The sequence below is a fragment of the Streptomyces aurantiaciflavus genome (genome assembly GCF_049808595.1).
Classification (GTDB): Bacteria; Actinomycetota; Actinomycetes; order Streptomycetales; family Streptomycetaceae; genus Streptomyces.
Window position 1 is genome coordinate 173350 of record NZ_JBNCAQ010000007.1, and the last position, 57671, is coordinate 231020.

The 57671-nt window shown below is 72.8% G+C and carries 42 protein-coding genes (2 of these 42 only partly in view); 21 read left to right on the forward strand and 21 right to left on the reverse strand.

The features are described 5' to 3' along the window. The 11 genes from ACPT94_RS10100 to ACPT94_RS10150 all read left to right on the forward strand — a co-directional run. On the forward strand, positions 1–968 hold the 3' portion of the coding sequence (locus ACPT94_RS10100; protein ID WP_425245678.1) for a sugar ABC transporter ATP-binding protein. It extends 595 nt beyond the left edge of the window; 968 of the gene's 1563 nt are visible here — the last part of the coding sequence; its start codon lies beyond the left edge, outside the window; the stop codon is at positions 966–968. Next, positions 961–2004 carry an ABC transporter permease gene (locus tag ACPT94_RS10105; protein WP_360331667.1) on the forward strand — a complete coding sequence of 348 codons (1044 nt, stop codon included), beginning with the start codon at positions 961–963 and terminating at the stop codon, positions 2002–2004. The genes ACPT94_RS10100 and ACPT94_RS10105 overlap by 8 nt, the downstream gene beginning before the upstream one ends. A gap of 112 nt (positions 2005–2116) precedes the next feature. Next, positions 2117–3451, forward strand: a complete 1335-nt coding sequence (locus ACPT94_RS10110; RefSeq protein ID WP_360331670.1) for an L-fuconate dehydratase — start codon at positions 2117–2119, stop codon at positions 3449–3451. Then, entirely contained in the window at positions 3444–4337 is an 894-nt protein-coding gene (locus ACPT94_RS10115) for an amidohydrolase family protein (RefSeq protein ID WP_360331673.1), read from the forward strand. Before ACPT94_RS10110 ends, ACPT94_RS10115 begins: the two co-directional genes overlap by 8 nt. Next, positions 4328–4765 carry an RbsD/FucU domain-containing protein gene (locus ACPT94_RS10120; RefSeq protein ID WP_360331676.1) on the forward strand — a complete coding sequence of 146 codons (438 nt, stop codon included), beginning with the start codon at positions 4328–4330 and terminating at the stop codon, positions 4763–4765. Before ACPT94_RS10115 ends, ACPT94_RS10120 begins: the two co-directional genes overlap by 10 nt. Beyond that, positions 4762–5811, forward strand: a complete 1050-nt coding sequence (locus tag ACPT94_RS10125; RefSeq protein WP_360331679.1) for a zinc-dependent alcohol dehydrogenase — start codon at positions 4762–4764, stop codon at positions 5809–5811. Before ACPT94_RS10120 ends, ACPT94_RS10125 begins: the two co-directional genes overlap by 4 nt. After that, a complete protein-coding gene (kduD, locus tag ACPT94_RS10130) occupies positions 5808–6569 on the forward strand; it encodes a 2-dehydro-3-deoxy-D-gluconate 5-dehydrogenase KduD (protein ID WP_360331682.1) in 762 nt (253 codons plus the stop codon). Before ACPT94_RS10125 ends, kduD begins: the two co-directional genes overlap by 4 nt. After that, on the forward strand, positions 6566–7195 hold the full coding sequence (locus tag ACPT94_RS10135) for a bifunctional 4-hydroxy-2-oxoglutarate aldolase/2-dehydro-3-deoxy-phosphogluconate aldolase (RefSeq protein ID WP_360331685.1): 630 nt from the start codon (positions 6566–6568) through the stop codon (positions 7193–7195). Before kduD ends, ACPT94_RS10135 begins: the two co-directional genes overlap by 4 nt. Next, positions 7192–8259 carry a sugar kinase gene (locus ACPT94_RS10140; protein WP_425245679.1) on the forward strand — a complete coding sequence of 356 codons (1068 nt, stop codon included), beginning with the start codon at positions 7192–7194 and terminating at the stop codon, positions 8257–8259. Before ACPT94_RS10135 ends, ACPT94_RS10140 begins: the two co-directional genes overlap by 4 nt. A gap of 46 nt (positions 8260–8305) precedes the next feature. After that, on the forward strand, positions 8306–9334 hold the full coding sequence (locus ACPT94_RS10145) for an aldo/keto reductase (protein WP_360331691.1): 1029 nt from the start codon (positions 8306–8308) through the stop codon (positions 9332–9334). Beyond that, positions 9325–10047, forward strand: a complete 723-nt coding sequence (locus tag ACPT94_RS10150; protein WP_360331694.1) for a FadR/GntR family transcriptional regulator — start codon at positions 9325–9327, stop codon at positions 10045–10047. The genes ACPT94_RS10145 and ACPT94_RS10150 overlap by 10 nt, the downstream gene beginning before the upstream one ends. Positions 10048–10163: 116 nt before the next feature. Here ACPT94_RS10150 and ACPT94_RS10155 read toward each other — a convergent pair whose 3' ends face one another. Continuing rightward, positions 10164–10646 (reverse strand): MarR family winged helix-turn-helix transcriptional regulator, encoded by a 483-nt coding sequence (locus tag ACPT94_RS10155; protein WP_360331696.1) that lies wholly within the window; start codon positions 10644–10646, stop codon positions 10164–10166. A gap of 165 nt (positions 10647–10811) precedes the next feature. Between ACPT94_RS10155 and ACPT94_RS10160 the strand changes: the two genes are divergently transcribed. Further along, the gene (locus tag ACPT94_RS10160) at positions 10812–12176 is read left to right on the forward strand and encodes a pyridoxal phosphate-dependent decarboxylase family protein (RefSeq protein WP_425245680.1); all 1365 of its coding nucleotides are present in this window, start codon (positions 10812–10814) and stop codon (positions 12174–12176) included. Between the two features lie 72 nt (positions 12177–12248). Here ACPT94_RS10160 and ACPT94_RS10165 read toward each other — a convergent pair whose 3' ends face one another. Continuing rightward, positions 12249–13295 carry a LacI family DNA-binding transcriptional regulator gene (locus ACPT94_RS10165; protein WP_360331702.1) on the reverse strand — a complete coding sequence of 349 codons (1047 nt, stop codon included), beginning with the start codon at positions 13293–13295 and terminating at the stop codon, positions 12249–12251. Beyond that, a complete protein-coding gene (locus ACPT94_RS10170; protein WP_360331705.1) occupies positions 13292–15751 on the reverse strand; it encodes a glycoside hydrolase family 2 protein in 2460 nt (819 codons plus the stop codon). The genes ACPT94_RS10165 and ACPT94_RS10170 overlap by 4 nt, the downstream gene beginning before the upstream one ends. 415 nt (positions 15752–16166) lie before the next feature. Between ACPT94_RS10170 and ACPT94_RS10175 the strand changes: the two genes are divergently transcribed. The 3 genes from ACPT94_RS10175 to ACPT94_RS10185 all read left to right on the forward strand — a co-directional run bounded on the left by ACPT94_RS10175 (position 16167) and on the right by ACPT94_RS10185 (position 19998). Further along, positions 16167–16784: a TetR/AcrR family transcriptional regulator gene (locus ACPT94_RS10175; protein ID WP_360331707.1), complete on the forward strand. Its 618-nt coding sequence runs from the start codon at positions 16167–16169 to the stop codon at positions 16782–16784. A 125-nt stretch (positions 16785–16909) separates the two neighbouring features. Continuing rightward, a complete protein-coding gene (locus ACPT94_RS10180) occupies positions 16910–17635 on the forward strand; it encodes an ABC transporter ATP-binding protein (RefSeq protein ID WP_360331710.1) in 726 nt (241 codons plus the stop codon). Next, positions 17632–19998, forward strand: coding sequence for an ABC transporter permease (locus ACPT94_RS10185; protein WP_360331713.1), 2367 nt, complete (start codon positions 17632–17634; stop codon positions 19996–19998). Before ACPT94_RS10180 ends, ACPT94_RS10185 begins: the two co-directional genes overlap by 4 nt. Positions 19999–20123: 125 nt before the next feature. Here ACPT94_RS10185 and redH read toward each other — a convergent pair whose 3' ends face one another. The 9 genes from redH to ACPT94_RS10230 form a co-directional block, all read right to left on the reverse strand. Then, the gene (gene redH, locus ACPT94_RS10190) at positions 20124–22826 is read right to left on the reverse strand and encodes an undecylprodigiosin ligase RedH (protein WP_360331716.1); all 2703 of its coding nucleotides are present in this window, start codon (positions 22824–22826) and stop codon (positions 20124–20126) included. Positions 22827–22846: 20 nt separating this feature from the next. Beyond that, the gene (locus ACPT94_RS10195; protein ID WP_360331719.1) at positions 22847–23932 is read right to left on the reverse strand and encodes an SAM-dependent methyltransferase; all 1086 of its coding nucleotides are present in this window, start codon (positions 23930–23932) and stop codon (positions 22847–22849) included. Beyond that, the gene (locus ACPT94_RS10200) at positions 23920–24774 is read right to left on the reverse strand and encodes a thioesterase II family protein (RefSeq protein WP_425245681.1); all 855 of its coding nucleotides are present in this window, start codon (positions 24772–24774) and stop codon (positions 23920–23922) included. The genes ACPT94_RS10195 and ACPT94_RS10200 overlap by 13 nt, the downstream gene beginning before the upstream one ends. Next, positions 24761–25831, reverse strand: a complete 1071-nt coding sequence (locus tag ACPT94_RS10205) for an NAD-dependent epimerase/dehydratase family protein (protein ID WP_360331725.1) — start codon at positions 25829–25831, stop codon at positions 24761–24763. Before ACPT94_RS10205 ends, ACPT94_RS10200 begins: the two co-directional genes overlap by 14 nt. Positions 25832–25834: 3 nt before the next feature. Continuing rightward, entirely contained in the window at positions 25835–32761 is a 6927-nt protein-coding gene (locus ACPT94_RS10210) for an aminotransferase class I/II-fold pyridoxal phosphate-dependent enzyme (RefSeq protein ID WP_425245682.1), read from the reverse strand. Positions 32762–32774: 13 nt separating this feature from the next. Next, positions 32775–34352 carry a D-alanine--poly(phosphoribitol) ligase gene (locus ACPT94_RS10215; RefSeq protein WP_425245714.1) on the reverse strand — a complete coding sequence of 526 codons (1578 nt, stop codon included), beginning with the start codon at positions 34350–34352 and terminating at the stop codon, positions 32775–32777. A 125-nt stretch (positions 34353–34477) separates the two neighbouring features. Further along, positions 34478–36400 carry an aminotransferase class I/II-fold pyridoxal phosphate-dependent enzyme gene (locus ACPT94_RS10220; RefSeq protein WP_425245683.1) on the reverse strand — a complete coding sequence of 641 codons (1923 nt, stop codon included), beginning with the start codon at positions 36398–36400 and terminating at the stop codon, positions 34478–34480. Beyond that, entirely contained in the window at positions 36397–36765 is a 369-nt protein-coding gene (locus ACPT94_RS10225) for an acyl carrier protein (RefSeq protein WP_425245684.1), read from the reverse strand. The genes ACPT94_RS10220 and ACPT94_RS10225 overlap by 4 nt, the downstream gene beginning before the upstream one ends. A gap of 122 nt (positions 36766–36887) precedes the next feature. Then, positions 36888–37889 (reverse strand): beta-ketoacyl-ACP synthase III, encoded by a 1002-nt coding sequence (locus tag ACPT94_RS10230; RefSeq protein ID WP_360331740.1) that lies wholly within the window; start codon positions 37887–37889, stop codon positions 36888–36890. 281 nt (positions 37890–38170) lie between these two features. On the opposite strand from ACPT94_RS10230, the gene ACPT94_RS10235 reads away from it, so the two are divergent. From ACPT94_RS10235 to ACPT94_RS10260, 6 genes are all read left to right on the forward strand, one after another. Beyond that, complete coding sequence (locus ACPT94_RS10235) at positions 38171–38416, forward strand: acyl carrier protein (protein WP_360331743.1); 246 nt, start codon at positions 38171–38173, stop codon at positions 38414–38416. After that, entirely contained in the window at positions 38413–39639 is a 1227-nt protein-coding gene (locus ACPT94_RS10240; RefSeq protein ID WP_360331746.1) for a beta-ketoacyl-[acyl-carrier-protein] synthase family protein, read from the forward strand. The genes ACPT94_RS10235 and ACPT94_RS10240 overlap by 4 nt, the downstream gene beginning before the upstream one ends. A gap of 182 nt (positions 39640–39821) precedes the next feature. Continuing rightward, positions 39822–40712 carry a DUF6206 family protein gene (locus tag ACPT94_RS10245; protein ID WP_360331749.1) on the forward strand — a complete coding sequence of 297 codons (891 nt, stop codon included), beginning with the start codon at positions 39822–39824 and terminating at the stop codon, positions 40710–40712. Further along, complete coding sequence (locus ACPT94_RS10250) at positions 40699–41535, forward strand: 4'-phosphopantetheinyl transferase family protein (protein ID WP_360331752.1); 837 nt, start codon at positions 40699–40701, stop codon at positions 41533–41535. Before ACPT94_RS10245 ends, ACPT94_RS10250 begins: the two co-directional genes overlap by 14 nt. A gap of 153 nt (positions 41536–41688) precedes the next feature. Further along, positions 41689–42882 carry a nitroreductase family protein gene (locus tag ACPT94_RS10255; RefSeq protein ID WP_360331755.1) on the forward strand — a complete coding sequence of 398 codons (1194 nt, stop codon included), beginning with the start codon at positions 41689–41691 and terminating at the stop codon, positions 42880–42882. 363 nt (positions 42883–43245) lie between these two features. Next, positions 43246–43917: a LuxR C-terminal-related transcriptional regulator gene (locus ACPT94_RS10260; RefSeq protein WP_360331952.1), complete on the forward strand. Its 672-nt coding sequence runs from the start codon at positions 43246–43248 to the stop codon at positions 43915–43917. A gap of 26 nt (positions 43918–43943) precedes the next feature. Here ACPT94_RS10260 and ACPT94_RS10265 read toward each other — a convergent pair whose 3' ends face one another. From ACPT94_RS10265 to ACPT94_RS10305, 9 genes are all read right to left on the reverse strand, one after another. Continuing rightward, complete coding sequence (locus tag ACPT94_RS10265; protein WP_360331758.1) at positions 43944–44264, reverse strand: RedY protein; 321 nt, start codon at positions 44262–44264, stop codon at positions 43944–43946. A 26-nt stretch (positions 44265–44290) separates the two neighbouring features. Further along, positions 44291–45451: an L-prolyl-[peptidyl-carrier protein] dehydrogenase gene (gene redW, locus ACPT94_RS10270; protein WP_360331761.1), complete on the reverse strand. Its 1161-nt coding sequence runs from the start codon at positions 45449–45451 to the stop codon at positions 44291–44293. After that, on the reverse strand, positions 45448–48684 hold the full coding sequence (locus tag ACPT94_RS10275) for a beta-ketoacyl [acyl carrier protein] synthase domain-containing protein (protein WP_425245715.1): 3237 nt from the start codon (positions 48682–48684) through the stop codon (positions 45448–45450). The genes redW and ACPT94_RS10275 overlap by 4 nt, the downstream gene beginning before the upstream one ends. A 121-nt stretch (positions 48685–48805) precedes the next feature. After that, on the reverse strand, positions 48806–49606 hold the full coding sequence (locus ACPT94_RS10280) for an AfsR/SARP family transcriptional regulator (protein ID WP_360331767.1): 801 nt from the start codon (positions 49604–49606) through the stop codon (positions 48806–48808). Positions 49607–50177: 571 nt separating this feature from the next. Next, complete coding sequence (locus ACPT94_RS10285) at positions 50178–52616, reverse strand: GcvT family protein (RefSeq protein ID WP_425245685.1); 2439 nt, start codon at positions 52614–52616, stop codon at positions 50178–50180. 208 nt (positions 52617–52824) lie between these two features. Beyond that, positions 52825–53793, reverse strand: coding sequence for an ABC transporter substrate-binding protein (locus tag ACPT94_RS10290; RefSeq protein ID WP_360331773.1), 969 nt, complete (start codon positions 53791–53793; stop codon positions 52825–52827). Positions 53794–53806: 13 nt separating this feature from the next. Further along, a complete protein-coding gene (locus tag ACPT94_RS10295; protein ID WP_425245686.1) occupies positions 53807–55810 on the reverse strand; it encodes an ABC transporter permease in 2004 nt (667 codons plus the stop codon). Next, positions 55810–56898, reverse strand: coding sequence for a quaternary amine ABC transporter ATP-binding protein (locus tag ACPT94_RS10300; RefSeq protein WP_360331779.1), 1089 nt, complete (start codon positions 56896–56898; stop codon positions 55810–55812). The genes ACPT94_RS10295 and ACPT94_RS10300 overlap by 1 nt, the downstream gene beginning before the upstream one ends. Before the next feature lie 19 nt (positions 56899–56917). Continuing rightward, positions 56918–57671, reverse strand: partial view of an aldehyde dehydrogenase family protein gene (locus tag ACPT94_RS10305; protein ID WP_360331782.1) — the 3' portion only. It continues 716 nt past the right edge of the window; only the last 754 of its 1470 coding nucleotides appear in the window; its start codon lies beyond the right edge, outside the window — the gene reads right to left on this strand; its stop codon occupies positions 56918–56920.

Here is a 57671-nt window from a genome sequence, read left to right on the forward strand (position 1 = left end):
TCAACCGGCTCTTCGACCGGATCCGCGACCTGCAGCGCCAGGGCGTGACCTTCCTGTTCATCAGTCACCATCTGCAGGAGATCTACGAGATCTGCGACATGGTGACGGTCTTCCGGGACGCCCGGCACATCCTGACGGCGCCGGTCGCGGACCTGCCCCGCGTCGAGCTCGTCGCCGCCATGACCGGCGAGGCGGCGGCGGACCGGCCGGAGGAACGGGCGAGCACCCTCGACGCCGGCGCCACCGCGGCGCTGAGCGTCCGGGGCCTGACCGGCGAGGACTACGGCGACGTCACCTTCCAGGTGGGCGCCGGGGAGATCGTCGGCCTCGCGGGGGCCGCCGGCAGTGGTCGTACGGAGGTCGCCGAGACCGTCGTGGGCCTGCGCGCGGCCGCGTCCGGAGACGTCGAGATCGCCGGGCGGCGGCCACGGCCCGGCAGTGTGCCGGCCGCGCTCGCGGCCGGTGCCGGGTTCGTCCCGCAGGACCGGCACCACCAGGGCTTCGTCCCGGAGATGTCGATCGCGGACAACGCCACCCTCTCCGTGCCGAAGCGGCTGGGACAGGGCGGGTTCCTGAGCCGCAGTCGCCGGGACCGGCTCGCCGCGGGCATGATCGAGAATTTGGCGATCAAGACGCCGGGCCCCGACCTGCCCGTCTCCGCCCTCTCCGGCGGCAACCAGCAGAAGGTCGTCATGGCCCGCGCCCTCGCCGACGACCCCAGGCTGCTGGTCCTGATCAACCCGACCGCGGGCGTGGACGTGCGCTCCAAGGAGTTCCTCCTCGGCAAGGTCGAGGAGACCGCGGGCACCGGCACCGGGGTGCTCATCGCCTCCGACGAACTCGACGACCTGCGCATGTGCGACCGGGTCCTGGTGATGTTCCAGGGCCGTGTGACCTCAGAGATCGCCCGCGGCTGGCACGACCACGACCTCGTGGCCGCGATGGAAGGAGTGGACCTCCATGTCTGAAACCGTCCTCGCGGACCCGCCCGCTCCGAAGGCCTCGGAGCCTCGGGCCAAGCGGACCGCGTTGCTCGGTGGCCGGATACCGCTGGCCCGGCTACGTGACCTCGCGCTCGTCCCCGCGATCATCGCGATCGCGATCGTCGGCCAGATCGTCAACCCGGTCTTCCTACAGGCCGACAACCTCATCAACGTCCTGCAGACCATGTCCGAGATGGCCCTGCTGGTCCTCGCCCAGACGATGATCCTGATCGTCAAGAAGATGGACCTCTCCCTGGAGTCCACCATGGGCCTCGCGCCCGGCGTCGCGGCCTGGCTCGTGGTGCCGACCGGCGCGGGGCACGGCCTCGGGCTCCTCCCCGGAGGGTGGGCCATCCCCGTCACCCTCGCCGTCGGCGCGCTCGTCGGCGTGATCAACGCGGTGCTGATCATCCGGTTCGGTCTCAACGGCTTCATCGTCACCCTGGGCATGCTGATCGTGCTGCGCGGCGTCCTGACCGGCATCTCCGGCGGCCAGACCTTCTTCCAGCTGCCGCAGTCGATGCTCTACCCGGGCACGGCCGAATGGCTGGGGCTGCCCGCCTCCATCTGGATCTGCCTCACCCTGTTCGCCGTCGCCATCGTCGTCCTCGGCTGGACCAGCTTCGGCCGTTCGCTGTACGCCATCGGCGGCAACGTCGACGCGGCGAAGGCGGCCGGCATCCGCACCGACCGGGTGCTGTGGATCGTCATCGTCACCGGCAGCGTGCTCGCCGCGCTCGCGGGGCTGCTGCTCTCCGGGCGCCTGGCCTCGGTCGCGTCCGCGCAGGGCAACGGCTACATCTTCACCGTGTTCGCCGCCGCCGTCATCGGCGGGATCAGCCTCAACGGCGGCAAGGGCACCATGTTCGGGGCCTTCAGCGGCATCCTGCTGCTGTTCATGATCCAGAACGTGCTCACCCTGGCCGGTGTCCCCGCCCAGTGGATCGGCGCCCTCAACGGCCTGATCATCCTGGTCGCGCTGACCATCTCACGCATCACGGGCGGCAAGGTCCAGGAGTGAACCGGGCGGCCGTCGCCGGATCACGAGTGACCGCACGGCCGTCCCCGGACTCCCTCCGCCGTCCCCCTCTCGTCGCAGGGGCCGTGTTCCCCCTGCTCCCACAGGAGTCGCCATGTCCTCCGCTGTGTCCCCTCCCCCGGCATCCGCCCGCATCACCGCCCTGGACGTCCTCGACGTCCGCTTCCCGACCTCCGAGCACCTGGACGGGTCGGACGCGATGAACCCCGAACCCGACTACTCCGCCGCCTACGTCGTCCTGCGCACCGACGCCACCGACGGACTGGAGGGCCACGCGCTGGCCTTCACCACCGGACGCGGCAACGACGCTCAGGCCGCCGCCATCGCGACGCTCGCCCCGCATGTGGTCGGCCGGTCCGTCGAGGAGGTCTGCGGCGACCTCGGCGCGTTCTCGCGCAGCCTCGTCCACGATCCCCAACTGCGCTGGCTGGGCCCGGAGAAGGGCGCCATCCACATGGCCACCGGCGCGGTCGTCAACGCCGCCTGGGACCTGGCCGCCAAGCGCGCCGGGCAGCCCGTCTGGCGCTTCCTGGGCGAGATGTCCCCGGAAGAACTCGTCGCCCAGGTCGACTTCCGCTGGCTCAGCGACGCGCTCACCCCCGAGGAGGCGCTGGAGATCCTGCGCCGGGCCGAACCGGGCCGCCAGGAGCGCACCGCCCGCCTCCTGGAGCGCGGCTACCCCGCCTACACCACCACCCCCGGCTGGCTCGGTTACTCCGACGAGAAGCTGGCCCGCCTGGCCCGCGAGGCCGTCGCCGACGGCTTCACCCAGATCAAGCTGAAGGTCGGCGCGTCCCTGGAGGACGACGTACGGCGCATGCGCGTCGCCCGCGAGGCCGTGGGCGACGGCATCCGCGTCGCCGTGGACGCCAACCAGAGATGGGACGTCCAGCCCGCCATCGACTGGATGCGGGCGCTGGCGCCGTACGACCCGTACTGGATCGAAGAGCCCACCTCCCCGGACGACATCCTCGGCCACGCCGCCGTCCGCAGGGCGCTGAGCCCCATCAAGGTCGCCACCGGCGAACACATCGCCAACCGGGTCGTCTTCAAGCAGCTCCTCCAGGCCGGCGCGGTCGACATCGTGCAGATCGACTCCGCCCGCGTCGGCGGGGTCAACGAGAACATCGCGATCCTGCTGCTCGCCGCGAAGTTCAAAGTGCCGGTCTGCCCGCACGCCGGCGGCGTCGGTCTGTGCGAGATGGTGCAGCACCTGTCGATGTTCGACTACGTGGCCGTCTCCGGCACGGTCGAGGACCGCGTCATCGAGTACGTCGACCACCTCCACGAGCACTTCGTCGACCCGGTGCGCATCGCCGAAGGCCACTACCTGGCCCCGGCCCTGCCCGGGCTCAGCGCCCAGATGCACCCGGAGTCGCTGAAGGAGTACCTGTACCCCGACGGTCCCGTCTGGTCCGCCCGTGTCTGACGTACGTCGCCTGGTGGACGCCCACCACCATGTGTGGAACCTCGACCACCGCCCGCAACCCTGGCTGGACGAACCCGGCCATGAACCCATCCGCCGCACCTTCGGCCCCGACGACCTGCGCACGTCCGCGACCCGGACCATCGCGGGACGCCGTCTGGGCAGCACGGTGGTCGTCCAGTGCGTGACGTCCGTACCCGAGACGCGTGAACTCCTCGCCCTGGCCGACGAGGACCCGCTCATCGGGGCGGTCGTCGGCTGGGCGGACCTGACCTCCCCGGCGGTCGGTGACGTACTCGACGCGCTGCAGACGGGTCCCGGGGGCCGGTACCTGCGGGCCGTGCGGCACCTCGTGCAGGGCGAGTCCGATCCGCAGTGGCTCCAACGACCGGTCGTGGAGCGGGGGTTGGCGGCGGTGGCCGAGCGCGGACTCGCGTACGACGTACTGATCCGCCACCACCAGCTCCCCCAGGCGATCGCTCTCGCCGAGCGCTTCCCCGGCCTGCCGCTGGTCCTGGACCACGCGGGCAAGCCGCCCATCGCCGAGCACGCACTGAACGGCTGGGAACGGGACGTGCGGCGGCTGGCGGCGCACTCCCAGGTGAGGTGCAAGGTGTCGGGTCTGGTCACGGAGGCCGACCACGAGCGGTGGACCATCGCCGACATCCGGCCGGTGTGGGACGTCCTGCTCTCCGCCTTCGGCCCGGACCGGCTGATGTTCGGCTCCGACTGGCCCGTCTGTGTCCTCGCGGGCGGCTGGAACCGCTGGGCCGCCACCGTCGAGGAACTCCTGGCCCACTGCTCGGCCGAGGAGACCGGGGCGATCCTCGCCGGCACCGCGAACGATTTCTACCGCCTGTCCGAGAAGGAGGGGACACCGTGCTCCTGACCGAACTGCTGCACCCCGGCATGCTCGAAGCCCTGGCGGGCGCGGGACACGGCGCGCGTGTCCTGCTCGCCGACGGCCACTACCCCGCGAGCACCGCCACCGGTGAGCGGGCGAGAACCGTCCACCTCAACCTGGCCCCGGGCCTGCTGGACGTCACCACCGTGCTCGACGTCCTGCTGCGGGCCCTGCCCGTCGAGTCGGCGCACGTGATGGTGCCGCCCGAGGGTGAACCGGAGCCGCCCGCCATCGCCGAGTACCGCTCGATGCTGGCGCCCGTCCCGGTGGGGACGCTCGACCGCTTCGCGTTCTACGACGCCGCCCGCTCCCCCGACCTGGCGCTGGCCGTCGTCACCGCCGACATCCGTACCTACGCCAACCTGCTGCTGACCATCGGCGTCCGCGCTGAAGGGACCCTGACCCCACGATGACACTCGCAGTCCGCTACACCGCCGCGCGAACTCTGGACACGGCACCCGTCGAGACCTCCCCGCCCGGCCCCGGCGAGGTGGAGCTGGCTCCCGCCTACGTCGGCATCTGCGGCACCGATCTGCACATCTTCCACGGCGACATGGACGCCCGGGTGTCCGCGCCCGCTGTCCTGGGACACGAGATGTCCGGTCGCGTCGTACACGTCGGCCCGGGCGTCGAGGGCTGGCTGCCCGGGGACGCGGTGACCGTGATGCCCCTGCGCTGGGACGACACCTGCCCGGCGTGCCTGAAGGGTCATCAGCACATCTGCCAGCACCTCGACTTCATCGGCATCGACTCCCCCGGCGCGATGCAGCAGCGCTGGACCGTGCCCGCCTCCACGCTCATCCGGCTGCCCGACTCCCTCGCCCTGGACCGGGCCGCGCTCGTCGAGCCGACGGCGGTCGCCGTGCACGACGTGGGCCGGGCCGGGGTGCGCGAGGGTGAGAAGGTCGTCGTCGTCGGTGGCGGCCCGGTCGGCATCCTCATCGCGCTGGTCGCGCGGGCCGCGGGCGCGGAGGTCCGGGTGGTGGAGCTCAGCGCCCACCGCCGGCTGCTGGCCGAGGAGTTGGGGCTGACGGCCTGGAACCCGGCCGGCGAAGACGTGCCGGCGCTGGTGCGGGAGTGGACCGCCGACGCGGGCGCGGACGTCGCCTTCGAGGTGTCCGGCGCCGCGGGCGGCGTGGACACCGCGGTCGAAGTGCTGGGCGTACGCGGCCGGTTGTGCCTGGTGGCCATCCACCCCCGGCCCCGGGAAGTGAATCTGCACCGCTTCTTCTGGCGCGAGCTCACCCTCGTCGGCGCCCGGTTGTACGACCGCTCCGACTTCGAACGGGCCGTGGCGCTGGTCGCCGACGGCACCGTTCCCGCCGACCGGCTGATCAGCAAGGTCGTCCCGCTCAGCGAGGCGCCCGCCGCCTTCGAGGCGCTGGAGGGCGGCGGCGACGTGATGAAGATCCTGGTGGACTGCGCCACCGACGACGATGCTGAGGGAGCCTCCGCATGAACACCTTCGACCTCACCGGGAAGCTCGCCGTCGTCACCGGAGCCCGGCGCGGCATCGGGCGGGCCATGGCCCGTGCCCTTGCGGAGGCCGGTGCCGACGTCATCGGCGTCAGCGCCTCACTGGAGGAGTCCGGCAGCGACGTGGAGAAGGACGTCACCGCCGCGGGCCGTGCCTTCGAGGCGATCCGCACCGACTTCGCCGACGCCGAGGCCGTACGGGCCCTTGGCGCGGACCTGGCCGGGCGCGAGCGGCCAGTGGACATCCTGGTCAACAACGCGGGCACGATCCGCCGTACGCCGGCCGCCGAACACAGCGACGCGGACTGGGAGTCGGTCCTTCAGGTCAACCTCAACGCCCAGTTCGCGCTGACCCGTGCGGTCGGCGGGGCGATGGTGGCCCGCGGCCAGGGCAAGGTGATCTTCACCGCATCGCTGCTCAGCTTCCAGGGCGGTATCACCGTCCCCGGCTACACCGCCGCCAAGCACGGCATCGCGGGCCTGACCAAGGCGCTGGCCAACGAGTGGGCGTCGCACGGCGTCAATGTCAACGCCATCGCGCCCGGCTACATCGCCACCGACAACACCCAGGCCCTGCGCGACGACCCACAGCGCAGCACAGCGATCCTGGACCGTATCCCGGCCGGACGCTGGGGAGAGGCCGACGACCTCGCCGGCGCCACCGTCTTCCTCGCCTCGGACGCGGCCGCCTATGTCCACGGCATCGTCCTCCCCGTCGACGGCGGGTGGCTGGGCAGATGACCGCCGATCTGGGGGCCGTGCTGGCCGGGGCCCGTGTGATGCCGGTGCTGACGGTGCCCGACCCGGCCACGGCCGGGCCGCTCGCCGAAGCCCTCGCGGCGGGCGGCGCCCGGTGCGCCGAGGTCACCTTCCGCACCCCGGGCGCCGAGCAGGTACTCAAGTCGATGGCCGCGCACGGCGGCCTGGCTGTCGGTGCGGGCACGGTGCTCACCGCGGAGCAGGCGGAGCGGGCCGTGGCGGCCGGGGCCCGCTTCGTCGTCTCGCCCGGCTTCGACGAGGAGGTCGTCGCCGGATGCCGCGAGCTGGGAGTTCCCGTGGTGCCCGGCGTCGCCACCGCAACGGAGCTGATGCACGCCCTGCGGGCCGGTCTCGACACCGTCAAGCTCTTTCCCGCCGAGCCGCTCGGTGGTCTGCGGACGCTCCGAGCGCTCGCGGCACCCTTCCCCGGGATGCGGTTCGTGCCGACCGGCGGGATCGACGCCTCGCGCCTGCCCTCCTACCTGGCCGACCCCGCGGTCCTCGCCGTCGGCGGCAGCTGGCTGGCCACCCCTGCCCACCTGGAGCGCGGCGAGTACGCGGAGATCCGTCGCCTCACCGCCGAGGCCATGGAGGGGAGCACGCCGTGATCGACGTGGTGGCCCTCGGCGAGGTGATGCTCCGTTTCGACCCGGGCGAGGGCCGGATCCGCACCGCCCGCACCTTCCAGGTCTGGGAGGGCGGCGGCGAGTACAACGTCGTACGGGGCCTGCGCCGGTGCTTCGGACTGCGCACGGCCATCGTGACGGCCCTGGCCGACAACGCGGTGGGCCGGCTCGTCGAGGACCTGATCCTGCAGGGCGGCGTCGACACGTCGCTGATCCGCTGGGTGGCCGGTGACGGCATCGGCCGTACCGCCCGCAACGGGCTCAACTTCGTCGAACGCGGCTTCGGGGTGCGCGGTGCGCTGGGTGTCAGCGACCGGGCGAACACGGCCGTCTCGCAGCTGCGGAAGGGAGACGTCGACTGGGACGCGGTCTTCGCGGCGGGCCCGCGCTGGTTCCACACGGGCGGTGTCTTCGCCGGGCTCTCGGAGACCACGGTGGACGTGGCCGACGAGGCCATGGCGGCCGCTCGACGGCACGGCGTCACCGTCTCCTACGACCCCAACTACCGCCCCAGCCTCTGGGACGGCCGGGGCGGCGCCCAGCGGGCCCGCGAGATCGACCTGCGGCTCGCCCGGCACGCGGACGTCGTGGTGGGCGCCCTGGGTCTGGCCGGGCGCCACCCGGGCGAAGCGCGGGTTCGCGGCGAAGACGTGCCGGACGCGCTCGCGGAGGTGGCGGGCAGGGTACCCACGGCCCGGGTGCTCGCCACCACGCTGCGGGAGGTCCCCTCCGCGGGGGTGAACGACTGGGCCTCGGCGGCCTGGTCCGCCGAGGCGGGGTTCGTCTCCGGTCCGACGATGTCCGGTCTGCACGTCCTGGACCGCGTCGGCTCCGGTGACGGCTTCGCCGCCGGTCTGATCCACGGCCTGCTGACCGGGGACGACACCCGGCTCGGCCCGGTCACGGCCGCCCGCCTGGAGCGGGCCCTGGCCTACGGGACGGCCCACGGCGCTCTCACCATGACCACCCCCGGCGACGTCTCCATGGCCTCGCTCGCCGAGGTCGAGGCGCTCATGACGGGCTGCTCGGCCACCGTCAGACGCTGACCGGCCGCGCGGCGGCCCGCACCACCCGCACTTTTGAGGAGCACCCTTGAGACATCGGCCCATCGGACGCCGGAAGATCACGAACACCCCGGTCGAGCTCACCGCACTCGGCTTCGGGGCCTCCGTCATCGGCAACCTCTACAAAGTCACCCCTCCCCGCGACGCGGAGGCCGCCGTCGAGACGGCCTGGGAGGCCGGCATCCGGTACTTCGACACGGCGCCGCACTACGGACTCGGCCTCTCCGAGCAGCGCCTGGGCACGGCGTTGCGGGGCCGGCCGCGTGAGGCGTACGTCGTCTCCTCGAAGGTCGGCCGCCTGCTCGTCCCCAACGAGCGGCCTCGCGGTGTCGACGACGAGGGCTTCGTGGTGCGGGACGACCTGCGCAGGCGGTGGGACTTCAGCCGGGACGGGGTGCTCCGCTCCATCGAGGGGACCTTGGAGCGCACGGGCCTGGACCGCCTCGACGTCGTCTACCTGCACGATCCCGACGACCACTGGAGGCAGGCCGCGGAGGAGGCCATGCCCGCTCTGGCGGAACTGCGCGACCAGGGGGTGATCGGCGCGATCGGCGCCGGCATGAACCAGACGGCGATGCTCGCCCGTTTCCTGCGCGAGACCGCCGCCGACGTCGTGATGCTCGCCGGGCGCTACACGCTCCTCGACCAGTCGGCGCTGGACGACGTGCTGCCGGCGGCCGAGGAGTCGGGCAGGAGCGTGGTGGCGGTCGGCGTGTTCAACTCGGGCCTGCTCTCCCGCGAGCGGCCCGCCGAGGGCATGAAGTACGACTACCAGGACGCCCCGCCCGCCCTGGTCGCCCGGGCCCGGACGATCGCCGAGATCTGCGAGGCGCACGGCACGACCCTGCCCGCCGCCGCGATCGCGTTCCCGCACACGCATCCCACTATCATCAATGTCACCCTCGGTATGCGGAACCCGGAGCAGGTCAGGCGAAACGTGGAACTTCACCGTCAGCACATCCCCGAAGCCCTCTGGGCTGATCTCCGCACCCAAGGGCTGATCAGGGCGGACGTGCCGACGGCGGACGCTCGGGAGAGGGGTTCGCGGTGTCTCTGACGGACAAGGCCATCGAGCAGATCCGGGAGCTGATCCGCACCGGCGCGCTGCCCCCGGGCTCGAAGCTCCCGCCGGAGCCCGACCTGGCCGCCCAGCTGGGCCTGTCGCGCAACCTCGCCCGCGAAGCGGTCAAGGCGCTGGCCGTCGCGCGGGTCCTGGAGGTCCGGCGGGGCGACGGCACGTACGTGACCAGTCTGCAGCCGAGCCTGCTCCTGGAGGGGCTCGGCGGGGCGGTGGAGCTGCTGCAGGGCGACTCCGCTGCCCTGCGGGACCTCATGGAGGTACGGCGCCTCCTCGAACCGGTGGCCACCGCACTGGCCGCCACCCGGATCTCCGACGACCAACTGGCCGAGATCAAAAGTCACTTGGACGCCATGCGCGAGGCCCGGGACGACGTCGAGCGGCTCAACGCCCATGACGCCGCCTTCCACCGCGCCGTCGTCTCGGCCACCGGGAACGAGACCCTCCTGACCCTTCTGGAGGGAATCTCCGGCCGCACCCTGCGCGCCCGCATCTGGCGCGGTCTCGTCGACGACCAGGCCGCGGGCCGGACCCTGGCCGAACACGAAGCGATCTTCAGGGCCCTGTCCACCCGCGACGCCGCCCTCAGCCAGGCCGCCGCGCTGCTGCACGTGAGCAACACCGAGCAGTGGTTGCGGGAACACCTGCGCGCCAACGCGTCCCTGTCCTTCGGATCGCCGACGAAGAACTGACGCCGCGGCTCGTCACGCGCCGTCTCCTTCCCGTCACGCCCTCCGGACGCCTGGCAACCGGCTGATCGCCCGTCGGGACGGCGCCCACGGCTCGCGGCCACGGACGGGCATGTCGGTCAGCTGTCGCGCAGGGCCTTGTGGATCTCGGTCAGCGAGTCGGTCAGCCTTCCGTAGTCGTCGTGGGCCACCGGCGCGACGAAGTACCGCTCGACGACCCGGCCGTGGACGGCGGCTGCCCGAAGGAACACCGCACGACCGTGATCGGTCGATTCCACCAGGACGCTTCTGCGGTCCCCGGGGGAGGGCACGCGCCGGACCAGACCGGCTCCCTCCATGCGGTCGACGAGACGGGTGATGCCGCTGCTGGTGAGCGTGAGATCGTCGGCGAGCTCGCGCTGCGAGACCTCCTCGTCCGGCTGCCGGCAGAGCCTGATGAGGACCTCGAACATCGTGTGGCTGATCTCGCACTCCTGCCGCAGGGCCGTGTCGATCCGCTGTTCGAGGCGGGTGGCCACCTTGATCAACAGCCCGAAGTCGTGAACGAGTCGGCTGTTGGCGGCGCGGGCGGTCCTGTCGCCCCGTCGAGTCGCGGCATCCACCTGTCTGCGTCCTCTCGTACCGGCGGCCCCGACCGGGACCGTCCGCAGAGTTTACTGCTTCCTCACCTATCGACATCTCAATTACTGAGCAATCAATTGCTGAGTAGTCAACGAAATTCTATGGTGTCGAGTACCCACCAGAGAGAGTCGGAGAAGGGGAGATCAGTGGATCTGCAGCACTGGCTCGGCCGGGCCAACGACGCCGTACAGGAGTGGGCCGACAGCTTCGGCCCCTACGAGCAGCACCCGTCGCTCCTCGTCGAGGACGACCGCTTCGCCGCCGCCTTCGGGGAGTTCACCGGACGGCTGAAGGACAACTATCCCTTCTTCCACCCGCACTACGCCGGGCAGATGCTCAAGCCCCCGCACCCGGCGGCCGTGGTCGGCTACCTCACCGCCATGCTGATCAACCCCAACAACCACGCCCTGGACGGCGGCCCCGCCACCGCCCGCATGGAACGCGAGGCCGTCGGGCGGCTCGCCGCGATGTTCGGCTACGACACCCACCTCGGCCACCTCACGACCAGCGGCACGATCGCCAACCTCGAAGCCCTGTTCGTCGCGCGCGAGCTGCATCCCGGCCGGGGTGTCGCCTACAGCGCCGACGCCCACTACACCCACGGCCGCATGTGCCACGTCCTGGGCGTGAAGGGCCACCCGATCCCCACGGACGACCGCGGCCGCATCTGCCTCGACGCCCTGGAGGACGTCCTTCGCACCGAAGACGTCGGCACGGTCGTCCTCACCGCCGGAACGACCGGCCTCGGCGTGGTCGACCCCGTCCACCAGGCCCTGGCACTCCGGGAGCGCTACGGCGTCCGGCTCCACGTGGACGCCGCCTACGGAGGCTTCTTCACCCTGCTGGCCGGTGCCGACGGTCCCGAGGGACTCCCCCCGGAGCCCTGGCGGGCGATCGCTCGGTGCGACTCGATCGTCGTCGACCCGCACAAGCACGGACTCCAGCCGTACGGCTGCGGGGCCGTCCTCTTCCGCGACCCGGAGGTGGGGCGCTTCTACCTCCACGACTCGCCGTACACCTACTTCACCTCCAGCGAGCTCCACCTCGGCGAGATCAGTCTGGAATGCTCCCGTGCCGGAGCCTCGGCCGCCGCCCTGTGGCTCACCTTCCAGCTCGTCCCGCCCACGCCCGACGGTCTCGGCCGCGTCCTGGCGGCCGGCCGCCGGGCCGCCCTGCGCTGGTCCGAGCTGATCACCGCGTCCGACGCCCTGGAGCTCTACCAGCAGCCCGAGTTGGACATCGTCAGCTACTTCCCCGTGGTGGAACCCGCCGCCCTGACCGCCGTCGACGCGGCGTCGGCACGCGTGCTGGCGGACGGCATGGCCAGTGCCGACCCGGTGTTCCTGAGCACCCTCAAGGCCGACCGCGAGGCGTTCACCGCACGCCACCCGAAGATCACCGCGGACGCCGACGGCGCACGCATCCTGCGCAGCGTCCTGATGAAGCCGGAATCCGAGCATCACCTGGAGCTCCTCCACGGCCGGGTCGAACGGCTCGCGCGGTCTCGCTGAGTCCACCGCCCTGGGCGCCGCCACCCCGGCGGCGTCGGTCCCTCGGGCGGGGCAAGGGCTGTCGGACAGGGCCTACTTCGGCGGTGGTGCCGTCGAACCACGTGGTGCGAGGGAGGGCGTGGGCACCTGGTGGGACTCCGGCTGGTCCCCGTCCATGACCCCGAACAGGGTCCGGGCCGCATCGGCGCCGAAGCCGTGCACGTCGTGGCTCATCGCGGACAGCGGGGGATGGGTGAGCCGGCACAGCTGCGAGTCGTCCCACGCGAGGAGGGAGAGGTCCTGGGGCACGGACAGTCCCAGCTCGGCCGCGACGGCGGCGCCGGCGACCGCCATGATGTCGTTGTCGTACAGGATCGCCGTGGGCCGGTCCGCCCTGAGGAGCAGGGAGCGGGTGGCGCGGGCGCCTTCCTCTCCCTCGTACCCCGTGGTGACCTGGAGGTCGCCGGTCAGTCCGAGGTCGCGTGCAGCGGAGGCGAACGCCTCGGTGCGGATGGCGCTGTGGCCGAGCCCGGCGGGCCCGCCGACCCGGGCGATGCGCCGGTGGCCGAGTGCGGCCAGGTAGCGCACGGCCTCGGCGGCGGCGACGGCGTCGTCGGTCCACACCGACGTGAAACCGCCGGTCAGGGACGGGTGGCCGACGGCCACGACCGGCAGCCCCACGGCTTTCAGCGCCGGGACGCGGGGGTCGTTCTGGCGGAAGTCGACCAGGATCGAGCCGCCGACCTGCCGCGCCCGCCACCAGTTCTGCTGCAGCGCGATCTCCTCGTCGAGGTCCCGCACCAGGTGCAGCAGCAGCGAGCAGGACCGCTCGGCCAGCACGCTCTCGACCCCGGAGATGAACTCCATGTAGAAGGGTTCCAGGCCGAGCAGCCGGGCCGGCCGGCAGATCGCCAGCCCGACGGTGTCGACCCGGCTCCCGGACGACAGGCTGCGGGCACGCGCGTTGGGCGCCCATCCCAGTTCCTGGGCCGCCTGGAAGATGCGGACGCGGGTGGCGTCGGAGACACCGGGCTTGTTGTTGAAGGCCAGGGACACCGCGCCCTTGGACACGCCGGCGCGTGCCGCGACGTCCTTGATCGTGACGCGGTGGGCAGGTACGCGTGGAGCGGGTGCGCTCACGCCGGTTCCACGCAGAAGATCGCCGAGCGGGCGCCCTCGACGGTGGGCTCGGACCAGCCGCCGACCCGGATCCGGACCTGTTCGCCGGGAAGCAGGGTGACCAGGCCCGTGTCGGCCACCGCGTCCGGGGCGAGACGGTCGGGCTGCAGAAGGAGATCGCGTACCACGGTGCGTGCTGTGACCACGACGTCGACTGTAGCGTCCTGTCCGGAACCGGCACCCGCCTCCACCTGGACGTCGAACCGGGGCCGGGCGTAGGCGAACTCGCGGTCCGGCACGGCGAAGTGCAGCGCGCGCAGTCCTCCCCCGCTCTCGGCTTCTCCCCCACTCTCGACTCCGCTCGGGCGGAAGGACCCCCACGCGTCCGCCACCAGGAACTCCTTGGCGCCCTCCGCGCCAAGTGCGAGGTCGGCGGGGAGGGGCACGCGGACCGCGCCGCGCGGATCCACGTCGGCCCCGAGCGTCGCCTCGGCGGTGACCGTGCCGTCGGCGGTCATCCGGCGCACCGTGACCCGGGCGTGCCAGCTCTCGGCCGACTGGTTGGCCAGGGCCAGCACGACACCGTCCGGGGCGGGCTGGAGGGTGAGCAGCCGGTCCGCGTACACGCGCCGCAGCTCGTGGTAGAGCGGCTTGAGCCGGCCGTCCCCGTCGACGGCCGCCCAGGAGCTGACCGGCCAGCAGTCGTTCAACTGCCATACGACGGTGCCCGCGCAGAGCGGCCAGTGGGAGCGCCAGTGCTCGATGCCGGCGGCGACGGCCCGGGCCTGGACCACCTGGGTCAGGTAGTGCCAGCGGTCGAAGTCGCCCTCGGGGAGGGCGAAGTGGCGGGCGACCCCGCGATCGAGCTTGCCGTTTCCGTCCTCGGCCTTCTGGTGGTGGAGCATGCCGGGTGAGTCGGGGGCGAGGTCCTCGCCGGGCAGCGCGCGACGCAGGGTGGCCAGCGCGGGCGGGGCCTGCCAGCCGAACTCGGCGACGAACCGGGGCACGCTGTCGCGGTAGTGGGCGTAGTCCCGCCGGTTCCACACCTCCCAGGAGTGGTGGGTGCCGTGCGCCGGGTCGTTGGGGTGGTGGTCCCAGGAGCCGGACCACGGGCTGCCCGCCGTGTAGGGCCGGGTCGGGTCCAGCTCGGCGACCACGCGCGGCAGCAGGCCGAGGTAGTACCCCTCGCCCCACGAGTCGCCGGCGAGCTCGGGCTCCCAGCCCCAGTCCCGGAAGCCCCACAGGTTCTCGTTGTTGCCGTTCCACAGCACCAGCGACGGGTGTGGCATCAGCCGTACGACGTTCTCGCGCGCCTCGGCCTCCACCTCACCGCGCAGCGGCTGCTCCTCGGGGTAGGCGGAGCACGCGAACAGGAAGTCCTGCCAGACCATCAGCCCGAGTTCGTCGCACACGTCGTAGAAGGCGTCGTCCTCGTAGATGCCGCCGCCCCAGACGCGGACGAGGTCGATGTTCGCCTCGGCGGCCTGGGTGAGGCGGTGGCGGTAGCGCTCCGGGGTGACGCGGGAGGGCAGGACGTCGTCGGGGATCCAGTTCACGCCCCGCGCGAAGAGGGGTACGCCGTTGACGACCAGGGTGAAGCCGGTGCCGTGTTCGTCGGCGGTGCGGTCCAGTTCGATCGTGCGGAAGCCGATCCTGCGCCGCCAGGCGTCCAGGGCGGTGCCGCCGTCGACGAGGGTGACCGTGAGGTCGTACAGCGGCTGTTCGCCGTGGCCGCGCGGCCACCACAGCCGCGGGTCGGGCACGTCCAGCGTGAGCTGCGCGTGTCCGTCCTCGACGGTGACCTCGGTGTCCACCCCGGCCACCGACACCCGCGCGGTCAGGGGGCGCCCGGTGCCGGTGGCGGTGCGTTCCACCGTGAGGTGCACCTCCACGCGGCCGTGCGTGCCGGTCACCGTGACCAGGGGCCGGACCTGGGAGATCCGGGCGGTCGACCAGTGCTCCAGGCGGACGGGCCGCCACATTCCGGCGGTGACGACGGTGGGACCCCAGTCCCAGCCGAAGCTGCACGCCATCTTGCGGATGTACTGCGAGGGCGCCGGATAGACGTTGGGGCGGTCGCCCGTCATCTGCCGTACTGCCTCGGCCTCCTCGTGGGCCGGGAGGAAGCGCACGCGCAGTTCGCCGGCGCGGCCGGTGACGTCGAAGCGGTGGGCGCGATGCATGTTGCGGGTCCGGCCGAGCGACTCGCCGTCCAGGGTGATCTCGGCGGCGGTGTCGAGGCCGTCGAAGACCAGGTCGGTGCGCTCGTGCGCGGTGTCGCTCGTCAGCCGGGAGGTGTACGTCCACTCCCGCTCGCCGACCCAGGCGACCTCGTGCTCGTTGGTGCCGATGAAGGGGTCGGGGACGAGCCCCGCGGCCAGCAGGTCGGTGTGGACACAGCCCGGCACCCGGGCGGGCAGCACCCCGTCCTCGTGGCACAGCCCCCACCCTTCGCCGAGCAGGGTGACGTCCTTCATCTGCGGCTCCCCTCGCGTAACGCATCGCCGGTCCGGAGTGGTCGGAGGTCAACCTAATGGCCCGATGGAGCGATGTCCATAAACCGGTATAGTGCAATCCTATTCGCCTGTTTTGTTGGCTTAATTGCCTCTTCATCCTGGTGAGTTGAGGTCATATCAAGCCACCCATGCAGCGGTGGCGCATTGCGATGAAAGGCTGAGCTTTACCGGTTCAAACAGCCGGAGCCATGGGACCGACAGCCCACCCCCTTGCCCGCCGACGGAAACACCCGGTGATCACTCGCCGCGATCGAGCGATAGCGCACGGTAGTGGCGATGACCCACGCGTGGTACCTTTTGGACGATCGACCAGGGCGATCGACCAAAAGGCCGTCCTGGCGATGCCCGAGAGCGGGACGCAGGCCCAGGAGCAGCCATGACCACCACAGATTCCGCGACCCGGGGCGAGCAGACGCGGGCGCGCCTGTTCGACGCCGCGGTGCACCTCATCGCCGAGGAGGGGTGGGGCGCGGTGACCACACGGAAGATCGCGGAGCGAGCGGGCGTACGGCCCGGGGTGGTGCACTACCACTTCGCCACCGTCACCGATCTGCTCGTCGACGCCGCCCTCGACGCCACCCGGCGGGAGCTGGGCAGAGGGCTGGATCTGCTGCGCGAGGCGGGGGATGTCGCCACGGGCCTGCGGCAGGTCCTGCGGGCGGTCGCGGAGTACGCCGCCGACGAGCCGTTGACGGCGCTGCTCAGCGAGACGCTGCTGGCCGCTCGGCGCATCGGGCGGCTGCGGGAGGAGCTGTCCGCGCTGCTGCGGGAGCTGCGGGCGGTCACGGCCGAGTGGCTGCGTTCCACGGGCCGTGCCGAGGAACCGGAGGCCTCGGCGGTCGTGCTGCTCGCCGCCCTCGACGGTCTGGTGCTGCACCTCCTGCTCGACCCGGAGCTGCCGACCGAGTCGCTGGCCGGGCCGCTCGCGCGCCTGGCGGAGCAGGCCGGACGGCCGATACCGGCCTCGGACGCCGGCGGCACCGCCGACGCGTGACCCGCTGTCCCGCCGGCGCCGCCGGCATCGTGACCCGCTGTCCGGTCGGCGCCCCCTCCACCGGCGGGACGGCTCGTGGTCCGCCCTCCGACCCGCTCACCCTTCGAGCCCTTCGAGGAGAATCCATGACACAGACGAGGGCACCGCGCGGCGGCCTGCGGCTGCGTGGCGTGACCAAGACCTACGGCATGGGCGAGGCGGCACTGACCGCGCTCAAGGACGTCGACCTCGACATCGAGCCCGGTGAGATGGTGGTCGTCCTCGGCCCCAGCGGCTCGGGCAAGACCACGTTGCTCAATGTGATCGGTGGCATCGAGACCGCCGACCGCGGCGAGATCCAGGTCGCCGGGGAGGACCTCACCGGCCGTCCGCCGCGCGAGCTGGTGGCTTTCCGCCGGGACCGGATCGGTTTCGTGTTCCAGTTCTTCAACCTGGTCCCCACGCTCACCGCGCGGGAGAACGTCGAGGCGCTGATCGAACTCACCGGGCGCGGCGACCGCAGCCGGGTGCCCGAGCTGCTGGAGGCGGTCGGGCTCAGTGACCGTATGGACCACTTCCCCGCCCAGCTCTCCGGAGGCCAGCAGCAGCGGGTGTCCCTCGCGCGCGCCCTGGCCACGGACCCGGACCTGCTGCTGGCGGACGAGCCCACCGGCGCCTTGGACCAGGCCACCGGACGGCAGGTGCTGCAACTGCTGCAGGAGACCAATCGGCAGGGCCGCGGGGTCCTCATGGTGACCCATAACGCCTCCGTCGCCGCCATCGCCCACCGCGTGGTCACCATGCGGGACGGCGGCATCCACTCCATGGAACACAACGCGGCGCCCGCCGACGCCGTCTCCGTGGGCTGGTGAGCGGCGTGCCCGGCATCCTGCTCACCAAGACCGCGCGCGACCTGCGCCGCAGGCTCGCGCAGTTCGCCGCGATCGCGGTCACCGTACTGGTCGGCGTCGTGCTGTTCGTCTCCACCTACGAGGCCTACCGCAACCTCGCCACGTCCTACGACCGCACCTACGACCGGCTGCACTTCGCCGACCTGACGGCGACCGGGGGCGACCCGGAGAAGACGGCGGCCGCAGTCCGCGGCGCCGACGGCGTCACGGCCGTCACCACGCGCACGCAGCAGGACGTCCCCCTGCGCATCGGCGCCGACAAGCTGCTCGGCCGCGTGACGGGGATGCCGGTCGGCTCGCAGCCCGCCGTGAACCGCGTCGACGTGACGCGAGGGCGCGGTCTGTCCGCGAGCGCACCGGACGGCGTCCTGGTCGAGAAGCACGCCGCGGACACCTTCGGCCTGGCCCCCGGCGACCGGCTGCGGGCGTTCGACGGCACCCGCTGGCACACCCTGACCGTGCGGGGCGTCGCGGTGTCCCCCGAGTATCTGTGGCCCGCCCGCAACCGGCAGGAGGTGCTCGCCGACCCGCACTCCTTCGCGGTCGTGTTCGCCCCGGAGCGGACGGTGCGGACCCTGGCGGGCCCTGACGCCGCCCCGCAGACGCTGGTGCGCCTGTCCCAGGAGGCGCGGGGCTCCGGGGCCGCGGGCGCCGTCGCCGCCCGGCTGCGCTCGGCCGGGGCGTTCGACGTGATCGAGCGGGCCGAGCAGGCGTCCAACGCCACGCTGCGCGAGGACCTCAAGGGCTTCGAGCAGCTCGCCCTGGGCTTCCCCGTGCTGTTCCTGTCAGCCGCGGCGATCGCCGCGTACGTCCTGATCACCCGGATGGTGCTCGCCGAACGGAAGGTGATCGCCACCTTCCTCGCCGCGGGCGCGCCACGGGGCGCCGTCGTGCGCCACTACCTCGGGCACGGCCTCGTCGCGGGGACGACCGGAGCCGTCCTCGGGGTGGTCCTGGGTCTGTTCGCCACGTCCGCGGTCAGCCACGCCTACACCAACGCCCTCGACATTCCCGACACCGTGGTGGAGCACCGCCCACTGATCGTGGTGGTGGGCGTGGTCTTCGGCCTCGTCGTGGGTGTGGCCGGCGGTCTCGCACCGGCCCTGTCGGCATCGCGCACGGCGCCGGCCGAGGCCATGCGCGGGGACGGCGGCACACTGAAGCCGCCGGGCCCGTGGAGCCGTGCGGTGGGGCGGGCCCGCGGACTGCCGGTGGTGGGGCGTCTCGCTCTGCGCGAGCTCACCCGCAGTCGGCGGCGGACTCTGGCCACGATGACCGGCACGGTGCTGGCCCTGGTCCTCGTCCTCGCCTCCACCGGCATGATCACCAGCATGCGGTCGCTGATGGACACCCACTTCGGCGAGGTCCAGCGGCAGGACGCCACCGTCACCGCGAGTCGGCGGGCGCCCGACCTGACGGCGCGGCTGCGCGCCATCCCGCGTGTGGCGGCGGTCGAGCGGGTGACGACGGTACCGGTCACCGCGTCGGCCGGAACGCGTTCCTACGCCACCTCGCTCAGCGGTCACCGGCCGGACACCCGGATGCACGGGTTCCGCACGGACGACGGCGGCACCAGGGAACTCCCGTCCGACGGGATCCTGGCGGGCAAGGCGCTCGCCGGGAAGCTGAAGGTGCGCGTCGGGGACACCCTGCGCGTCCACACACCGGGCGGCGCGACACACGGCGTCCGCCTGGCGGGACTGGTGGACGAGCCGATCGGCACCGCCCTGTACGGCACGCGGGACACCGTGGAGGCGCTCACCGGGGCGCCCGCCCTCACCTACCAGCTGCGCCTCGACGACGGCACCGGCACCGGCGGGCGGGACGAGGTGCGGTCGGCGGTCTCCCGCATCGACGGCGTGGTCGCCTACGCGGACAGCCAGGCGCTGCGGCACCAGGTCGACACCTACCTCCGCCTGTTCTGGATCTTCGTGGGGGTGATGCTCGTCTTCGGCGGCGTGCTGGCCCTGACCGTCATCTACGTCACCATGACCGTCAACGTCGCCGAGCGGACCTCGGAACTGGCCACGCTGCGGGCCGCCGGGGTGTCACTGCGCCGCATCGCCGGGATGCTGGCCACGGAGAACCTCACGGCCACCGTGCTGGCGGTACCGCTCGGGCTGCTCGCCGGCGCGGCCGCGGCCTGGGAGTCGCTGCGGGCGTTCGACAGCGACATGTTCTCGCTGGAGCTGGACCTGGGCTGGCCCACGCTGCTGGCCGCCGCGCTGGCCATGCCGGCGGCCTCGCTGCTCTCCCAGATCCCGGCGGTGCGCATGGTGCGCGACCTGGACGTCGCCAAGGTCGTACGGGAACGGTCGCAGTAGGCAGGGCCGGGCCCGGCGCCCCGCCGTGCCGTCCGCGGACGGAGAGCCGGGTCGTACACGGACGGGAGAGCCCCCGCCGGTTCGGCGGGGGCTCTCCCGTGCTGCGCCCCTTGCGGGGCGGGGCCTCAGCCCTCGACCACCTCGACGGTGCCGGCCGCTCCGTCGACCACCACCATGTCGCCGGTGTTGACGACCTGGGTGGCGTGCCTGGTGTTGACCACCGACGGCACGTTGAACTCGCGGGCCACGATCGAGCTGTGCGAGAGCATCGACCCGACGTCGGTGACGACGCCGCCCGCGATGGCGAACAGCGGCGTCCACGACGCGTCCGTGTACCGGGTGACCAGGATCTCCCCCGGCTGGAACTCGTCGGCCTGCCACACCAGGTCCTCGACCACACGGGCCCGGCCGACGACACGCCCCGGGCTCGCGCCCAGGCCCGTCAGGCGGGCCCCGGCGGCCACGGGAGGGGCGGCGGCGGTGATGTCGTACTCCCCGACGAACGCGAGCGGCGGCTCGGGCAGCCGCCTGTGGTACTCGTGCAGTCGCCGCGCCGCGTCGATCCGGATCCGGTCGAACGCCTCCGTCTCGTGGGCGTCGGACGCCAGGTAGCCGCGTACGTCCTCGAAGTCGAGGTGGGCGACCTCGTCCAGGGAGTGCAGCACACCGGCCCGCACCAGGCGCCGGCCCACCTCGTACACCACGTTCCTGATCAGCCAGATGGTCGTGATCATCGACATGCGGGTGGTCTCACGGAGCTCGCTGCACAGCCGGTACAGCCCGATGACCGTCTCCAGCGTCTTCCGCTTCGGCAACGGCAGCCGCTCGAGCACCTGACGGGAGGTGTCGTGGTGGCCGCTGCCGCGCCGCAGGATGTCCTCGATGGAGAAGCCGTCGGCGGCGTACCGCCGGATCATCTGGAAGACGTACGACGGATCGTCGATCCACCGCGGGTGGGTGAGCTCCATCTCCTGGTGGCCGCGCGTGCCGTTGGCCCGCAGGAACGGCTCCATGTGCCGGTCCCAGAACACGCGGCCCTCGGCGTCGTCGCGCAGCGCGCGCTCGATCCGCTCCAGCGGCTCGTCGTCGATGATCCGCAGCACGCGGGGAGCGTCCTTGGCGGCCTGCGCCACGGCCCAGATCTCCTTGGCCGACTCCACGGTACGCAGCGACGACATGTCCGTCTTGATGCGGTTCTGCAGGTTGTGGCCCTCGTCGCCGAGCCACTTGGCGCACAGTTCGGTCAGCACTCCGTAGAAGCCGAAGGCGTTGATGTAGTACGGCATGTAGCCCACGTGCGCGTCGTGGAAACTGCCGAGGTGGCGGTCGAGTTCGGCCCGCAGTTCGGGCCTGCTCATGCGGGTCTGGTCCAGTCGCCGCGCGCGGTCGAACTCGTACAGGCGTGAGCGGACCATCCGCCGCGCCCGTGCCTTCAGTTCGGTGACCTCGCGCGCCGTGTGCCGCAGCCAGAAGGCCGTCGACCGGGCGCCTTCCAGACCGGCGGGGAAGGCGCCGAACGGGTTGCGGTACCGGGTGAGGTCCACCTCCTCGCTGACGAAGCGGCCGGTGAAGCGACGCTGGTCGCGGGTGGGCGGGCACTGGCCCAGCAGGTGGGCGCCGTAGGAGATGTTGAGGTAGACGTGCCCGTGGAAGTACCCCATGTGCAGGTCCGCGTCGCCGGTGTCGCGGACACCGAGCGCGGCGGCGCAGTCCCGGTGGACGTGCTGCTGGTAGTGGCGGGCGAAGCTGAGCCCCAGTGGCGTCATCAGCCCGACGAAGATCTCGCCGATGTCCATGCGCGACCAGAGGGTGCCGCTGCGGATCTCCTCCGGCTGCTCGCTGACATAGGGGCTGCGGGCGCCGGCGGCTCGGGCGGTCGGGTCCGTGTCCGGGGTGGGCCGTACGGTCGTGATGGGGCGGGTCTGCAGGAGGTGGAACGCGCCGTCCCGCAGGGCCCACTCGATGTCCTGCTCGCAGCCGTAGTGGTCGCGGACCCGTACGGCGATCCCCACGAGCTCGCCGAGCTGCTCTCGGCTCAGGCAGGGCACGTCGCGGGCGGCCGCGTCCACCTTGGTCAGGCCGATCCTCCCCGGTTCCAGCGGGGCGCACTTGGTGACCTTGTGGCGGACGCGCTCCTCGGTCACCTCCAGGGAACGGTCGTCCACGACGAAGAAGTCGCTGGACACCCGGCCCGAGACCAGCCCCTCCCCCAGGCCCTGGCAGGCCTCCACGACGATCCGGTGCGCACGGCCGCCGACCGGGTCGACGGTGAACAGGACGCCGCTGACGTCGGCGTGGACCATCTCCTGCACGACCACGGCGATGGATCCGGGTGTGCCGTCACCGGCGCGGTAGGCGGCGGCGCGGTCGGACCACAGGGAGGCCCAGCAGCGCCGCACCGCGTCCAGCAGGCCGTCGTCCCCGCACACGTCGAGGACGGTGTCGTGCTGCCCGGCGAAGGACTGCGTGCCGGAGTCCTCCCGCACGGCGGACGAGCGGACCGCCACGCGCGGACGGCCCAGCTCCGCGTACGCCGCGACGACCGCGTCGGCGACGGGCCGCGGGATCTCGGTGGCCAGCACCAGCTCCCGGACCGTGGCGGCGTCGGCGTCCCGGACCTTCTCCGCGAGCCCGGTGTCCCGCAGGAAGCCGTCGAACATCTCGGTGGTGAGGCAGAAGGCGGGCGGCACCGGCAGGCCCGCCCGGAGCATCTCGTCCAGCCGCGCCGCCTTTCCGCCCAGGGCGGAGGGGGCCGCCCCGTGCGGTGCGCCGAGGACGACGACGTGGTCCGGGTCGCGGGGCGCCGCCGTCGGATCGGTGGTCTTCATGGTCGCTGTCTCCTCGGCGGTCAGGCCGGCACGCCGGCACGGGTTCCGGTGAAGGCGTGAAACGGTGCGCCCGGCAGCAGCCGGTCCGCGCGGACGTCGCCGAAGCCGGCGGTCGTCAACTGCCGGGCGAGCTCGTCCGGTCGGGGCAGCGGGCCACCGAAGTCGGCGTACTCGAACCAGAGGTTGAGGGCCTCCAGTCCGCTGTTCCCGCCCCGGCAGGAGGTGGTCAGCAGCAGCTTCCCGCCGGGCGACAGCAGGGCGCGGGCGCGGCGCAGCGCCGACACCCGCTCGTCGTGCGGGAAGTAGTAGATGTTGTTGTGCAGGGTGACGAGGTCGAACTGCGGCTGCACATCGAGCGTGCGCAGATCGCCCTGCCGGACCTCGACCCGGTCGCTCAGACCCCACTCGGCCACGTTCCGGGCGGCCTGGCAGGCGACGTCCGGCTGCAGATCGACGGCGAGCGCCGACAGACGCGGGTTGCGCCGCGCCGCGTACCGCACGTGGACGCCGCTGCCGCAGCCGACCTCCAGCAGGCGGACGGGCCGGGCGGTGTCGAGGGTGCGGGCGACGGCCCGCTCGACGAGCGGCCGCACCACGCGGGTGGACCGGGCGATGACCGTGCCGTCCTGGTCGGCGAGGGTCAAGCGCCTGCCCTCGCGCAGCATGCGGGGGCCGTCCAGGAGCACCGGCACGTGGAAACGCAGGACCTCTTCGAGGACGGCGGCGACGGTGTCGTGACGCGGCTGCGCGAGGGCCTTGGCCGTACGGCTCCTGAGCCGGTAGCGGCCGTCGCTCCGGCCGAGGTCGCCCAGGGTGACGCCCATCTCAAGCCAGGTGCGCAGCCGGGGCCTGTCCTGTTCATCGATCCGCAGCGCCTCCGCCAGGCTGCCGAGGTCGCAGGGGTGCTCGGCGAGCCGGCGCAGGATGCCGGAGCCCGCCGCCGAGGACAGGAAGGCCGCCCGGTGGACCGGTTCCACGAAGCCCTTGGACAGGGCCAGCAGCAGCGGCGTGCGCGGGGTGGCGAGGACCCTGGTCGCGGTGAGCAGGTCGGCGACGGGTTTACCGGTGCTCCGGGTGACGTTCTTGGCCAGGCTCAGCAGGTCCATGATCGGTTCCTTGAGGAGGGGGAGGCGGGGGTACCGGTGTCCGTCGCGCCGCGGACGCGGCCGAGTTCGGCGCGCAGTTCGCGCAGCAGCCGGGAGCGCGGTGCGCCGCCGCCGAGGAAGAAGTGGCCGCCCGTCAGGTGACGGTGGAGGAAGGAGCTCGTGGTGTACGCCCGCCACGCCTCGACGTGTCCGAACGGCGCGATGGGGTCGTCGTCGGCGGAGAACGCGGTCATGGGGCATCGCAGCGGCCGTCGGGGCCGCCACCGGTAGGTGTCGCAGGCGTGCAGATCGGCCCGGAGCACCGGTAGCCGGCGGGCCAGGTAGGCGGCGCCCACCTCGTGGTCCGCGCCCAGGCCGCCGAGGTCACGGACGAGCCGGTGCAGTTCGGCGTCGGGCAGGGTGTGGTCCGAGCGGTCGCCGTACAGGTGCGGCGCGCGGCTCCCGGAGACGAAGAGGTGCAGCGGCTCGGTCCGGCCGAGGTCGCGCAGCTGGCAGGCCACCTCGTAGGCGAGGAGCGCGCCCATGCTGTGGCCGAACAGGACGTAGTCGTGGGCCAGTCGCTGTTCGACGAGGGCGGCGGCGAGGTCGCGGGCCAGCGGGGCGAGGGCGGTGTGGGGCTCCTCGCGGAGCCGGAGGCCGCGCCCCGGCAGCAGGACGGGCACCACGGCGACGCCGTCGCCGAGCTCCTCCTGCCAGCCGCGGTAGACCGACGGGGTGCCGCCGGCGTGGGGCAGGCACACCAGACGCGGCACGGCGTCCGCGCCCGGTGGGGTCCCTCCCGCGGCCCGGGGGAACCAGAGGGACTGCCCCGCCGGGCGGCGTACGAGGTCAGCGGGTGACACGGCGGCGCCCCTCGGGAGAGTTCAGCCAGGCCACGGTGCGGCGCACGCCCTCCTCGAAGTCCACCTCGCTCTGGAAGCCGAAGTCCTGCCGGGCACGGTCGATCGGATAGGACTGGTCGCGGTCGAAGAGGTGCACGGCGTGCCGGGTGAGGACGGGCCGGGAGCGGATGCCCAGTGCGCCGTAGAGCTTCTCGGAGACGGTCGCGACGGCGGTGGCCACCGGCGTGGGCAGGTTCAGGCGCGGCGGCTCGACGCCCAGGCCCTCGGCGAGCGCGGCCACGTAGCGGCGCCAGGTGGTGGGTTCGGGATCGCGCAGGTTGTAGGCCCGGCCGGCGGTCCGTTCCGAGGTCGCCGCGCAGATCATGGCGTCGACGGCGTTGCCGACGTGGAGCAGCCCGGCGGGGACCTCGCCGCCGCGGATGTGGACCATCTGCTTGCGCAGCAGCAGCTGGGCGATCTCGATCACGAAGTCCTTGCTGCCGGGCCCGTACACCGACACCGGGCGTACGACGGTCACCGGCACGCCGGTGCTGCGGGCCGCTTCGTGGACGGCGCGCTCGCCGAGCACCTTGCTGCGGTTGTAGGGCAGGCCGATGTCCTTGGGCGGCGTGGTCTCGTCGCAGGGCCGCTTCGGGTAGCCGTAGACGTCGGTGGTGCTCACGTGCAGCACCCGCTCGACGGTGCCGGCGTGGTGGGCCGCCTCCACGAGGTTGCGGGGCCCGTCGACGTTGGCCGTGCGGAAGTCCTCCCACGGGCCCCAGTCGGCGGACGTGCCCGCGCAGTTGTACACGTGCCGGACGCCGGCCGTGGCGCGGCGCAGGCTCTCGGCGTCCTCCAGGGAGCCGACGGCGACGTCGGCCGCCGCGCCCTCGAACGCGGTCCGGTCGCTGCCGGGCCGGACCAGGACGCGCACGCGGTGGCCGCGTTCGGCGAGGCGGCGGGTCAGGTGTCCGCCGATGAAGCCGCCGGCGCCGGTGACCAGGACGTCGCAGGCGCGGCGGGAGACGGTGGTGTCGGGGACCGGGTCGGGGGTGGGGTGGTCGGTGGTCTCAGCCATGCATCACACCAGGAGGTCGAGGGAGCGTTCGAGGTCGGCTTCGCTGTGGTCGACGTTGATGAAGAACCGCAGGCGGCACCTGTCGCGTGCCACGGCCGGATAGCCGATCGGCATGACGTTGACGCCCTGCTCCAGCAGGGAGTTGGACAGCGCCATGGTCTTCTGCCAGTCGCCGGTGATGACGGGGACGATCGCGGAAGCGCGCGACACGCCGATGTCGAGCCCCCGTGCCCTGGCCTGCGTGCGGAAGGACTCGGACAGTTCCCGGAGCCTGGCCACGCGCTCCGGCTCGTCCCTGATGACCCGGAGGGCCTCCAGGGCCGCCGCCGTGCTCGCCGGGGCGATGCCGGTGCTGAAGATGTGCAGCGGAGCGGTGTACTTGAGGTACTCGATGACGGGTCCGCGCGCGGCGATGTACCCCCCGAGGCTGCCGATCGCCTTGCTGAGCGTGCCCATCCACAGGTCGACGTCGCCGGGCGCGGTGCCGAAGTGCTCGCCGATGCCGCGGCCGGTCCGGCCGAGGACGCCGACGGAGTGCGCCTCGTCGATCATCAGCATCGTGCCGTGGCGCCGCTTGACCTCGACGAAGCGGGGCAGGTCGGGGATGTCGCCGTCCTGGCTGTAGGCGCCCTCGATCACGACGAGCGCGCGGCGGTGCCGGGCGCGGGCGAAGCCGAGGATCCGGTCCAGGGCCTCCCAGTCGTTGTGCGGGAAGGTCCTGCGCCGGGCGCCGGCGAGAACGCAGCCGCGCACCGTGCTGTCGTGGATCCACTCGTCGTGCACGATGAGGTCCTCGGGTCCGAAGAGATGGCCCACCGTGGCCACGTTGGTGGCGTGGCCGCCGGCGAACACGATCGCCGCCTCGGTGCCGAGGAACGAGGCGATCTCGGCCTCCAGTTCGTGGTGCAACGGGGTCTCGCCGAACAGCAGCGGGGTCGCCGAACTCGACGTCCCGTAGCGGTCGACGGCCTCCTTCGCCGCCTGCCGGACCCGCGGATGGCAGGAGAGCCCGAGGTAGTTGAAGGCGGCGAAGTTGACGACGCTGCGACCGTTCACCGTGGCGCGGCCCGTGTTGAATCCCTCGTGGACACGGCCGTAGGGGTTGTCACCGGCGGTGCCGACCTGCCGCAGGCGGGCCCGGTGTTCGGCGTACTCCTCCCACTCCTCGATCGCCAACTGCGGTGTCGGGGACGGGGCGTGCGGCGGCGGAAGGGCGGCGGCGGGGACGGACGGGGCGGGCCAGGGGGCGGGCGCGTCCGCTCCCGGTCCGGTGAGTCCGTCGACCACGTCCTGCACCGTGGGGTCCTCCGGCAGTGCGTTCAGCAGCCGTTCCGCCTGCCGCGGGAAGCGGGCCGTGATACGCCGTTGAAGGTCGGTCCGCATCAGTGAGTCGAGCCCCAGGTCCGTGCTGAGCCGGGCGGACGGCGGGATCTGCTCGACGGAGAAGCCGCACACCTGGGCGAGGTCGTCGAGCACGGCCCGGTGCACGTCGGAGCGCGAGACGGCCCCGGGCTGCGGCACGGGGGTGGGCATGAAGTACGGCGGGACGGCGCCCGGGTGGCTGTGGGACGGGGCCGGTACGAGGGAGTACCCGGGCCACACTCCGCCGGGTGGGGCGTAGGGCATGCCGTCGGGTCCGTGTGCGGTGAGACGGCCGCAGGTGATCGGGGGCGCGCCGTACGCCGTCGGCGCCGGGGGTGGGGGCGTCGGCTGCGCGGCGCGGTTTCCCGACGGGACGGCCTGTGCTGCGCCGGAGGCCGGCGCCGGGCCCGAACCGGCGGCCGCCCGGCTCGCGCCCGTGTCGGCAGCTGACCCGGCCGCCGCCGACACCGTCCCCGCCTCGGCCGGTGCGCACCAGTACCGTTCACGTTCGAAGACGGTGTGAGGCACGGAGACACGCTCGGGCGGGTGGTGCCGGTCGAGGGCGGCCCAGTCCACCTCGCCGCCCGCGCAGTGCAGTTGGCCCAGGGCCCGCAGCAGCGTCTCCCACGCGCCGCCCCGGCGGCGGAGCGAGGGCAGCCACAGGGGAGCGCGGCCGGCAGCCCCTGAGCGGTCGGCGCCGTCGGCGGCCATGGCACGGCCCAGGCCGAGCAGGGTGGGATGCGGACCGACCTCGACGAAGGCGTCGCAGCCCAGCCGTCGCAGGGCGGCGAACCCGTCGGCGAACCGCACGGTGCCGAGCATGTGATCGACCCAGTAGTCGGGGCCGACGCGGTCGACCGGCTCTCCGGTGGCGTCGGAGATCCAGGGGATGCGCGGAGCGTGGAACGACAGACCACGGGCCGCGTCCAGCAGCGGTGCCGCCGCCCCCGCCATCAGTTTGGAGTGGAAGGCGTGGGACACGGCCAGCGGGCGCACGGTGACGCCCCGCTCCGCCAGGGTGCCGTGCAGCGCCCGGATCTCCTCGGCGGCGCCGGACAGGACCAGGTGGTCCGGTGTGTTGACGGCGGCCACCGCCACCGAGGCGAAACCGGCGGCCGTGGAGCGGATGACGTCCGCGTCGCCGACGCACGCGATCATCGCGCCGTCGCCCGGCTGCTCGTCCATGTGCCGGCCGCGTTCGGCGGCCAGCGTCAGCGCGTCCTCCAGGGACAGCACACCCGCCACGCAGGCCGCGCCGAGGGCGCCCACACTGTGCCCGAGCAGTGCGGCGGGGCGCACGCCGAGCGACATCCACAGCTCGGCGAGGGCGATCTCCAGCGCGACCAGGGCCGGCTGGCAGTACCGGGTGCGGGCGAGCCGCCCACCTTCGGCGTCGTCGAACAGGAGGTCCGGGAGAGAGGTGCCGAGCAGCGGGCGCAGTACGGCGTCGGCCCGGTCGAGGGTGGCGGCGAACCCAGGGTTCCCCTCGTACAACTCGCGGCCCATCCCCGGGTACTGGGTGCCCTGGCCGCTGAACAGGAACGCCGTCGTGGGCGCCCGCCCGCCGACGACGTGTCCCCGGGCGACGGCCGTGGACGGCTCGGCGCCGATCAACGCCTCGAGTGCGGCGTCGAGTTCGCCTGCCGTGCCGACGGTGAGCGCGGCCCGGTGGGGCAGGTGCGCCCGGCCCGTGTTGGCCGCGTGGCACAGGCTCGCCGGCGGCGTGTCCGGGTGCGCGGCGAGGTGGACGCGGTACTGCCGGGCCAGTGTGGTGAGGGCCGTCGGGGTGTGCGCCGAGAGGCACAGGGTGTGGGCCGGGCGTGCGGTGGTCACGGGCTGTCCCTCGGGTACGGCGGGTGTGGGCGGGGCTTCGAGGACCAGGTGGGCGTTGGCGCCGCCGAAGCCGAAGGAACTGACGCCGGCGCGGGCGGTGGAGCCGGCGGGCAGGTCGCGGCACCGCGTCGGAACGGCCAGCCCGGCGCCGTCCCAGTCCAGACGCCGGTTGGGGGTCGTCAGGTGCAGCAGCGGCGGCACCCGGCGGTGCCGCACGACGAGCGCCGCCTTGATCAGCCCGGCGATGCCCGCGGCCGCCTCCAGGTGGCCGATGTTGGTCTTCACCGAGCCGACGAGGCACGGCTCGCCGTCGGCGCGGCCCCGGCCGTAGATCTCCGCGAGCGCCTCCCACTCGACGGGGTCGCCGAGGGCGGTGCCGGTGCCGTGGGCCTCCACGTAGCCGATGTCGCACGCGCCGAGTCCCGCCCGGTCCAGGGCGGTGGCCATGACGGCACGCTGGGCGGATCCCCTCGGCGCGGTCAGACCGTTGCCGCGGCCGCCGTGGCCGACGGCCGATCCCCTGATCACGGCGTACACGCGATCGCCGTCGGCCAGCGCGGCGGAGAGCGGCTTCAGGCACACCAGGCCGGCGCCCTCGCCGCGCACATAGCCGTCCGCGGCGTCGTCGAAGGTGCGGCAGCGACCACCGGGCCCGAGCATCCGGCCGTCGGCGAAGGCCACCGTGAGGCCGGGCGTGAGCATCAGGTTCACCCCGCCGGCGAGCGCCGTGCGGCACTCTCCGGAGCGCAGGCTCCGGCACGCCATGTGGACGGCGACAAGCGACGAGGAGCAGGCCGTGTCCACGGCCAGGCTGGGCCCGCGCAGGTCGAGGACGTACGACAGCCGGTTGGCGGCGACCGCCTGGGCGTTGCCGGTCGCCGTGTAGAGGTCGACCGCGTCCAGGCGCGGCAGTTGCAGCTGGGCGTAGTCGTGGCTGCTCACGCCGACGAAGACGCCGGTGTCGGTGCCGGCCGACGCGGTGGGCGCGATACCGGCGTCCTCCAGGGTCTGCCAGGCGGTCTCCAGCAGCAGCCGCTGCTGCGGGTCCATCCGTTCCGCCTCGCGCGCCGAGATGCCGAAGAAGCGGGCGTCGAACTCGTCCACGCGGTCGAGGAATCCGCCGAACGGCGGCGTGCCCACCGCCTGCGGGTCCCAGCGGTCGCGGGGCACCTCCCCGACGGCGTCGCGGCCGTCGAGCAGGAGCCGCCAGAAGCTGTCGACGTCCGGTGCGCCGGGGAAGCGGCAGCCCATGCCGACGATCGCGATGGGTTCCTCGACGGGTGGGCGTGCGGCGTCCGCCGCGTCGCGGGACGGCGCCGCCGTCCGGAACGCCGGTGCGGCGGGGGACGTCGGTGCCGCGTCGGTGCCGAGCCGGGCGGCGAGGTCCCTGACCGAGGGGTGGTCGAAGACGAGGCCGGCTCGCAGCGGTGTGCCGAGCCAGTCGCCGAGTTCACCGGCGACCGCCACCGCCTGCTTGGAGTCGAGTCCCAGGGACGCGAACGGCTGGGTGGGGTCGACGGTCACGGCGGGCAGGCCGAGCCGGGCGGCGATCCGCTCGGTCAGCCAGGTCTCGATCTGCGCGCTGCCGGGTGCCGTCCGGCCCGGCCCGGTGCCTGAGCCGTCGCCGAGGCGGGAGTCGACGAGGGCGACCAGGGTGTCGGTGTGCGGGCGGACCAGCAGCTCACCCACCGGGACCTGGACGCCGAGCCGCCGCTCCAGGCGATGGACGGCGTCCAGGAGACGGGGGTAGTCGAGCCCGAGGTCGGTGAAGGCGCCGCCTCCTTCGGCGAGGGACGGTTCCGGGCCCGAGTCCCGGCCCGCCGCGGACTCGGCCAGAGCCCGGCGGACCATGTCCGTCACCCGTGCCCGGCGTTCGGCGGGCGGGAGGCGGTCGAGGGCCGCTCGGTCGGGGAGGGCGCCGTCTTCCGCCGTCGGCGGTTCCGCCTCCTGTACGACGCTGGCCGCCACGACGGTCATCCGCAGGTCCAGGAAGGACTGGCGCGCCGCCTGGCGCTGGAGCTTGCCGCTGGTGGTCTTCGGCACCGTGGACCGCTTGACCAGGGCGATGGTGTGCGGCGTGACCTGGTGCTCGTCGGCGACGGCGGCGCGCAGCCGGGCCAGGACGGCCACCGGGTCGTCGGCGCCCGGGCGGCCGCCGAGTTCGCAGACGAGCGCGAGCTGCTCGCCCTCCGCGGTCGGCACGCCGAAGGCAGCCCCGTTGCCGGGACGTACGGCCTCGGTGGCCCGTTCCGCGGTGAGCTCGATGTCGTGCGGATGGACGTTGCGGCCCTGCACGACGACGACGTCCTTGACGCGGCCGGCGACATACAGCTCGCCGTCCCTCTGGAAACCCAGGTCGCCGGTGCGCAGCCAGGCGGTGCCGGGTTCGCCGTCGATGCGGGCGCCGAACGTCTCGGCGTCGGCTTCGGGGCGGCCCCGGTAGCCGCGGGCCACGCCCGGGCCGCTGACCCAGATCTCGCCGACGGCGTCCCCGGTGACGCGCCGCCGGGTGGCGGTGTCGACGACGGCCACCTCGACGTCGGGTACGGCGGTGCCGCAGCCGACGATCCGCGTCGTGCGGACGGTGCCCGGACCGGCGTCCCGGACGACGCCCGACTCCAGGGCCGTGGCGTCCAGCGTCCCGACGACGGGCTCCCGGTGCGGGTCGGCGCCGGTGACCATCAGCGTCGCCTCGGCCAGCCCGTAGCACGGCAGCAGCGCCGCGCGGTCGAAGCCGGCCGGTGCGAAGTAGTCGGCGAAGCGCTCCAGGGTGTCGGCGCGCACCGGCTCCGCGCCGTTCAGGGCCAGCCGCCAGTGCCGCAGGTCCAGGGCGTCGCGCTGCTCGGGGGTGATCCGGCGCAGGCACAGTTCGAAACCGAAGTTCGGCGCCACGCTCGTGGAGGCCCGGGTGCGCGACAGGGTCTCCAGCCACGTCAGGGGGCGCTGTACGAACGTCATGGGCGCCATGAGGTGCGCGGTGAAGCCGCCGTAGAGCGGGGTCAGGATGCCGCCGATCAGGCCCATGTCGTGGTAGGGCGGCAGCCAGGACACCATCTGCGCGTCCCCGTCGTGCCCGAGCCGCAGATGGATGGAGCGGAGGTTGGCGAGGAGGTTGTCGTCGCCGATCACAACGCCCTTGGGGGTGGCGGTCGAGCCGGAGGTGTACTGGAGGAACGCCGGGGTGTCGCCGGTGGCGCCGGGCTCCTCCCAGGCCTCGGCCCCGTCGGTGTCCACCTCTTCCGCGGTGATCCACCGCAGCCGGTCGAGGCCGGTCGCGGCCGCTTCGTCCGCGCTGCCGAGCGCGGCCTCCCGGACGGCGCGGGTGGTCAGGGCATGGGTGGCGCCCGAGTCCCGGGCGATGGCGGCGAGCCGGTGCATGGTCTGGCCGAACCGCGCGTTGTCGGGCGGGTACGCGGGAACGGCCACGGCCCCCGCGTACAGGCAGCCGAAGAAGGCGGCGATGTAGTCGAGTCCCGGCGGGTGGAGCAGCAGCACCGGCCTGCCGCCGAGGTTCTCGCGCAGCAGGCGTACGGCCACGGCGCGGGCGCACAGGTCCAGTTCGTGGTAGGTCCACGTCTCGCCCGTGCCGTCCGTGCCGGTGAGGAAGCGGTAGGCGTCCGCCTGCGGGGTGAGGTCGAGGCGCCGCCGCAGCAGGCCGGCGACGGTCGGTGGTTCTTCTCCTTGCCAGTGCGCTGCGAGGTGCCGGTGGGTCTCTTTCGGGCCTGGGCTCACCATCGTCTCCCGTCGCTCACCGCGCAGCGCCCGCGGGCTCTGCTGTGGTCCGGGCCGCCTCCTGGCCGAGACGGCGGTAGTCGGTCTTGCCGTTGGCGTTGCGCGGCAGCCGGTCCAGGCGGGTCGCCGTGTGCGGGACCATGTAGGCCGGTAGGCGCCGTGCGCAGTGCTGCTTGAGCTGGAGCAGGCTCGGCCTGGTCGCGCCCTCGCGCAGCGTGTAGTACAGGGCGAGGCGGGCCTGGGCGCCCTCGTCGGCGAGGAGCACCGCGGCGTCGGCGACGGCGGGGTGCTGCAGGACGGCCGCCTCGATCTCCCCCAGTTCCACCCGGTAGCCGTTGAGCTTCACCATGCGGTCCGTGCGCCCGTGGTAGACGAGCAGTCCGTCGTCGTCGAAGCTCACCAGGTCGCCCGTGGGGTGCTCACCCCGGCAGTGGCAGGCGGCCGCGGGGTCGTCGGGGCGCCGCCAGTAGCCGGGGGTCACGCAGTCGCCGGCCACGACGAGTTCGCCGATCTCGCCGGGCCGGACGAGGGGCCTGCCGTCGTCGCCGAGGACGGTCAGCCGGGCCCCGCTGATCGGGCGGCCGATCGGCACCGGCACCGTGCGCCGCAGGTCCTGCGGCCGGACCCGGTGGTAGGTGCAGACGTTGGTCTCCGTGGGCCCGTAGAGGTTGTACAGCGCGGCGCCCGGGGGGAGCAGCCCGGCGAGCGCGCGCAGCTGCGCGACGGGGAACACCTCGCCGGCGAAGAGCACGTAGCGCAGGCTCCGCGCCCCCTCCCGGGTGAGCGCGCCGGACGCCGTCAGCAGGTTCAGCACCGACGGGACCGAGTACCAGACGGTGACGCCGTGCTCGCGGATGCCGTCGGCCAGCGCCGAGACGTCCCGCGCCTGGGCGTCCCCGACGATCCACACCGCCGCTCCGGTGGTCAGCGCGGCGAACAGGTCGAGGGTGGACAGGTCGAAGTTGAACGAGGCGTGGTTGGCGAAGACGTCGTCGGGGCGGACGTCGAGTTCCGCGCGGGCCCAGGACACGAACTGGGCGAGGTTGCGGTGGGAGATCCGCACGCCCTTCGGGGCGCCGGTCGATCCGGAGGTGTAGAGGATCGCGGCCAGGTCGGCCGGCCCGACCGGGGGCACGAGGGCCACCCGTCCGGCCGCCACCCGCGTGAAGTCCGCCCAGGTGAGGACGGGAACGCCGGCCACCGTCCCCTCCCCCGGCCCGTCCCCGGTGGTGACGACGGCCTTCAAGGAGGACGGCAGCGGTCCGGCGGCGAGCAGGCCGAGGCGGCGCCGGTCGGTGACGAGGACGGCGGGTTCGGCGTCGGCGAGGACGGTCCGCACCCGGTCCACGGGCTGGCCGCCGTCGAGGGGCACATAGGCGCAGCCCGCCTGCAGGGCGGCGAGGATCGCCTCGGCGTAGCGGGGCTGCTTGTCCGTCCAGATCGCGATCCGGTCGCCGGCCACGACCGCGAGGTCGAGCAGCCGGGAGGCGAACACGTCGACACGCGCGACGAGTTCCCGGTACGTCACCGTCTCCTGGCCGACGATCGCCGGCCGGTCGGCGTGCCGGCGGGCGACGTCCCGCGGCAGGCGCATCACGGACGGGCTGACGGCGCAGGAGCCGGTCACGGGGGACTCGGTCGGGGGAGGGTCGATGCGGGAAGGGGCGGTCGCGGAGGGGTCGGAGGGGTTCCGGGCAGCCATGGTCTGCGCCTCCTGCCTCATGCCGTGGCCGGCAGGACGCCGGTCTCGCGGGCCGCGTCGACGAAGATCTCCGCGGCGAGTTCCAGGTCCTCGGGGGTGTGCTCGCTGGTCACGCTGACCCGGAGCCGGGCGTCCCCGAGCGGTACGCCCGGGTAGACCACGGTCTGGCAGAACAGCCCGCGGGCGCGGACCGCCCGGCCCATCTCCATCGCCCCGCGCTCGTCGCCGATGACGAGGGGCAGGATGGCGCTCTCGGAGTTCTCCAGGTCGAACCCGGCTTCCAGCAGCCGCCCGCGCAACGTGCCGATGTTGGTCCACAGCTGCTTGACACGCTCGGGTTCCGACTCGATGACGTCGAGGGAGGCGATGAGTCCGGCGGCCACGCCGGCGGGGATGTTCGCGGCGAAGACGTAGGAGTGGGAGTAGTAGCGGAGGTACTCGACGACCTCCTCGTCGCCGACGACGAATCCGCCCATGCCGGCCAGGGCCTTGCTCATGGTGCCGAGTTCCAGGTCGACCTCGCCCTTGAGGCCGAAGTGCTCGGCCGTGCCGGAGCCGCGCGCGCCCAGTACGCCGGTGGCGTGGGCGTCGTCCACCATCACGCGGGCCCCGTAGGTGCGGGCCAGCCGGACGATCTCGGGCAGGTCGCACAGGTCGCCGTGCATGCTGAACACGCCGTCGGCGACGACGAGCAGGCCTCCCTCGGCGTCCTGGGCGCCCCGTCGGAGGATGCGCTCCAGGTCCGCCATGTCGTTGTGCTGGTAGATCCTGCGGACGGCGCCGGAGAGCCTGGCCCCGTCCAGGATGCTCATGTGGTTGAGCTTGTCGGTCACGAGCGTGTCGTAGCTCCTGACCAGCGCGGAGATGGCGCCCAGGTTCGCGGCGTAGCCGCCGGGATAGACGATGCAGGCCGGGCGCTGCTTGAAGGCGGCGAGCCGCCGTTCGAGCTCCTTGTGGAGCGTGTTGGTGCCACCGATGAACCGCGAGCCGGTGTGCGTGGCCCCGTAGGCGCGGGTGGCGTCGCAGATCGCCTCGACGACCTTCGGGTGGTTGGCGAGTCCCAGGTAGTTGTTGGACGCGAACATGAGGAACTCGCGCTCGCGGCCGGCCAGTTCGTCGTAGATGACGGCGCGGTTGCGGCACTGCGAGCGCAGCGGCATCCCGTACCAGTAGTGCTGTTCCTCCTCGCGCCTGCGCAGGTACGGGCCGAAGCTGCGGGCCTTGGCGAACAGGTCGCGGTCGCGTTCCTCGACGAAGTCCTTCATCGAGCGGCGGTCCCAGTCGTCCTCCTCTGCCACCGTCGCCGTCGGCGCCGGTGTCCGGCTCGCGGGGTGTTGCGCGGTCCGGGCGCGGAGGTGCTCGGCCAGCGTGCGCAGCGTGGTGGCGTCCACCGCGGCGGGCGTGGTGCGCGGCAGGCCGAGGGCCTCGGCGGCCTCGGTGACGACGGAGGTGAGGATGACGGAGTCGATGCCGAGTTCGCTCTCGATGTCGGCGTCGGGGTCGAGCTGGTGGCGCTGGTACTGGGTCTGGCGCAGGGCGGCGGTGACGACGGCCTCCAGGACGGTGTCTTCCGGACCTGCGGTGACCGCCGTACCCGCGGTGACCGCCGGACCCGCGGTGCCCCCGGGATCCCGGACGACCGCGGGCCCGGCCTGCGCGGCCTCCAGTTCGCCGCGCACGGCGTCGGCGAGTTCCCTGATGGTGGTGATCCCGCCGTGCAGTGCGCCGGCGCCGAGGCGGAAGCGCTCCCTGACGGCGGCCAGTACGGACTGCAGGAGGACGGAGTCGATGCCGAGCTCCGCCTCGAAGTGGCTGTCCGGCCCCAGGTGCGACTCGTCGTAGAGGGTCCGGGCCGCGACGATGTCCACCACCTGCGCGAGGATGCGCGTCGGGTCGGGCCGTTCGTCCACGGGATCCGCGAGATCTGCGCGGTGGGTCATGCGGCGCTGCCCCCTTCGTCCTGCGGCAGGTCGGGCTTCGGCAGGTCGTCCTTGCGCGGACCGTCCATGCGTGGACCGCCCCTGGGCGGATCGTCCTTGCGCGGACCGCCCTTCCGCCGGTCGTCGCTCCGCAGCCGGTCGACGAGAGCGGCGATCGCGCTGACGGACCGGAAGTTGTCCAGCGACACCTCGTGCAGCGGAACGGTGATCCGGAACTCGGTCTGCAGGAAGTGGACGAGGTCGAAGACCCCCGCCGAGTCGATGATGTTCAGTTCGGCGATCGGCGTCTGCGGCTCCAGCCCTTCGGCGTCGCCGTCCATCCAGACGTCGGCGATGTAGTCGGTGATCAGCTTCTGCGGGGTCATGGTCGTCCTTGGTCGAGTCCGCTGCACGTTTGGTCCCCTGAGTCCTCTGCGCGTTCGTGACGGCGTGACCGGGCGGGTCGAGGGCGCGGCACGCCGCCCTCGGAGGTGGCCGGGGCAGGCCCTCAGACGGGGTCGATGGCAGGCCAGGTGAGCATCGACGCCCCCCAGGTGAGGCCACCGCCGAACGCCGTGAGAAGCACCCGGTCTCCCGGCCTGAGCACACGCTCGGCGTGCGCGTGGTCGAGGGCCAGCGGTATGGAGGCGGCCGCCGTGTTGCCCACCCGGGCGATGTCGCTGACCGTGCGCTCGTACGGGATGCCGATCTCGTCGGCCAGGCGCTCGATGATGCGTTGGTTCGCCTGATGGCTGACGAGGCGGTCGACGTCGCCCGGCCGCCGTCCCGCCCGGTCCAGAACGGCCAGGGCGCACTCCCCCATGCGCCGCACGGCAAGCCGGAACACCTTCCTGCCCTGCATCGTGAAGTAGTAGTCGGCGGTTGCGGGCCCCGTGGCGGTGCCGGCCGGCGGCGGGCCACCGGCCGGCACCGTGATGAGATCCCGGCCCCAGCCGTCGCTGCGCAGCTCGAACGGGCCGAGGGCGCCCGGCTCGTCCGGGCTTCCGGCGCGCAGCACCACGGCCCCCGCGCCGTCGCCGAAGATGACCGACGTGGACCGGTCGTCCGGGTTGAGGATCCGGGAGAAGGTCTCCGCGCCGATCACCAGGGCGCGGGCGGAGACGCCCATGGCGATCAGCCCCGACGCGGTCGCGAGCGCGTACAGGAACCCGGTGCAGACCGCCGCCACGTCGTAGGCCGCCGCATGGCCGAGGCCCAGCCTGGCGGCGACCGCCGGGGCCGTGGCCGGACAGGGCCGGTCGGGTGTCGTGGTGGCCACGACGACGGTGTCGGCGTGGGGATCGCCGGAGGACTTCAGCGCCCGGGAGCCGGCGCCGACGGCCAGGTCGGAGGTGCCCATGCCGTCCGGGACGACGTAGCGCTGCCGTATCCCGGTCCGTGACCGGATCCAGGCGTCGGAGGTGTCCAGCCTCGCCGCGAGCTCGTCGTTGGTGACCAGCCGGGGCGGCAGGCAGCTCCCGATGCCGTCCAGTACGGCAGCGCGGGTCACCGGCCACCGCCGTGATGCCGGTGGCGGTGCCTGGTCTCCCGGCGAAGTCTGTGCCGACGGCAGGAATTCACGGCTGTGCTCCTCGGATGCGGTACGGCCGAATGGTTCGGGTCGTGCCGAGTCTGTGGGCCGGGGCTGACCGCCCGCTGACCGGCGGCTGACCCGGCGCAGGTCAGTCGCCGGTCAGCGGGCGGTCAGGCCGCCTGCCCAGACTGCGGTGTGACGCCGTGCACCGGCCGCGCCGGTCGACGGACCCTCTCCTGGAAAGGCGGATCACCCTCATGAGCGCCACGTACGACAAACTCGTCGATCTGCTGGTCGACCGCTTCGCGGTGGACCGTACGGAGATCGGGCCCGACGTCACCTTCCGGGACCTCGAGATGGACTCGCTGTTCCTGGTGGAGCTGGTGCTGGTGATCCAGTCCGAGTTCGGTGTGGAGTTGGACGAGGACGCGGCGGCGCCGGACGGCACCGTGGCCCAGGCGGCGGAGCTGATCGAGAGCCGGACCGCGGCCGCGGCGTCGTGAGGCCCGCACCCGCCCTCGCCGTCACCGGGCTGGGTCTCGTCACCGCGGCCGGCATCGGCGCGGACGCGACCTGGGAGCGGGTCTGCGCGGGGGTGCCGACGGCGGCGCGGAATCCGGATCTGGACGGGCTCCCGGTGGACATCTCCTGCACCGTGCCCGGTCTGGACCCGGTCCGCCACGTCGGCCGGCGCAGCCCCCTGACGCACGACCGCTTCGTCCAGCTGGGGATCGTCGCGGCCCGGGAAGCGGTCGCCTCCTCCGGGCTCGACCCGGCCGGCTGGGACGGGGCCCGGGTCGGCGTGGTCGTGGGGTGCGGGCTCGGGGGTGTCGGGACCTGGGAGGCGCAGCACCGCAGAATGCTCGGCTTGGGGCCGGAGGCGGTGTCCGCCCTGCTGGTCCCGATGCTCGTGCCGAACATGGTCGCCGGTCATCTGGCCATGGAGCTGCGCGCCACCGGCCCGAACTTCGTCACCGCCACGGCCTGCGCGTCCGGTGCCACGGCGATCGGCGCGGCCGCCCGCCTCCTGCACGACGGCACCTGCGACGTCGTGGTCACCGGCGGAGCCGAGGCGGGGGTGAGCCCGCTGATGGTGACGGGCTTCGCCCGGATGGGCGCCCTGTCCCGGCGGCTCGACGAGCCCGCGGCGGCGTCCCGTCCCTTCGACACCGACCGGGACGGCTTCGTCATCGGCGAGGGCGGCGGCATGCTCGTGCTGGAGCGGGAGGCGGACGCCAGGGCCCGCGGCGCCACGGTCCGGGCACGGCTAGCCGGCTACGGCGCGTCCGCGGACGCCCATCACATCACCGCCCCCGACCCCGAAGGCGGCGGTGTCCGGCGGGCGGTGCGGGCCGCGCTGCGGCAGGCCGGGGTGGTGCCGGCGGAGGTCGACCACGTGAACGCGCACGGCACCTCCACCCCGCTCAACGACGCGGTGGAGGCCCGCACGCTCCGCGAGCTGCTCGGCGACCGGGCGTCCGTCACCTCGGTCAAGGGCGTGCTCGGACACGCTCTGGGTGCCGCCGGGGCGATCGAGGCCGCGCTGACCGTCCTGACCGTCGAGCGCTCGACCGTGCCGCCCACGGCGAACCTGGAACGGCAGGACCCGGGCGTGGAGTTGGACGTGGTCCGCGGTGCCCCGCGCCGGCAGACGGTCCAGGTCGCGCTGACCAACTCGTTCGGCTTCGGCGGCCAGAACGCGGTGCTGGTCTTCACGTCCGCCTGAGCCCGGGGTCGCGCCCGCCCGAGCCGGGTCGCCTCCGCCCGAGCCCGGTCGCCCCCGCCCGAGCCGGGTCGTCCAGGCCCGAGCCCGGGTCGCCCGGGAGACCGGCGCCCCGCGGCACGTCCCGCGGCTGACGAACACCGCACTCCCCACAGTTCCGAGAACCGGAAGCAGGTGACGCCACCATGACCTTCACGGTCCCCGACCGCGAGCTCCGGGCGCTCGAAGACCGGGTGCGGACCGCGCTGAGGAACGCCGACGACACGGGCCTGAGCGTGCTCGGCTACGGCGAGGTCACCCTCGTCCTGAGGCTGGAGACCGAACACGGCGCGTTCGCCTGCAAGCGGCTGCCGGTCTTCCCGACGCGGGACCGCTTCGAACGCTACGAACGCACCCTCGCCGCATACCTCCAGCGGCTGCAGCACGGCGGGGTGCGGGTCGCCGAGACACGCCTGTGGCACACCTCCCTGCCCTCGGGGCGGATCGTCGGCTACTGCGTCCAACCCGCCCTGCCCGCGCGGCGTCTGTGCTCCCGCCTCCTGCACACGGAGGGCGAGGTGTGGGCCGAGAAGTTCTTCGCCCGTTTCCTCGACCAGGTCGACGGCGTCGTCGACCCGTCGCTCGGGCTGGACGCGCAGGCCTCGAACTGGGTGGACACCGACGGTGAGCTGGTCCACCTGGACGTGACGACGCCGCTCATGCGGGACGCCCGCGGCCGTGAACTGCTGGACGTCCCCCTGTTCTTCACGTCCCTGCCGTGGGCCCTGCGCGACGCGGTCCGGATCTGCACGGCCACGTCGATCTTCGACAAGTTCTACACGACGCGCGGCGTGGTCCTGGACTTCCTCGGCAACCTGCACAAGGAACGGCTGGAGAAGCTGATCCCCGGCTTCCTGGAGCAGGCCAACGCGCGTCTCGCCAGGCCCCTCACCGCCAAGGAGGTGGCGGCGTACTACCGGGGCGACGCGCGGATGTGGGAGTTCGTCCAACGGCTGCGCAGGGCGGACCGCTTCTGGCACCGCACGGTCCGCCGGCGCACCTACCCGTTCCTGCTGCCGCCCGATGTCGACCGCTGACGCCCCGCCGACGCGGTCGGTGCCGCTCCCCCGCGCGGCCGACCCGCGCCGCCCGCGGGCGGCGCCCGCGGCGTTCGCGGGGAACCGCCTCGTTCCGGACCCGGCCCGGCCGCTGCATGTGGCGCACCCGGCCGACCGGCTCACCGTCGCGGTGGTGTCCGTCGCGTGGCTGCGCGCGCAGAGTCACGCGGTGGCGGCCCGACTGGAGGCCCGGCACCTGGCGCCGGAGGAGGCGGCCCAAGCGGCCACCCTGCGCGTGCCCAGGCGCCGCTACGAGTGGCTGGCGGGCCGGCTCGCCGTGAAGCACGCCGTCTGCGCGTACCTGCGGCGGCACGGGGGCCGGGACGCCGGGACGCGTGCGGTCCGGGTCGGTGCCGTCCCGCACGGGCCGCGGGCCGGCCGGCCCGTGGTCGACGCGCCGGTCGGCGTCGGGATCTCCCACTCCGGGGACTTCGCCGTGGCCGCGTGCGCACCGCACGCCGTCGGGATCGACCTGGAGCACCGCCGCACCCTGGCGCCCCCGCTGGCCCTGCTCCTCTCCCACGAGGGGGACCCTGGCTCCCCCTGCCCGGAGGGCAGACGCCTGGCCGGAATGCCGCTGCCGCTGCGCTGGGCGTGCAAGGAGGCGGTGCTCAAGTACTACGGGTTCGGGCTGCGCGTCGACTTCCGCGAGGTCGCCCTCACCGGCCGGCACCACGACGGGGCGTTCTCCTGGCGCGCGGGCCCCGGCCTGCTGCGGCACGCTCCGACCGCGGACAACGCCGCGCCACGGACCTGGGCGGGTGAGGTCGACGGCTGCTTCCTGGCCCTTGTGTGGACGTGAACGGCCTTCCGCGGACGGGAGCGCCCTCCTGGCGTGGTGGAGCCCCCCCTCGCGCAGCGAAATCCCCCGACGCCGGAAGTGATCTGCCCCTGCGGAAGTGACCTGCCCTCCGCGGAAGTGACCTGCCCTGTGCGAAGTGAGGTGGAGGACGGCATGCTGCCGCCATCGTCCTGTCCCGCGCCGTCGCCGGCGCGGCCGTTCCCCGAGGCGCTCGACGAGGCGACGCGCTGCGCCGCGCTGAGTCCCTCGTCGCACAACTGCCAGCCGTGGGGCCTGGCCAGGGCCGTGAGCGGGCCGGCCCGTGCCGCGGCGGCCGCCTTCCTGGGCCTCGCGGAGGACGACGCCGGGCAGGCGTCCTCCCCACCCGGCGGGACCGAGTACCTGGCGCTCGCTCTGGACCGGCGCCGCCACCTCGTCGCGCTGCCCGCGCACGCCGTCGAGATGGGGGTGAGCTGCGGCGCGTACTGGCGGGTGCTGCTGCGCGCCCTGGCCGCCCAGGGCTGGGCACCGGTGCGGTCGCGCACGGCGGAGGAGCCCGGCGCCTGCCCGTTCGGGGCTGTCTGGCCCCGCGAGTGGAGCCTGCTGTGCGTGGTGGCGCTGCGGCGCGGTGCGGCCTCCGACGAGCGCGTCGCCGACCTCGCTGCAACGGCGCGGGAGCGGCGCACCAACCGCTCCCCGTACCGGACGGCTCCGCTCGATCCCGGGCTCCTCGAACACCTCGCCCGCCCCGCCCACGATGCGGAGGGCAGCGGCGGGATCGACGTCCGGCACCTCACGGACCCCACGGCGCTGGAGGCCTTCGCGGCGCTGCTCGCCCGGCACGCGGGCCGGGACTTCGCTCATCACCGTGCCTGGCGCGAGACGCACTCCTTCCTCCGCTGGAGCGAAGCCCACGCACACGGCCGCGGGGACGGCTTCACCCTCACCCAGCTGTTCGGGCCGATGTCGCGGCCGCACCACCTGGCCAGGCGCCTGGCCCTGGCGCCGTCGGCGATGCGCGTGCTGTGCCGTGCGGGGTACGACAGGCGCCTCGCCGCGGGCCTCGCGGCGCTGGCCCGCCGCTCCCCCGCCGTGGTGGCGATGGGCTTCACCGGCGTCGCCCCCGGGCCGGCCGACGTCCTGCGCGGCGGGGCGCGGCTGGTCGACCACTGGCTCCGGGCCACGCGGTCCGGCCTCGCTCTGCATCCGATCAGCGTGCTGCTGCAGCACGACGACCTGAGGCACGAGGCGCGGACCGCGCTCGGTCTCCCCGGACACACGTTCTTCCTCGCCCGGCTCGGCCGGCCCACCGTCGGCAGCCCGCCGGCCCCGCGGTGCGCCGACGCCGCGCAACACCGTCCGATATGAAAATACGAGTGCGCGGTCCGCCGCGCACTTCCACGGCCTTCCGGAAATGCACCCCGGACTTGCCCCTTGAATAAGAACGCAGGAATCCAGCCAGCCCGAAGCAGGAATCCAGCCAGCAGAAACGTCCCCTTCGGCCGGCCGCGGTCTTCTTTCTCAGACCGCTTGCAGAGCACTATGGAAGCGCCCCGAGAAGCGCCGCACAACCTTACCGGCGTCACTGCTCGCATGCTAATGTGAGGCGCCTCAAGTAAACGGGGAAATGATGCACATGACCCAGTGCTTATTGACGCTTCAACCTCCTTTCATCCGGCCCGGAACTCCTCGCGTCGCCGCCCGGCGGGCCCCCCGGGGCCGCCGGTGAGCATGCACGTAGTCGTCTACTGCGACGAGGCGATCATGGGCGCCGGCCTGTCCGCCCTTCTACGACAGCACCACCTCGACGTGCGGGTGGAGACCTCGCTGGACCGCACACGCAGGGCGGCCGTCGAGTCCCGTCCCGACGCGATCATCGTCGTCGCTCCGGTGCTCACCGTCGACGACAGGTGCGAACTCGCCGAACTCTCCCGCCTGAGCCGGGTCATCCTGCTCAGCACCGCCGAGTGCGCGCACCGCGCATTCGAGGCGCTTCGGCACGGCGTGCACGCGGTGTTCTCCGTGGACAGTTCGGCCGAGGCACTCATCCACATCATCACGACAGTGGTGCAGGGAAATTCCCTCGTGGCACCGCTGGCCGCCCGCACATCACTCGGAAGGCAATTCGAGAAGAAACCGGCACCACCCATGGGGCAAGTAGTCGAAAGATTCACCCCACGGGAAAGAGAAATCCTTCTCCTGTTGACCCGGGGAATATCCAACGCCGAAATCGCGCAGAAACTCTCGGTGTCCAAGGCGACGGTGCGCACGCACGTCCACAACGTGCTGCGCAAGATGGGCACGTCCACCCGCGCCCAGGCCGTCGCCGTCGCCTACCAGACGGGGCTGGTCGACGCGATCGCGTCCCCGGTCCGGCAGGCGAACGCGACGGGCGCCGACTGACCGGTCTCCCGGTCCGGGCCGCGCCGTCAGCAGGCGGCCCGGTAACCGGACCCGACGCGGTCGCCGACCACCTCGTCCACCACCTCGGCCATCGTGCCGAAGTCGGCCGCCAGCCCCCGGAAGACCTCCGAGCCCATGTCCCGCTCGAAATCCACCCGGCTGCGGACCTCGACGACCTCGACGTAGTGGAACGGCGCCTGCGGGTCCGCCGACACCCGCTGAACGCTGAAGGACAGCACACTGGGCAGTTCGGGGCATGCGGCGTAGTCGACGTGCCGCACCCAGTCCTCGAAACGGGCGGGATCGGTCTGCGCCCGCAGCCGGATGCGGTGGATGATCAGGGGCACGGTGGTCTCCCGTCCTTCGTACGGCGTCAGCGGCGCACGCCGGCGCGCCGGCCGCCGAGTCCCAGCGCACGAGCGATGTTGTTCTTCTGGATCTCGTTCGTCCCGGAGAAGATCCGGGCGGGTACGGCGTCGCACAGCAGGGTGTGGGACTCGCCGTCGAGGACGCCGAGCGCGCCGCGGAGCTGGACGGCGTCCAGGCCGAGCTGCACCGCCGCCTCGCTCACCGCCAGCTTCGCCAGCGCGGGGCCGACCTCGTCGTCACTGCCGTCCGCCAGGGCCCTGGCGGCCTTGTAGAGCATCAGCCGCGCGGACTCGTACCGCAGCATCATGTCCACGACCCGGTGGCCGACGGCCTGGAAGGAGCCGATTGCGGCGTCGAACTGCCGACGCTCCCGCACGTGCTCCACGGTGTCGTCCAGGACCCGCTTCATCGCCCCCAGATAGGCCGCGAACAGGCACGTCCGCTCCCACCTCATGGACGACGCGAAGACGGCGGCACCCGATCCCTCCGCGCCGAGCACCTGGTCGGCGGGCACCCCGCAGTCCTCGAAGTGGACGTCGGCCATGGGGGACCCGCGCAGCCCGGCCTTCTCGTAGCGGCGGCCGACGCTCAGCCCGGGCGTCCCGGCCTCGACGAGGAACGTGGTCAGGCCGAAGAAGCCTCCGCCCGGGACGGTGGCGGCCTGCACCACGAAGACATCGGCGACGGGCGCGTTGGTGATGAAGCACTTGGACCCGTTCAGTACGTAGCGTCCGCCGTCCCGCGTGGCACGGGTGCGCAGACGCAGCGCGTCCGATCCGGCTTCCGGCTCGGTGACGCCGTGCGCCGCGATCCGCTCCCCCGAGGCGAGGGCGGGCAGCCAGCGGTGCTTCTGTTCCTCGGTGCCGAACTCGACCACCGGCATCACGGCGGCGAACAGGTGCGCCGCCACCGAGAAGACGAACCCGGTGTCGGTGCAGCCCTGCCCGAGCGCCTCCGTCATCGCCGCGGCGGAGACGGCGTCCAGGCCGCTGCCGCCGTACGCGACGGGGACGGTGCTGCCGACCAGCCCCTGCTTGCCGGCCAGCCGCCAGCGCCGCCGGAAGTCTTCCGGGTCGAACTCGGGCGGGGCGGTGAGTTCACCCCCCGCGAAGCGCACGACCATGTCGCGCATCTCCCCGGTCTCCGCGTCGAAGTCGAAGTTCATCGCGGTCCGTCCTTCGCTTCCTCGATCAACAGGTGGTAGTTGATGCCGCCGGTGCCGAAGGAGCTCACGGCGGCACGCCGCGGCCGCCCCGACACCGGCTCCCAGGGCGCCGCAGCCGTGGCGACGCGTGCGGGGATGCTCTCCAGCTCCCGTACCAGCTCCGGGTTCAGCGTGCGGAGATTGGCGTTCGGCGGGAGGGTCCGGGCCCTGAGGGCCTGTACGACGCGCAGGAGCCCCGCGCCGCCCGCGGCGGCGAAGGTGTGGCCGAAGAACGACTTGGCCGACCCGATGTGCAGCGGGCGGCCGCGCCGCCCCCCGCCGTACACCCGGGCCGCCGCCGTCACCTCCACGCGGTCGCCGACGCGGGTGCCGGTGCCGTGGGCCTCCAGGTAGTCGACGTCGCCGGGTTCGAAGTCGACCTGCTCGAAGGCCCGCCCGATGGCGCGTGCCTGGCCGTCGGCATCCGGTGCGATGAGGGACTTTGCGTCGTTGGACGCGCCGACGGCACGCAGCACCGCGACCACGGGATCGCCGTCACGCACCGCGTCCCGGTAGCGCCTGAGCAGGAACAGGGCGCAGCCGTCGCCCGGGGTGAACCCGTCGGCGCGGACGTCGAAGGGGGTGATCCGTTCGTGCGAGAGCAACCCCAGCCCCGAGCAGAGCACCATGTCGCGGGCGTTGCAGGGCAGTTCCACGCCGCCGGCGACGGCGTAGTCCGCGCTGCCCGACCGCAGGCGGTTCACCGCCACGTCGAGGGCGGCCAGCGACGACGCGCACGCCGCCTCCACGGCCACCGGCACGGCGGACAGCCCGTGTTCGTTCGCCAGCAGCGCGGCCACGCCGCCGGCGAGAGCGCCGTCGAGAGCCGCCGGGGAATCCACGTCCGGCGGCTCGCCGCAGGACTCGCGGACCAGCTTGAGCACGGCCCGCACCTCGTCCGCCGAGAGGTGGCCGAGCGCGCCCAGTCCGCCCACCTCGGCCTCGTACTCGTCGAGGCAGAGCCTCGCGTTGAGGTAACGCTCCCGGGACAGGCCGAGGTTGCTGCCGACGGCGACCAGGCCGGTGCCGGTCAGCGTGCCCGGCGCACGGCCGGACCCGGCGAACAGCTCGCTGGCGACAGCCAGCGTCAGCCGCTGGGCGGCGTCCATGGCCGCGTAGCGCCGGGGCGGTACGCGCAGGCCGGGCGGCGGCTCCTGAGGCACCGGCACCGGGGCGCCGTGGTCGGTGTAGGTGTGCGACAGGCTGAGCACATCCGGGACGTGGTACTGCCCCCGGTCGAGCAGCGCCTCGGGCAGCGGCCCGATACGGTCCCGTCCGGAGAGCATGACCTGCCAGAAGGCGTCGGCGTCACACGCCCCGGCGAACCGTCCGGCGAAACCGACCACCGCGACGGGTTCGGCGGCGCGGGCCACCACGGAAGCGGGTTGGGCGGCGCGGGCCGCCAACGACGCCCGTTGGGCCGCGCGGTCCGCCAACGGCGCGGGTTCGGCGGCGCAGGCCACCACCGGCACGGGTTCGGCAGCGCAGGCCACCACCGACACGGGTTCAGCGGCGCAGGCCGCCACGGGGGCGGCAAACGGGCGCGCGGTCGCCTCGGGTTCGGGCGTAGAAGCCGCTGCCGGCTCAGCAGCAGCACCGGCATCCGGCCCGGGATCAGCCGTACCGGCCCCCGCCGACGCAGCAGCCCGGCCGACGCCGGCCACCGGCTCAGCGGCAGCCGCGGTTCCACCAGCGCCCATGGAGTCAGCCGCACAAGCCTCCGCCGACGCGGCGGCCCCCCAGCTGGGCACGTCGTGCGCGGCCGTGTCGGACAGGTGCTCCTCCAGGATCAGGTGGCACAGCGTCCCGGTGAGGGACGTGGCGCTGACCGCGGCCCTGCGGGGCGCACCGTCCGCCGGTGCGGGCCAGGGTTCCGCCGCCCGGGGGACACGGAACGGCGCGGGCAGGGCGCCCGACATGGCGGAGCGGTCGCCCGCTGGTCCCGCCTGCGGGCTCAGCGGCGGCAGCGTGCGGTGGTGGAGCGCCAACGCGACCTTGGTGACGCTGGCGAGCCCGGAGTTCGCGAAGGTGTGCCCCAGCCGGTCCCGGGCGCTGCCGAGCGCCACGGAACCGGGGGCCGCCTCCGCGAACAGCGCGGCCAGCGCGTCGAGTTCGGCCCTGGTCTCGGCGCCCACCCCGTAGCCGGCGCACTCGACGTACTGCACCGAGGCGGGGGGTGTACCGACCCTCCGGTGACCGGCCTCGGCTGCCGCACGGCGCGGCCTCGATGCCGTGGGATAGCGGAAGACGCCGGGGCGCGCGTCGTGGTGGAGCGAGCAGTCGCGGATCGTCGCGTAGACGCGGTCGCCGTCGCGCAGCGCCGACGACAGCCGCTTCAGCAGCACCGCACCGACGCCCTCACCGGGCACGAAGCCCGTGCCGTCCGGGTCGAGGGGCCGGGCGGGAAACGCCTGGAGCCCCTTCGCCGCCAGCGCGCGGGAGAGGAAGCGGCCCTCCCATTGCTGGCCCGCGAGCACCAGGACGGCGTCCGAGACGCCGCCGAGCAGGCTGTCGACCGCGAGGGCGAGCCCCAGATGGGAGGTGACGTCGGCGGACTCCAGGGCGAGGGTGCGCCCACTCAGTTTGAAGGCGGACGCCACCCGCGCCGGGATGGTGCTGGCCATCTCGCCGACCCGGTCGTGCGGCGACGCGCCGTAGCGCCGCGACAGCGCCGCGCGGAACTCCTCCGCCGCCCGGGCCGCGGTGTCCCGACCGAAGCCGCCGGACTCCGGCCCGGACAGCACCCGCCGCAGGTCGCGGGCGTACCGACTGCCCTCGACGCGCAGGGCGTTGGCGTACTGACGGTCGAGGCCGAAGCAGGTGCCGACGATCACGTCGGTGCGGTCGGTCGGCAGCGCCCGCCGCGGGTGTCCCGCGTCGTCGAGGCACTGGCGCGCCGCCTCCAGCACGAGGAGCTGCATCCGGGCCAGAGACCTCGCCTGTGCGGGCGGAATGCCGAACCGGGCGACGTCGACGGTGACATCGGACAGTGCCCGTGCGGCGCCCGGATCCGGCTGCTCCCGGGCCGTGAGCAGCCGCCAGTAGGCGTCGGCACCGCGCGCGTGAGGGTAGAGCGCGGCGATGCCCACGAGGGCGACCGGCTCTCGCCGCGCGGTACCGCCGTCCGGGCCGGTACAGGGCGGCGGCCCGGTGCGGGGGGCCGGGCCGGTGCCGGTGTCCGGCGTGGGGCGCATCTCGGAGGGCTCCTCTTCCTGGATGGCCGTTTCCCCGGCTTCCGCGGTGGCCGGCTCCCCGGCGGTCGCGTCGGTCCTCGCCAGGGCTTCGTCGGCGGTCACGACCCGCCCCGCCCGGTCGTCAGACCGCCAGCAGGCCGTCACGGCCCGGTTCCCGGCGCAGGCGCCCCACGGCGGCGGGATGGCTCAGCACGGGGTCCTGAGCGAGGATCTCGGCGTGCAGGCGTTGCATCCGCGCACCCGGCAGAATGCCCAGTTCCTCGTCGAACCGCTGCCGGGTGCGGCGGAACAGCTCCAGGGCGTCGCCCTGCCGCCCCGACCGGTAGAGAGCGAGCATGAGCAGCTCGCAGAAGTGCTCCCGGAGCGGATACCGGGCCACCAGTCGCCGCAGCTCGGCGACCGCCTGTGGTTCGTCGCCGAGCGCCAGCCTGGCGCCGGCCAGTTGCTCCCAGGCCGTCAGCCGGCGCTCCTCGAACAGCACCGCCGCGCTCCGGCAGCGCAGGCCCTCCCCCGCGTCGAGCAGCGCCGGTCCGCGCCACAGGCACAAGGCGGCCTCCAGCAGCCGCAGGGCCCTGTCGGGGGCGGTGGGCAGCGTCCTCGCCCCCTGGGAGGCCAGATCGAGGAACCGGTTGCCGTCGACGCAGTCGCGCGGCACGTCCAGCAGGTAGCCGTTGGACACCGCCCGCAGCACGCTCGTCTCGCGCCCCCCGTCCCGCCCGGGCCGGTCCAGCAGCCTGCGGACACGGGTGGCGTGGGCCTGCAGGGCGTTGCGGGGGTTGCCGAGCGGATGGCCCGACCACAGCTCCTCGGCGAGTTCGAGATGCGAGATGGCGCGGCCCGCCTCCAGCGCGAGCGTCGTGAGCATGGCCCGGACCTTGCCCGCCCGGACCTCGTACGTCCGTTCCCCGACGGTGACGGACACCGGGCCGAGAATATTGATCTGCACAGAAGTTCCCCCACATGTTGAACCCGCACAGGAATCCGCACCGGGACATCCGCGATTGCCCCGCCACGCCGACAGGACGCGCTGGCGGCCCTCCCCCGGCCCATGTCCCCGGATACGTCCGTCAATGCGGAAGCCGGAATGCGACGCCCTGTCCGCCGACCATTCTCACAGCCTGCCCGATCGACGTCATCAGCCCACTGATCTGCTTTCTCCTGAACGGAAGTCGGAATGCCCGGGGCCGCGTCATCCTTTCGTTCGGATCCAGCAGCCGACGGAAAGCGGCGCCGCGACGGCGTAGAAGGCCTGCTCGGCCACGCCGGCCCGGCGGCGCGGGCCGGCGTACGGACGTCGAGTCCCGACCGGGCGGACGGCGCGAGCCCGCCCGCGGTGCGCCGTACGCACAGCCGGGTGAAGCGCTCCAGCGCCTCGGCCGTCGGCACCCGGGCGGCCGGTTCCCTCGCGTACGCCGACAGCGCCTTCGCAAGCAGCGCGGCCACGGCCCCGGGGCGAGAGGGCCCGGTCGGGTCCCGGCGCCCCCGCGGACCACTCAGCCGCGAAGACGGGACATCGCCGGGTCGAACAGCGGTTCCTCGGCCACGACCGCTTCGACGCGCTGGTCGAAGTAGCCGATGTGCACGGTGGTGCCGGGGTCGGTGAGTTCCGTCGGCAGCCAGGCGTAGGCGATCCCCTTGCCGATCGTGTAGCCGTAGGCGGCGCTGGTGACATGGCCGACCGGGCGGTCGCCGTCGTAGACCGGCTCCTTGCCCATGACGACCGCCCGCGGGTCGTCGATGGTGAGGCAGGTCAGCTTCCGCCGTACGTCGGCCTTGCGCCGTTCCAAGGCCGCCTTGCCGATGAAGTCGTCCTTGTCGGCCTTGACGGCGAAGCCGACCCCGGCCTCGTAGGGGTCGTGCTCGTAGGTCATGTCGGTGCCGAAGGAGCGGTACCCCTTCTCCAGGCGGAGACTGTTGAAGGCGCCCCGGCCGGCCGCGATGCCGCCCAGCGGCCTGGCCGCCCGCCACAGGGTGTCCCACAGCTTCCGGCCCAGGTCGGCGGTGGTGTACAGCTCCCAGCCGAGTTCGCCGACGTACGACAGGCGCATCGCGGTGACGGGGACGGAGCCGATGTGGGCGCGCCGGGCGCGGAAGTACTTCAGGCCGGCCGCCGAGAAGTCGGCGTCGGTGAGCGGCTGGAGCACCTCGCGGGCGAGCGGTCCCCACAGGCCGATGCAGCAGGTGCCGGGGGTGATGTCGCGCACCTGGACCGTGCCGTCGGCGGGGAGGTGGCGGGTGAACCAGTCGAGGTCCAGGTTGCCGTTGGCGCCGACCTGGAAGAGGTCGGGGGCCAGCCGGGCGACGGTGATGTCGCTGCGGATGCCGCCGTCGTGGTCGAGGAGCAGGGTGTACGTCACCGAGCCGACGGACTTGGCGACCTTGCCGGTGCACAGCCGCTCGAGGAAGTCGGCGGCGCCGCGCCCGCTGACCTCGAGCCGCTTGAGGGCCGTCATGTCGTACATCGCGACGGTCTCACGGGTGGTCTGTGCCTCGGCGCCGACGACGGGCGACCAGTAGCGTGCGGCCCACTCGTTGGGCGTGGGGAGGGAACGGCCTTCGACCAGGTTCGCGTTGGCCTCGTACCACTGGGGGCGCTCCCAGCCGTTCGCCTCCAGGAAGAAGGCGCCCAGCTCCTGCTGGCGGGCGTGGAACGGGCTCGTGCGGATCGGGCGCGGGTCCCCGGACGGCTGCAGCGGGTGCAGGATGTCGTACACCTCGACGAAGTTCTGGCAGTCGCGGGCCAGCACGTACTCCGGGGAGAGCTGGTGCGGCTCGAAGCGGTTGACGTCGCACTCGTGCAGGTCGAAGGAGGAGCAGTGGCCGTCGACCAGCCATTCGGCCATGGCCCGTCCCACGCCCGCGGAGTGGGTGACCCAGACGGCCTCGGCGACCCAGAAGCCCTTCACGTCCGGGGATTCACCGAGGAGGGGCAGGCCGTCGGTGGTGAAGGAGAACAGGCCGTTGATGCCCTCCTCGACCTTGGCGTCCTTCGTCGCGGGGAGCAGTGACTGGGTCTCCGTCCAGGCGTCCGCGAAGTCGTCCTCGGTGAACTTCAGCACGGACGGCATCCCGTCGGCCTCGTCCACGGACAGGATGTCGTCGGCGGAGACCGGCATCGGACGGTGGCCGTAGTAGCCGATGCCCAGGCCGTCGAAGCGGTCCCGGTAGTAGAGGTCGGCGTCCTGGTGGCGCAGGATCGGGCGCACCGCCTCCCGGGTCTGGCCCGCCAGGGCCGGTACCGGGCCGGTCCAGGCCAGTTGGTGGGCGAGCGGGGTCAGCGGGAGGTTCATGCCGACCATGCGGGCGATCCTCGGGCCCCAGATGCCGGCGCAGCACACGACGACGTCGGCGGGGATCTCGCCCTGGTCGGTAAGGACGCCGGTGACCCGGCCGTCGGCCCGGAGGACGTCGAGGACTTCGTGGCGGGCGAGGAAGCGTACGCCGCGCTCGGTGGCCCGGCGGATCTGCGCCTCGACGGCGAGGACGGCCTTCGCGAGGCCGTCCGTCGGGACGAGGAGGCCGGCGAGGACCTTGTCCGGGTTCACCAGTGGGTGCTCTGCGACGCACTCCTCGGCGCTCAGCAGCCGGCCCTCGATGCCCCAGGAGGTGAGCCAGCCGTGGCGGCGGTGGAGTTCCGTGACGCGCTCCGGGGTGGTCGCCACCTCGAGGCCGCCGACCTGCAGGAAGCAGGGCTGTCCGTCGACGTCGAGGGAGCAGAACTTCTCGACGGTGTAGCGGGCCAGCTCGGTCATGGTCTTGGAGGGGTTGGTCTGGAAGACCAGGCCCGGGGCGTGCGAGGACGATCCCCCGGTGGCGGGGAGCGGGCCCTGGTCGACCACGGTCACTTCGGTCCAGCCGCGTGCGGAGATCTCGTCCGCGAGTGCCGCTCCCACGACGCCCGCTCCGATGATCACCACTCGGGGTCCCGTCATCGCCGCACCTCCGGATTCAGAACCGGTCGAGTTGCCTTCTACGCAACATGATTCAGGTTGCGCAACTCAATGTGCCTGTCTCGGGGAGAGGGTGTCAAGGGGTCCGTGACGTCGGGGAACAGCACGAAACACGGCAACGCCCGGCGGGCGGTGCACACGGGTGCGCACCGCCCGCCGGGCGTGTTCGACCGGCCCCTTCGGCTCTGTGCTACTTGAGCCAGGCGTCGACCTTGTCGGGGTGGGCGTCGACCCACTTCTTCGCCGCTGCCTCGGCGCTCATCTTGTCGTTCGCGATGTACTTCGCCACAAGGTTCTGGTCGTCGTTGGTCCAGTTGAAGTTCTTCACCAGGTTGTAGGCGGGACTGCCGGAATCCGCGAACTTCTTACTGACGATCTTGTCAAGGTCGTCGACCGCGTAGTCACAGGCGACCTTCTGCGGGTCGGCGTCACACCCCTTCGTGTACGCGGGGAGGTTCACTCTGACGAGAGGCATCTCCGCGAGGAACCACTGCGGTTCGTAGAAGTACCCGAGCAGCGGCGTTTTCTTGGCCTCGGCCTGGCGGAACGCCTGGATCAGCGCGGGCTCGCTGCCTGCCTGTACGACCTTGAAATCGAGCTTGAGGTTCTTCACCAGCGCCGCGTCGTAACTCACGTACGACGGGTCGCCGTCCAGCAGTTGCCCCTTGCCGCCGGATTCCGACGTCTTGAACAGGGAGGCGTACTTGTCGAGGTTCTTCCAGTCGGTGATGTCCGGATACTTCTTCGCCATCCACGGCGGTACGTACCAGCCGATCTGCCCCTTGTTGCCCGTCAGGCCCGCCTCCACGGCGACCTTCTGCTGGGTGATGTACTTCTTCTTCAGGTCGTCGTGAGCCCAGTTCTCCACGATCGCGTCCACCTCGCCGGTGCCGAAGCCCTGCCAGGCGATCTCTTCCTTCAGGTTCTTCTTGTTGACCGTACAGCCCAGTTTTTTCTCGGCCACGTAGGCGACAACCGCCGCATTGGCCTCGTAGCCCACCCACGGGTTGACCGCGAGGTTGAACGTGCCGCACTTGGCGGAGCTGCCCGAGCTGTCCGAACCCGAGGAACTCTCGCCGACCTTCGCCCCTCCGCACGCGGTGAGGGTGAGGCCGAGGAGGGCCAGGCCGGCCGCGCCGGCTCGCCAGTGTCTTGCCATGGTCTCCTGCTCCTTAAGCGCTCGCGCGTCGCGCCGCTGCCTGAGTGATCCGGTCGAACATGACTCCGAGCAGTACGATGGCGAGCCCTGCCGCCAGCCCCTTGCCGTACAGCTCTCCCTGCGAGAATCCGGCCACGACGTCGTAGCCGAGGGCGCCCGCACCTACCAGGCCGCCCACAACAACCATCGACAGCACGTAGATCAGGCCCTGGTTGGTCGCGAGCGTCAGGGCACCGCGTGACATCGGCAGTTGAACCTTGGTGATGATCTGCCAGGTGTTGCACCCGGCGGAGGTGGCCGCTTCGACGGTGGTCTCGGGCACTGCCCGCACCCCGTCCGCGATGATCTTGATGGCGACCGGCGCCGCGTAGACGACGGCGGCGACGATGGCCGTGAACCGTGTCGCGCCGAACAGCGCGAGGAACGGCACGAGATAGACGAACGGCGGCATGACCTGCGCCGCGTCCAGGCTGGGCCGCAGCACCCGGTCCACGAGCGGGCTGCGGCCCATCCACACCCCGAAGACGACACCGAGCACCATCACGAGCACGGTCGCGACGAGGGTCGACGCCAACGTCGTCATGCTGTCCGACCACATGCCCGTGCCGACCAGCAGCCCCACGCACACGGCCGTGACGGCCCCGGCGCGCCCGCCGCCGAACACCACGCCGAGCCCGATCAGCACCGCACCGACGAGCCACCACGGCGAGTCGGTGAGCAGCGACTGGAACGGGTTGAGCAGGCCGTTGGTGATGGCGTCACGCAAGGTGTTGGTGAGCCCGGAAAGGTGGTCCTGCGCCCAGGTGGTCGCCGTGTCCGCTGCTCTCGCGATGGAGCTGCCGGTGTCACCCTCGCCCGGGAACTCCGCCGCCCACACGTAGGTGTGCGACATGTAGACGAGAACAGCCGTGACCACCCCGCCCGCGGCCAGCAGCGGCCGCCGCCAGGCGCGGAAGCGGCCGCCCGAGCGCCGGGCCGCCTCCTCACGTCCGCTCGCCGCGGTGGTGACCCGGTCGAGAACGATCGCCATGACGACGATGGCCAGGCCCGCGTTGAAAGCCGTGCCCACGTCGAGCGACTCCAGTGCCTGGACGACGGTCTTGCCGAGACCGGGCGCGTCGATCAGCGCGGCGATGGTGACCATGGCCAGGGCGGCCATGATGGACTGGTTGACGCCCATCACCACGGTCCGTTTCGACATGGGCAGCAGGACTTTCAGCAGCGCCTGCCACCGGGTGGCACCCAGCGAGTCGGCCGCCTCGACGGTGGTCTCCGGAACGGAGCGGATGGCGTGCGCGGTGATGCGGATCGCCGGCGGAGCCGCGTAGATCACGGTGGCGATGGTGGCGGAGGCCGGGCCGATGAGGAAGAACAGAGTCAGGGGGGCCAGGTAGACGAAGGTCGGCATCGTCTGCATGAAGTCCAGGAACGGCGTCACGATCCGGTTGAACCGGTCCGACAGCCCTGCCCACACGCCCAGCGGGATCGCGAACAGCAGCGCCACGAGGACCGCGGAGAGGGTGAGCGCCAGGGTGTCCATGCTCTCCTGCCACAGGCCCTGCAGCCCGAAGAAGACGAACCCGGCCACGGCGAGCAGCGCGACCCGCCAATTGCCCACGGCCCACGAGACGTAGCCGGTGATGCCGACGACACCGAGCCACCCGATCTGCGGGACGGGACGGCCGTCGGAGGGCTGGGCGATCAGGTCCTGGACGAAGGTCACCAGGGTGTCGATGACCAGGCGGATCTCGTTGAAGAAGTACAGGAAGAGCGGGTTGGAGTTGCGGTTCGCGCCGATCGAGTCGTTGACGTCGTTGAACCAGCGGTGCAGATCGGTGAGGTCGGCCGCGGCGAGCGTCAGCGTCTGCTTTCCGCGCAGCACGGCGAAGAGCACCAGCCAGACGACCATGATCGCGGCCAGCACCGTGCGGCGGCTGATCCCGCGCGCCCTGGCGACCGGCGGCGCGACCTGCTCCACCGTCTCCGTCTTCTCCGGTTTCTCCACGGCGACGGTCATCACATGTCGCCTTCCTGTCCGGCGACCACCGCGAGGATCTCCTCGTCGCCGACGATGCCGAGCAGCCTGCCGTCCTCGACGACCTTGACCGGCTTCTCCGCCGCGAGCACCGCCCGGGTGGCCTCCCGCACCACGACGTCCGGACCCAGCTCGGGCCCGTCCAGGGGGTCGTCGGGCTCCGCGGGGCGCATGATCCACCGCAGGGTCAGTACGTCGCCGCGCGGCACGTCCTTGACGAAGTCGCGCACGTAGTCGTCGGCCGGGGCGCCGACCAGTTCGTCGCCGGTGCCGCACTGGACCATCCTGCCGTCGCGCATGATGAGGATGCGGTCGCCCAGCTTCAGCGCCTCGGAGAGGTCGTGGGTGATGAACACCATCGTCTTGCCGACCTCGTGGTGCAGGCGGACGACCTCGCTCTGCATGTCCCGGCGGATCAGCGGGTCGAGCGCCGAGAACGGCTCGTCGAAGAGGAGCACGTCCGGATCGCCGGCCAGCGCCCGGGCGAGACCGACGCGCTGCTGCATACCGCCGGAGAGCTGATCGGGGTAGGAGTTCTCGTATCCGGCGAGGCCGACGAGTTCGACGACTTCCAGTGCCCGCCTGGTGCGCTCGGCTCTGCCCATGCCGCGGATCTCCAGCCCGAACGCCACGTTGTCGACGACCCGGCGGTGGGGCAGCAGCCCGAAGTGCTGGAACACCATGGAGAACTTGTTGCGTCGCAGTTCGCGCAGCCGCTTCGCGTCGGCGTCACGGATGTCCTCGCCCTCGAAGACGATCTCGCCGGCGGTGGGTTCGATGAGCCGGGTCAGACAGCGCACCAGGGTGGACTTGCCGGAGCCGGACAGGCCCATGACGACGAAGACCTCGCCGGGCGCGACCTCGAAGTTCACGTCGCGCACGGCGGCGGTACAGCCGGTGCGGTCCATCAGTTCCCGGCGGGTGAGCGCGCACAGTTCCGCGGAGTCCGGTACCTGGTCCGCCTTCGGCCCGAACACCTTCCACAGCTTGCGCACGGATATGACCGGCGTCGGGGCCGCGTCCTGGGGGGTGCCGCGCCGCCGGGGCGTCTCGGTCTGTGTTGGGGTCATGGTCGACCTCTTTCGGCGTTCAGCCGCGGAACCAGTGCTGCGGCCTGGGTCGGATGTTCTGCCAGATGTGCTTGGGCTCTCGGTACTCGTCCAGGCCGGTCGGTCCCAGCTCCCGGCCCACGCCGGAGTGCCCGAACCCACCCCATTCCGCCTGCGGCACATAGGGGTGGTAGTCGTTGATCCACACCGTGCCGTGGCGCAGCCGCCGGGCGACCCGCTGGGCCTTTCCGGCGTCCTGCGTCCACACCGCCCCGGCGAGTCCGTACTCGGTGTCGTTGGCGACGCGCACCGCGTCGTCCTCGTCGGTGAAGCGCTCCACGGTGAGCACGGGCCCGAAGGACTCCTCGTGCACCACCCGCATGTCCTGCCGGCACTCGTCGAGCACGGTGGGCGGGTAGTAGTGGCCGTTCGCCAGCGCCGGGTCACGGGGACGTTCGCCGCCGCAGCGCAGTACGGCGCCCTCGGCGAGCCCGGCCGCGACATACGCCTCGACCTTCGCCAGGTGCTGAGCGGAGATCAGCGCTCCGGTCTCCGCCTGGGGGTCGAAGGGGCCGCCGAGGCGGATCCGCCGGGCGCGGCGGACCACCTCGTCGACGAAGCGGTCGTGCAGCGAGTCCTCGACGATCAGCCGGGCGCCGGCCGAGCAGACCTGCCCGGAATGCAGGAAGACGGCCGTGAGCGCGAAGTCCACGGCCGTCTCGAAGTCGGCGTCGGCGAAGACGACGTTGGGGTTCTTGCCGCCGAGTTCCAGCGCGACCTTCTTCACGGTCGCG

Coding starts and splice junctions, on each gene's coding strand:
- ACPT94_RS10125 (WP_360331679.1), top strand. CDS start 4,762: ATGACACTCGCAGTCCGCTACACCGCCGCGCGAACTCTGGACACGGCA.
- redH (WP_360331716.1), bottom strand. CDS start 22,826: ATGAAGACCACCGATCCGACGGCGGCGCCCCGCGACCCGGACCACGTC.
- ACPT94_RS10105 (WP_360331667.1), top strand. CDS start 961: ATGTCTGAAACCGTCCTCGCGGACCCGCCCGCTCCGAAGGCCTCGGAG.
- ACPT94_RS10135 (WP_360331685.1), top strand. CDS start 6,566: ATGACCGCCGATCTGGGGGCCGTGCTGGCCGGGGCCCGTGTGATGCCG.
- ACPT94_RS10245 (WP_360331749.1), top strand. CDS start 39,822: ATGACCTTCACGGTCCCCGACCGCGAGCTCCGGGCGCTCGAAGACCGG.
- ACPT94_RS10250 (WP_360331752.1), top strand. CDS start 40,699: ATGTCGACCGCTGACGCCCCGCCGACGCGGTCGGTGCCGCTCCCCCGC.
- ACPT94_RS10175 (WP_360331707.1), top strand. CDS start 16,167: ATGACCACCACAGATTCCGCGACCCGGGGCGAGCAGACGCGGGCGCGC.
- ACPT94_RS10220 (WP_425245683.1), bottom strand. CDS start 36,400: ATGACCCACCGCGCAGATCTCGCGGATCCCGTGGACGAACGGCCCGAC.
- ACPT94_RS10170 (WP_360331705.1), bottom strand. CDS start 15,751: ATGAAGGACGTCACCCTGCTCGGCGAAGGGTGGGGGCTGTGCCACGAG.
- ACPT94_RS10290 (WP_360331773.1), bottom strand. CDS start 53,793: ATGGCAAGACACTGGCGAGCCGGCGCGGCCGGCCTGGCCCTCCTCGGC.
- redW (WP_360331761.1), bottom strand. CDS start 45,451: ATGAACTTCGACTTCGACGCGGAGACCGGGGAGATGCGCGACATGGTC.
- ACPT94_RS10180 (WP_360331710.1), top strand. CDS start 16,910: ATGACACAGACGAGGGCACCGCGCGGCGGCCTGCGGCTGCGTGGCGTG.
- ACPT94_RS10300 (WP_360331779.1), bottom strand. CDS start 56,898: ATGACCCCAACACAGACCGAGACGCCCCGGCGGCGCGGCACCCCCCAG.
- ACPT94_RS10235 (WP_360331743.1), top strand. CDS start 38,171: ATGAGCGCCACGTACGACAAACTCGTCGATCTGCTGGTCGACCGCTTC.
- ACPT94_RS10260 (WP_360331952.1), top strand. CDS start 43,246: ATGCACGTAGTCGTCTACTGCGACGAGGCGATCATGGGCGCCGGCCTG.
- ACPT94_RS10285 (WP_425245685.1), bottom strand. CDS start 52,616: ATGACGGGACCCCGAGTGGTGATCATCGGAGCGGGCGTCGTGGGAGCG.
- ACPT94_RS10215 (WP_425245714.1), bottom strand. CDS start 34,352: ATGCGCCTGCCGCGGGACGTCGCCCGCCGGCACGCCGACCGGCCGGCG.
- ACPT94_RS10110 (WP_360331670.1), top strand. CDS start 2,117: ATGTCCTCCGCTGTGTCCCCTCCCCCGGCATCCGCCCGCATCACCGCC.
- ACPT94_RS10295 (WP_425245686.1), bottom strand. CDS start 55,810: ATGACCGTCGCCGTGGAGAAACCGGAGAAGACGGAGACGGTGGAGCAG.
- ACPT94_RS10255 (WP_360331755.1), top strand. CDS start 41,689: ATGCTGCCGCCATCGTCCTGTCCCGCGCCGTCGCCGGCGCGGCCGTTC.
- kduD (WP_360331682.1), top strand. CDS start 5,808: ATGAACACCTTCGACCTCACCGGGAAGCTCGCCGTCGTCACCGGAGCC.
- ACPT94_RS10210 (WP_425245682.1), bottom strand. CDS start 32,761: ATGGTGAGCCCAGGCCCGAAAGAGACCCACCGGCACCTCGCAGCGCAC.
- ACPT94_RS10275 (WP_425245715.1), bottom strand. CDS start 48,684: ATGCGCCCCACGCCGGACACCGGCACCGGCCCGGCCCCCCGCACCGGG.
- ACPT94_RS10205 (WP_360331725.1), bottom strand. CDS start 25,831: ATGGCTGAGACCACCGACCACCCCACCCCCGACCCGGTCCCCGACACC.
- ACPT94_RS10225 (WP_425245684.1), bottom strand. CDS start 36,765: ATGACCCCGCAGAAGCTGATCACCGACTACATCGCCGACGTCTGGATG.
- ACPT94_RS10195 (WP_360331719.1), bottom strand. CDS start 23,932: ATGGACCTGCTGAGCCTGGCCAAGAACGTCACCCGGAGCACCGGTAAA.